The following is a 57,671-nucleotide window of genomic DNA, read 5'->3' on the forward strand; positions in this document are numbered from 1 at the left end:
AGCATCGATAGTGGCTTGAATAACAAAGAATATATACTTGCAGCTATGAATATCCTTATAATATCAATAGGATTTATTCACTATTTGTAAGGAATGTGTGTTTATTATGAAACGGAGTTATATAAAAAGCGGTATTGTACCTTTTCTTTTTCTCTCCATCGGAGCGCACGCGCAAGACTTCCCCACGTTTGTTACAAACTTCACTACTGTGTTGCAAAAGAGTAAATTATCACAAAAAGACTATAATCAATTTATTGAACTCACTAACTCCTATTTTATTCCAGCTAACTATGGTGTAAGCATAGCGAAAAAAGATAAAATCAGTTATAAAAACAACGAAATAATGCCAAAGCTTGAATCTGACTCCAGCTTCATCTTCAATGGTTCAAATGGAAAATCAGCTTTTATTTCATTTCTACAAGAAATAAAAAACCTACCGCCGTCAGAAAAATATTTTGAAAAATCCTACACGGATGCAGGATCGGTCTTCGTCATGAATTACTATATGCTGTCATCAGGTATCATTAATATCCAGATGGACATCGTTTCTCCTCCAGGCCTCAAAGGAATTGTCATCAATCTACTTAACGAAAGGGAATCTGAACTTAGACAAGAAGCAGGCGAAGGAGCTTATATCTATCAATTCAAAAAAATAAATGAGACCTATAAAATGGTCAGCGCCAACGTATATTCATCTTCAGATAAACGAATCTGCATGTCCTGCTAAGGTGATTTCAATGGAATTGAAAATGATAAAAGTCATAATAAAATCTCTCTTATTGATAATACTTTCATCACACTATGTTAATGCAAATAATCTTGTGTGTCGTAGTCCTCTCGTCATTCAGTCGTTAATCAAAGAAGATCAAGAGAAAGCACAACCCATCAGCGACCGTGTATCTTTAGAGACAATTAAAAAAATTGAATTTGAATATGACATCATTATCACAAAACTTAAAACCAAAAATAACCTAAGCTGCTTTGGCAAAGCCAAGATAAAAATCCCATCCGATGTGTTAGATTTTTTAAAATACTATCCTATTCTAGAGAGTGGAGATCCTAAAGCAAAAAGCATTTACCTTTCCAATCTTTACTCCCACAAAAAAGGCGATGAATACATCGCATTAGACCGTGTTTATTACAATGTTCATATTGCTGATAATCAGCAAGAAACCAATATTATGTATCCACATGATGAGTCCGTCTCGCGCACACTTTATGGACTGGCCTGGTTACAAGAAAATGCAACAAGGCTGGAAGATCAATCACCACGCTTTAAATATAAAAAAGCACTCATAGAGTTCACTGAGGCTGATAGCGCGTTAAATATTTACTGGAGTAACCTACCCGACTATATTAAAGGGCAGATGAAAGAGGATGCACGGCAGTGGATAAAAAATAAAAATAAAAAATGCGGGGCAATAAAAACCCTCTCAAGTCAAAGCCACTCTCTGGAAGAAAAGACAAAAATTTATACCTGCCAACAACAAATGACTAGGGAAAGGCTGGTACAGCTTGGATTGACTGAAAACAAGGACAAGAAATGAAAACGCTCCACTATGTCATGATTGGAATTATCCTTACTTGCACGTCAGCATATGCCAAGGACGACTTTCAATGCAGCGATCTCAATGCAGTGGAAGTCGTTAAAAAAACGTTTGCCGATCGTGCAAAAGCCATGTTCTATAAGAACCCTTCTCAATCTGTTGATACTGTGAGCGTGATTTATTCTAAATTATCAACTCAGCCACGCTGGGGAAAAGCATTCTCATGTAGCCTGCGGGTTGAAATTCCCGTAAGTCAGGAGATCATCGACATTATTCTTAATAAAGACGATCTTTTGTACACAAAAGATGAAATGGATAAAATTAGCAATAACATTTTTACTAAAACAGGTGAAAGCAGAGACAATAGGCTAAGTGATAACAAGATTGTCATTCCATCATTTGCCTACGATCTCAGCATTCTCAATCATGAAAAGGAAATAAAAGTAGAAAAAAAATCCTATGATGCCCTATCCAGAGCAATTTATGGCGTAGCCTGGCTCAGTGAAAACGCCGAAAAAATCACAAAAACCGCGCAAGATAAAACGCTTGAAAATGAAAAAGAACAATATCTTTTCTTTTTCACCGACGTATATGGAATATTGGAAGACGCACCTGAAGACATAAAGAGTAAATTCCACGCGTCTCAAGAAAAATGGATTAAAGAAAGAAATAACAAATGCGGCAATATCGAATCGTTAGAAGCGTATCATCCTTCAATTAAAGAACAGATTCATGCTTATCGTTGCCATAATGCAACGATGAGTGAACAAATATCAAGTTTAGAGCCAAGCGAAGGGGAATAGTAACGCCGATGTTGCTTCAGGCTATTGCCAGCTATTTTAGCAATGGCCTGACTATAAACGTCTCGTCCTATTGACTCAGCCAGACAATCAGCTAGCGCTCAGCTGTACAGGGTGCTCAAGATAGGTCGACAACACAATTAGGGGTTTTATACCCGTCATACTTCAAGTTGTATGTGCGTTGGACGCATTACTCGGCACACTGGCATGAGCCTCGCCCCTTAGGGGCCGCTGCAAGCAGCGTTCAAATCTGCCTCTGGCAGATTTGTCAGTCACCCGAATCACTTACCTGAAATAGGAGAGATATGTTTGACCACACCTCTCTTATCATGATTATTTTGATGCTGTTAGGCTGGCAGCAGTAAATTCTGGATAGCCAGCCGGCCGACCATTATTCAGATTAGTCAGGAAATTATTGTCTTTAAGAGGAATTGAGGCCGATCCATAGTCAAACGCGTTTAATCGGTTCCGCAATTCCTGATTATTAATGCCATCGCCGTACATTGAGTACCAACTGATAATATCTGGCGTGACAAATTTCTTATATGGGTTTTCTGCTTGTTCATTCGTTTTAGAAAAACGGAAAGCGTGGGTTAATGCACCATCTTTGTGATAAACAAATTTCAGATGCCCATCCTGTTTATCGATGCTCGCCGCATCTTTGGTCGTCAATTTACCATGAGCACTGTAGCTACCATGCGTCACTACGCCATTTTTAGTCCAGATTGCAACATGTTCCCAATCATGGCGGTGGCCTGAATTTACACCGTTCAGTATCTGATCTTTTAAAAAATAGAGCGCGTAGAAGCTGCCACAATAACGGGAACCACCAGTGTTAACACAGGCGTATCGGTGCAGTGTATTTGATGAGTCAAGAAAGTTACTCCATCGGCACCCACCTGTTATATTTCCCGATGGCTTAAGCCCACCGTTTTGTACACCGTTACGGCTTACTCCGGCGCTGGGAAGGCAACCATCAGAATCAAAATCAAATACCGGTGCAATCGCCCGTGCATCAATTCCAGATGGCAAGGTTTGGTTTAATTTAGGGAAAGTATCCGCATGCGAAGAAAAAGTAGCGAACAATATTGAGAATGCCAGACTTGTTTTCTTTCCTGAAAGCATATTAATTCCTTTAGTAAAGAATGACCTTTTTAAAACCAATATCATCAATAGCTACAAAAAATGCATCCATGATGAAAGCGTAAGAAGATCCACTTTTAACAAGAAAAAAGAGGAAATCAAAATCTTTTATTTCCAACAATGAAGATGAATATATTTAGGCTGCAAAATAATGTAGGGAACTTATATAATAGTCAGCAAGCCCCCTACCACATTAGGACGTTTACTCTCCAAACACGTCATAACGCTGATTTTTCGCATCAAAGCGATATTCCAACAGAATATCCCCTCCGCCGTGGGAATAGCAGTTCAACATGATGCTGCGATTATCTTCGCCGTTCTCAATATTCATATAAACCGGGGTCATGAAAAAGCCGAACTGGCATTGTTGAAAATCAGGTTTAAGAAGCTGATCGACATTGCCGGTCTTCTTGTTAATCGCCTTGATCCCCTCAACAACCATTCCCGTATCGCTGTTTTGATACACTCCGACGAAACTGTGGGTTTCCGTTTGCCCCCAGAAAGGAATATCGACCAGCCCTTCTACCTTGGCTGGTTGCTCGCTATCGTCAAAGGACGCAACACGCCGTAAGCTAACATCATAACGAGCTTTCCCGTTCGACCACTCGCCACGGAGCTCTTCTCCCGTTTCCGTTAATTTAAACGGGCAATGTGTCATATCCATGTCAGACTTAACGCCCTGAACGATATATTTATCATAATCCTGAGGCGTATGAATTTCGCAGATCTCGAGCGACGTTTCCGAGAGTCGACCATAAAGAGGGATCGGTGCTCGGTATTTATCGTAAAAGTAACTTCCCAACAGGTTCTTATCTTGGTCAATACTGTATTTCTGCAATGAAAAATGCACCGGATAAGGCCCAATATGGCCTTCGTAATTGCTCACGACATACCAGCCAGCATGCGCTCCCCATGTTGCCGTCCACAGTCCACAGGCTATTAAGGTTGATACCGCTACTCTCATCTATTCACCTTGTCTACCCGTTATACCTCAAGCCACGTATGCGTTAATTTTTCTGCAACTCGTGTTATTGGGTGTGTAATCATAAAGCGCTGTTGTTCAAAAACGGCGAGCACCAGTAGCACATCCCTTTAATCATGCTGGCAGCAGGGACAGATTTCTACCTCAGAAACCGTCATGGCTGTTGTTCCCTGACAATCCCATTCGACACGTACCGGCAGGCCTTCAGGCTCCGAGTGATGCAGATACTTATTGACGGGACTTTCCGTCATACCGCTCACCACCTCAGTGGCGACAAGCGCATCACCGACAAAAATACGGGCTGTCGCCTGTGATGCTTCGCGCGTTTTATCGGATTGCCGATACAAATAGTTAACCGTGAGTTTAATGCTGGGCATGGCACTTCTTAACAGGGAAAAAACAAGGAAAACAGTGTATCGCGTTCACTCGCGCTTGTAGAGCACAGACATAACAAGCGGTATCACCAATCCATGCTAACACCATGATAGTTTTCTATTTTTTAAAAATAGAGGGTTCTGGTCACATAAAATCGCACGATTGGTAATCAAAAAGTTAAATCTTATGCCTTTTGGATATTAATGAAGCAGAAAAAACAGCCGATACACTTTTCGATAGGGTGTTTTTTAATGCAATTGCATTTTGCATAAATAGTGTTTGGCATAAATACTTTTTTACATTAACTGTGTTCTGATTGAACCATGTCGTTAACGTCATCGTGTTGAATAATAGGAAATTATACTCATTGGATTGATGCCTCTTCCAAGCAAGATAATTAACTTGCTTATGTTGGCGGCACGAGTTTTAACATGGCGCATTAACGCATGTGGTTTTAACGCACTGAAGTAACTCACTGGTAAACCATTACCAGCATTAAATAGATATAAGAAGGAGTTATACTGTGGTGATTCCAGATATTCAAATCGTGAGTTCAACAACCCCGGCGACCATGCCTCCCATTGGCGCAGCCGCTAACCCAACGGTTGTTGCAGCCATCAGCTCGGGGAATAAAACCGACACATCAGCAAATTCCGACTCGCAAAATATGCCGGGCTCGAACGAGAGCACGAAGGTCACGCTGTCGTCTCAAAAGAAGCGTGCTACTGAAGAGAAAGATGTCACTCCACCTGAACAGATTAAGACACAGCAGAAAGCTGCCACTGAATATTCTCTGGCGATGACCGGTATTCCTTTGTACAACGGTAAACTCGTGTCCGTGGTTAAATACCCAGATGGTAATTCTGAAATGTTTGATGCCTTTACAGGACAGCGCATCACGCAGGAAGATTTGGCTCTCATGAGCGCACTTCATAGTTCTGGTGGCGAACAGGTATTACATTTTGAGAGTAAGACGTCATATAGCAATTTATCTGCGGCCGAAGTTTATCAGCAGATTCAAGAGATGATTCATGGTTCAAGCGGTCAGGAAGATCGGTCTTAATAATAAATCGATGCCAAGACAAATAAACGCATTGCCCTGGCATTAAAGAAAAATATAGCGCTATCTTAATAATGTAGGATGGCTACTTGATGGAAACTGGCCGATTAACGATTAGCAGCGAGCGCTTGCGAAAACTCAGTTAATCTTGTCAGGCCATATTCCCAGGGACCAAACCCCGCTTCCGCATTAATATGCCCCGCTTCGCCGACATCAACTAACTCACTGTTCCACGCCTGCGCCCAGTATTGGGCGCGAGTGAAACTCATCAACGGATCGTTATGGCTGGCAAATGTCAGCGCAGGAACCGGCAGCGGCGCTGCCTGAATGCGATCGTCGATTTCAAAGCGCAGGGGCTCGGCAGGAGCCACCAGCATGACACCGGCGATCCCTTCCTGACCCTGTTGCACGATATGGCAGGAAGCCAATGCGCCGAAGCTGTGACCGATGAGAATCACAGGCTGTGTACAGGCGCTGATCTCACGGCGGATCGCCAATACCCAACGGTCCAGATCGGCCTGATACCATTCCCGCTGACGTATACGGTGCCAGTGCGGAAAACGCCGTTCCCAATGGCTTTGCCAGTGTTCGTCATCGCTATCTCGCAACCCCGGCACCAGCACCATCGTTAGCTGCTGGCTCACTTCAGCAAGCCGCAGATCGATTTCTGTTGTCTGCATCCGTCCTTAACACTCCTGTCTATTACACCGCGACGCTCATGCTGCCCTGCCTGATCTATTAAATATCGGTTACTTTAACAGTCTAGCCTTACAGCTTTTCCCTTTGATTTTGCCTTTCTGGAGCTGCTGCAACGCACGTTTAGCACTGGCTTTACGGATAGCCACATAAGCATGCAGCGGGAACATATCTATTTTACCAACTTCCGCCGCCGTTAATCCTGCATCGCCAGTTAATGCACCAAGAATATCACCGGGACGAATTTTGGCTTTTCTGCCACCATCGATGCACAGCGTCATCATCTCAGGTTCGAGCACAACCTCGCCACTGCGGCTAATCTCATCCGCCGACGTCCACTTAATGCGCATACCGAGATAGTCTTCAATCAGATTAGCGCGGTTCATTTCCTGTGGCGTACATAGGCTGACAGCCAGTCCCTGCGTACCCGCACGCCCTGTTCTGCCAATGCGGTGTACGTGAACTTCAGGATCGAAAGCCAGCTCAAAATTCACCACCAGCGCCAGCTCTTTGATATCAAGGCCGCGAGCCGCAACATCGGTTGCGACCAGCACGCGGCAGCTACGGTTAGCAAAACGTACCAGCACCTGATCGCGATCGCGCTGTTCCAGATCGCCATGCAGCGCCGATACGCTAATCCCGCGCATATCCAGTGCGTCAAATACGCTCTGACAATCACGCTTCGTGTTGCAGAACACCACGCAGGATGCAGGCTGATAATGGCTCAGAATGGCAATCAATAGCGGCAAACGCTGCTCTTTTGTCGTTTCATAGAAACGTTGTTCAATGGCCGACTCTTCCACATCATCGGCAATCTCAAAACGTTGCGGCTGACGTTGAACCCGTGCGCTGATCTGTTCGATCTCTTCCGGGTAAGTAGCGGAAAATAGCAACGTTTGACGATCGGACGGCGTATAGGAAATCACATCATCAATGGCGTCAGTGAAACCCATGTCCAGCATACGATCCGCTTCATCCAGCACCAGCACTTTCAGGCTATCCAGAGACAGTGACCGCTTGCGTAAGTGATCCTGAATACGTCCTGGCGTTCCGACGACAATATGCGGAGCGTGAACCAGCGAATCGAGCTGCTGCCCCATCGGTTGACCGCCACACAGTGTCAGAATCTTAATGTTTTGCGCAAAACGCGCCAGACGACGCAGCTCTTTGCTGACCTGATCGGCCAGTTCACGCGTTGGACACAGCACCAGTGCCTGAGTGGTAAAGTCGCTCACAACAATACGATTCAGCAGCCCAATCCCGAACGCCGCCGTTTTGCCGCTACCGGTTTTCGCCTTGGCCCGCACGTCTGCGCCACTCAGAACGGCTGGCAACGTCGCCGCCTGAACGGGTGTCATGTCGGTATAGCCCAGTTCATTAAGGTTGGATAACTGCTCTGCTGGCAGCGCGAGGGAAGAAAAAGAGGTTGTGCTCACAGTGATTACTCTACCAAGGACGAAATAACGGAAGGTGACGCCGAGCCAAAGAACGGCGTAGATATGCCGCAATCATAGCAGAGTTCGCCATCGTTGGCCGATTTACCTCCCGTTACCCCACTAAAACAACGAGGCGAACCCTTTATGCACCAAAAAATCCTGTCCTTCGGGTGATAAAAGGTAGTTCGCCAGCAGTCGTGCTTCACGTCGGGCGGGCTTCATGATGGCCAACATGTACTCAGCATCAATCTGATAGGGATCGGGTAAGTGAACCACATGCAAATCCGGCTGATTGAGCAGTAATGGCAGATAGCTGGCATAGCCAATGTGCATATCACTCTGCCCAGTACGAATCAGGTAACTCCCCGCCGTCATACCCGTCGGAATCGCATGGTCCAGCCCCCCACCCACTAACGGTTTCGCTTTGTCCCGCAGCTGATTTCCCCAGCCACGATGCAAACGGTCGATGCGATCAAAGAGTTGAAATGCATAATCCCCACCGGGATCGCTGCCGGGCGTTGAGGTAGAAAGCACAAAGCACGGGTCAAGCAGCGCCATCAGCCAGGATTGCGTGGTAAGTTCCGGTACGTTGCGCATCACAATACAAAGATGATTGCGCGTAAACACGGTGGTTTCCTCCGCCAGTCCCAGCGTTTTCAAGCGCAAAGGGTGTGCACAGTTCGCCGAGGCGAAAATATCCACCGCATCGCCGTGCATTATTTTTTCGCTCAATAGCCCGGCTGGGCCGAAAGTCGACGTCACCTCCACCGCGTAACGTTCACTGAATATCGTCAGCAAAGGAGCAAACGCGAGGCGTAGGCTGCCAGCGGCATACAAACGAAGAGGGTCGCTCATGGTCGCTCCGTCATGGTTAATATTGGTATCAGCGCACGATACGGCTGCGGCGCGATGTCCACACAAACCTGCCGTACCGGGATGCCGTACAAACGCGACAGGTTAGCCTCAGTCAAAACCTCATCGCTGCGGCCATAAAGATAATGCTGATTATCCATCAGGAGCAGCGCCTGCTCTGCAATTGCTAACGCGTGGGAAGGATCGTGGGTGGTCAGCAGAATGCTCAGATGCTGCATCCTTGCCAGATCCTTCAATAGCCGCAGCACCTGCGCCTGATTTTGTACATCAAGCGCCGCCATAGGCTCATCCAGAATCAGCGTCTGACACTCTGATGCCAATGCCCGTGCGATTAACACAAGCTGCCGCTGCCCACCGGACAATGCGCTAAATTCACACTCGCCAAGCGATGTGATTCCCAGCAGGCTCAGCGCATTCTGAGCCACGCGGATATCATGCGCAGAGGGCATGGTAAACAGCCGAACACGCGCGGCACGCCCCATCAGTACCATATCCAGCACGCTATAAGAAAACGGTGGGGTAAATATCTGTGGCACAAAACCAATGCGTCCCTCACGCTGGATCGTCCCAGAAAGCGGCGATAAGTGACCCAGTAAGGTATTCAGCAGCGTGGTTTTCCCTCTGCCGTTCGCCCCCAAAACTGCCGTCACTTCACCTTCCCGACAGCACAGGTTCAACGGTGAAAAAAAGCCCTGCCCTTGTTGGTAGCCATACACGAGTTCTTGTGTCGATAACCTGATGGTAGGCATACTAGCGTCCTCTCCCCTGGCGCTGTGTTTTATACAACAGCACGGCAAAAAGTGGTGCACCTAGCAGCGCCGTCAGAATGCCCAATGGAATCTCGGCTTCACTGAGATTGCGCGCCAGATCGTCTACCAGCACCATAAAGCCGCCACCAAGCCATAATGATACAGGCAACAAGCGGCGATGGTCGGCTCCCACCAGCATGCGCGCAACATGGGGGATCACCAGCCCTATCCAGCCGATACTCCCGCTGACCGCAACCTGAGCAGCCACGATGGCAGCACACAGACTCAAAACCAACCAGCGCAACGGCTGTACGGCCACACCGAGCGCGCGCGCGTCCTGCTCGCCCATCGACAACACGTTCACGTGCCAGCGCAACCGCAACAGCAATCCACCCGCAAGCGCTAATGGCACCGCCACCGTCATCAGCGAGTTCCAGTGTGCGGTGGCAAAGCTACCCAGCAGCCAGAACACAATGCTCGGTAATTTCTCTTCGGTATCCGCCAGATATTGCATCAGGCTAACCAGTGCGCCGAAGAAACCGCTAAGGATGACGCCAGCCAAAATCAGGATCAGGACGTTCTGTTTACCGAATGCGGCGGCCATCATGAAAATCAGCAGGAGCGCCAACATGCCGAACGTAAACGCAGATAGCAGCAAAAGCAGCGGCGTCCAGCTTAATAGAATCGCCAACGTGCCACCGAAGGCCGCGCCTGCGGACACACCGATGATATGCGGATCGACCAGCGGGTTACGGAAAACGCCTTGCAGCGTAGCTCCGCTCAGCGCCAGCGCCGCGCCTGCGCACCAGGCTAGTAACACGCGGGGTAAACGTACGCTCCACACCACTTGCCGCTCGATATCCCCAAGTAAAGGATTACCGCCCGATAGCGGTTCGGCAAGGATCTGGACGATGCGCCACGGGGATAAGCTAAAACGCCCTATCCCCAGTGAGCACACGGCAATCAACAGCGTGAGCACCACCACCGTCAGCAGCGTAATGCGATAGGTGCGATAACTCATTGCGCCGCAGAAGCTTCCGCACGGTAGTCCATACGGTAGAAGCGCTGGTAATACGCATCGGCAGCTTTTTGCATATCGATGTCGGCAAAGCGCTCAGGGTAAAGCTTCTTCGCCATCCACAGTTCGCCAATCGCCAACGCTTCTGGCATCGGGTAACCCCAGGCTTTGGCGTATTCCGGCATCAGATACACGCGATGCTGTTTCACCGCATCAATCGCCTGCCAGGCCGGATCGTTGACGATTTGCGTCACGACATCCGGGTAGCGATCTTGCACAAAAATCACCTGCGGGTTCCAGGCCAATACGTTTTCAATCGACACCTGTTTGAAGCCTTTTATCGATGCTGCCGCCACGTTCAACGCTCCCGCATGCGACATCATCAGGCCGGTATATTTTCCTGAACCGTAGGTTGTCAGGTCTGGGTTAGCCATATACACGCGGATTCGCTTTTCTTCCGGGATGGACTCCAGACGTGTACTAACGCTCTGCCGCTGCGCAAAGGTATAGTCAATCAGTGCCTCCGCCTGTTTTTGACGTTCAACCACGTCACCAATCAGCCGAATTCCTGCCTTGAGCCCTTCGTTATACGCCGTGTTTTCATCACCCATCGTAGGATTGATCTTGTCGGCTTCTCCCGGCTGATCCTGACGTAGCGAAATCGCCACAACCGGAATCCCCGTTCGCTCAATCTGCGCAATCATTTCCGGCGGCGCATAGTTAGCGACAAAAACCACCTGTGGCGACAGCTTCAGCAGGCTTTCAATATTGACCTGCGTGAGATCGCCCGGCATCGGTAAATCCGCCAGACGAGGAGCCAGCCGCACATAATGCTCGCCCAGTTGTTTCTTCCAACTGGAAAGCACACCCACGACGCTCTCCTGTGCATCCAATTGCACCAGCAGATTTAAGGTTTGATGTTGTAACACCACTACGCGATTAACGTGGTCGGGAATCGTTACATTGCGCCCCAGTTGATCGGTGACCTGGCGCGCAGCCCAGGCGTTGGAAAACACCAAAAACAGTCCGGTAAACCACAGCACGTAGCCAAATTTCTTTATCATGTTGGTATCCTGATTTTCGCTATATATAAAATAATACAGCGTCAGTGAGAAAGAGAATACTGATCTCGCTCATAATAATATTTAGATACCAACTTCGAGGTAGATAAGCGGGATTACGTTTTCCCTAAAGGTTATTGATGGGAAAAATCGAGAAATCATTTGTTCAATCCCCCCTTTACCCTGCAAGCAATCGCTCAGATAAACTGAATTATTACGTTAAAAAAATGACATTTATTCTCATTATTAATCGCGTAGAGTAATCACACTGTCGCGTTACGCCTTGCTACGCGCACGCTTCTACTAAATATCTCGCTGAATATAAGGATAAATACCCTATGAAGAAGATTGGATTTTTATCATTTGGTCACTGGACACCGTCGCAGCAGTCCGGCACACGTTCAGCGGCAGATTCATTACTGCAATCCATCGATCTTGCTGTCGCAGCAGAGGAACTGGGCGCTGATGGCGCTTATTTCAGGGTTCATCATTTTGCCCGCCAACTGGGTTCACCTTTTCCACTGCTTGCGGCTATTGGTGCGAAAACCCGCAGCATTGAAATTGGCACTGGCGTCATCGACATGCGCTACGAAAACCCACTGTATATGGCTGAAAATGCCGGTGCGGCCGATTTGATTTCAGAGGGACGATTACAGCTCGGTATCAGTCGAGGCTCTCCTGAGCAGGTCATTGATGGCTGGCGCTATTTTGGCTATCAGCCCACAGAAGGTCAGTCCGAAGCGGATATGGCGCGACATCATACCGAGGTATTGCTGGATGTGCTGCGTGGAGAAGGGTTTGCAAAGCCGAATCCGCAGCCCATGTTCCCAAACCCACCGGGTCTGCTACGTCTGGAACCTCATTCTGAAGGGTTACGTGAACGAATCTGGTGGGGCGCTGGATCGAATGCGACGGCGGTATGGGCGGCGAAACTGGGAATGAACCTGCAAAGCTCCACGTTGAAGGATGATGAAACTGGCGAACCTTTTCATATTCAACAAGCACAGCAAATTCGCGCATACCGGGCGGCCTGGGCTGAGGCTGGACATACACGTACACCGCGCGTCTCCGTCAGCCGGAGTATTTTTGCACTGATGGATCAGCAGGATCGCGCCTATTTCGGCGGGAGCAGTAACGATAGCGATACCGTCGGTTTTCTCGATGAGAAAACACGCGCGATTTTCGGACGCAGTTATGCTGCCGAGCCAGAAACACTCATCCAACAGTTAAAACAGGATGAGGCGATTGCCGAAGCAGATACGTTATTGCTAACGGTGCCGAATCAACTCGGTGTTGATTACAATGCGCATGTTATCGAAGCGATTCTGAAGCATATCGCGCCTGCGATGGGGTGGAGAGAGTAGGCCAGCCGGCTAAATAACTAGCCTGAGATGATGAGCTGATAACAATACAATGACTCGACGATGAATGAGGCGTTACGCCTAAGATAGCACCGTCAAGAATCGGGGGAATAAGGGACGATTTTCACCGGAATTCCCCCGAATTTCCCAGCCTCAGAAGCGGCGCAACGCTTTTTAATGCTATTTTGAAAATATAGTTTCTGGACCTCTTGAATTCCCCCCCTCACTCGGCGTAGATTTAGCGCCGATCCCGTCATAACTAGTGTGATTCTGGTGATGACAACGGGAAGAATTACCCTTCGGCGACGTTCTCCTGCGGTGACATCGGCGGCGGCGTAATGACTTCCTTCCATAATAAAACGCACAATCGGGATCGTTGCTGGCGTGGGTTCTGCTGGAGAATAAATCGGTGAAGTATTTTTTTATGGGTATCTCATTCTGCTTAGTCGTTTGGGTGAGTACCTTTATGCTGATGGTAGAATAACCTGTCATTTGCCCGGCAAAGATGTCTTCGCTGAAGGGCACACACAGAGATAAAAAAGGCTGATGGTATTGATACCCTCAGCCTATTTTTATGCCTGCCGATCTATGTTCAGCCGACGATTATTCAGCCGATAATTCGTATTGCCTTTGTCATTCTCTACAGATTGAATCCGTTCATTATCACGCCGAACACCCCGCCGATTGCCAGCCAGGGGCCAAAGGCCAACGGTTTATCCGTCCCCTCTTTGCGCAACCCGCGCCAGACGAGCGTCACAACCAGCCCAGTTAGCGCCGCTACCAACACTAAATTCGGCAATGCCTGCCAGCCCAGCCATGCACCCAGCGCAGCCAGTAACTTGAAATCACCGTACCCCAGCGCGTCTTTACCGGTGGCATATTTAAATCCCCAATACAGTAGCCACAGCGACAAATAGCCGGCCATGGCACCTATCACCGCATCATTCAATGGAACAAACGTTTCCGATAAATTAAACAATAGCCCCACCCACAGGAGCGACAGCGTGAGTACATCCGGCAACAACAGCGTTTTTATATCAATAACGGTCAGAACTAGCAGGAAAGACAGCAGAATCAACGCGCCCCACAGCGCCATACCGGGAACCCATAGCAAACCCGCCGTCATAAAAGCCAGCATGGTGATAGCTTCCACTAGCGGATATTGCGCAGACACCGGTTGATGACAGCAGCGGGAGCGCCCGCGCAGCCACAGCCAACTGAGCAGCGGGATGTTATCTTTCACTGCAATAGCCTGCTGACAATGTGAACAAGCCGAAGGCGGCCACCACAGGTTATAACGCGCACTATCATGACCGGAGTCCGTTACTCCCATCTGAAGATCGGTGTCCTGCTGCCAACGCCGTTCCAGCATAATTGGCAGGCGGTAAATCACCACATTCAGAAAACTGCCAATAATCAACCCCAATACACCCAACATGCCGAACCACCATGCAGGAAACACCTGTGCGAATTCCCTTAAATCATCCACGTTAATCCCTGAGTATTGATAAAGAAGTGGTATAGATGAGTTGCCCATTCTCACGAGCGCCTACGCAGTGATTGCAACGATCGTCTTTATTACAACAATTGTCTTTATTACAACAAGCGCCCCTGAAAATTCAGCGTTCTGGCACCCTGTTCGTCTGCCTTACCCGTGGTCGCCAACAGTTTTTTCATGGTCGCAGGTAAGTCATTCCCGCTGCTAAGCCGCCCTGTAAAACGGTATTCGCCTTTCGGGGTGACGCTGCCTTTGCCAGACAACTGTAGATGTGAAGAAACCTGCCGCAGGCTCGCTTCCAGCCCGCCTTGTTGGCAGCGTAGCGTGGCCTGAGGCGTCGCTAACGCCAGCCCACCCAGCGGCGTTTTTACCCGCGCGTCTGCCCAAATGACGCTAGCATCCAGCGACTGGCAGCCTGAGCGATCGACCGTCGCCTCTTGCAGATCTAGCTGCACGTTTCCTTCCGCTCCGATTGGCACAATAAAACGTAGCTGGCTGAATAAGTAGCTGGCTGGAACAGAAAGCCGCCATTGATAAAGCTGCGGCTGCTGCCAGCCGCGAATGATCCCATGTCCTTCAATGCCTTCTGGGTTCTTAAACGCAATCTCCAGCGCGGGCATAAAACCCGAAAAAGTGATGTTCCAGTGCACATCGTCTAACGTTAACTTACGCCAGCTAAACCGTTGCAGATTCCCTTGCCATAACGTTCCAGCGGCCTCCGCGACCACCATTCCGGCTGGCAGGGGCACCGTAGCAAGCAAGCGGGCAGGTGCATAGCACGCCAGAAACAGTCCATAGGCCAGAACCAGAGCGACACCTGCGCTGATGCCGGATTTAAGCGTCATCCGCCCGTTCCAGCATTAGCCTGGTGACATCCACCATGCCCGGGCTTTGCTCCACGGCATTCACATCCAGCGACACAACACGTACACCGTTTTGCCGTTCCAGTTCACTCAGCCAACGTAGCAGACTATTGAAATCACTCTGCGCTAGCGTTACCGATGCCTGGCTCCCCTGCGGCTGCAAACGTACCACGGACAGTCCGTAACGCTGGGTACTTTGTGAAATCAAAATAGGCAGACTGGTTTCCCTCTGACTATTTTCCCCCTGCGCCTGATTTTCCTGTGGAATCGATGAGGCCTGTTTTTGCATCCAGTTAACGGTCTGCTGTTCACGGGAAATTGTGCGTTCCCACAGATCCTCCCGCAGTTGCCACGGCTGAACAATAGCGTAATACACCAGACAGAGCAGAAGCATCGCCGCACACACAACCATAAGCTGGCGCTCCCGCTGACTCATGGCCTGCCAGCGTTGTCGTAATTCATTCATTGCTGGCTCCTTAATGTTAACCGGCCTTCAACCCGATCGTTTTCCTGCCGCATCTCACCCGCCTGTACCTGATAATAGGCAGCAGCCTGCTGTTGAAACTGCTCCAACTCTTGATAAGACGTACCCTGCAACGCCAATCGGAATTCACCCGCAGAACCGTCGTAAGACAGCGACTGAATTTTGATCGCACTATTCTGCGTCATGAGTTGCTGCAAAGGGCTCAATTGCTCCAGTAGCCCCTTCCCTGCGTTCCCGGCAGTTGTACGTTGCAGATGCTGCTGCATCTGTGCTCGCGGGTTAACGACATTCGTTTCGGAAGGGAAAATTTGCCGATAGACGCGCACGCTCTCCTGCCGCCAATGCTCGGCCTGCTGGTAAAGCTGATAGTGCGCCCAGCCAGTATCCGCCACGACCAACAAGAGATAACAGGCAAAAGCGATGCCAACGCTACGCCACGGCAACAGGGTGTTTTGCCACGCTTTCTCCGGCGCGTAGTCGCCTTGCCGTAAATCAACCGACGCAGGTAGAGATACCGTTGCCGCCAATGTAAAGAGATCCGTTGCTGGCTGCGCCTTCCACTCGCCCTCCTCCTGCCATTCGTACTGCGACAGCTCACCGCCGACCGAGGCAGCGCTATAGCTGTATATCGCAGGCAGCGGCATAGACGCCTTCAGCAGGTCACCACACCAGGACGATTCTGCCGCTATGGCATGGCCCGTAGGCTGGCGAAACAGCCACATGTCATCATGTTGCAACGCGCTCCACCCATCCTGATGCTTTGGCAATACGCGAGCATCAGGCAATAGGGCATCAACGCGAAGACCCAACGCCTCACACTGTGTCAGCCACTGCTGCATTCGGCTTTTTTCCACCACGGCAACCGTACCGTCATCACCATGAATTTCCAACACGGCAAAATGCAGCTTTTCAATATCCGTAGCCAGTTGATCTTCTAGCATAAATGGCACGACTTGCGTCAGTTGACGCCGCGCCTGCCGGGGTAACGTCAGGGCATAAAACGTCACGTCAGTTGCCGGAACCAGAACGCGGGTAAATGTCACGGACGGATAGGCAGCCAGCGCCGGACGAACCTGCTCTATGCTACCGCGTCCCTGACTCAGTAAGTTTTCCCCATTGGATGAACGGACCTGCCATTCGATTTCGCCCTGTTCCTCTACCGGAAGGCGCACAATGAGGCACGGATGCCGAACAACCGAACCTCGATTTAATGGGGCTTTCGCGGTTTTTTGCTTCCATTTTCCCGCTAATTTCATGGATTCACCGTCCTATATCCTCCATATTGCCGCTGCACGACCTCTACCTTTTGTCCACTCAAATGAAGCAAGCTGCGTTGGTGAAAATCACTGTCGCCGACACGTACCTGAAGCTTTACAAAAAACCACTCACTTTTCACTGCCAGCACCCGCTGCGCGGTATTTTTACTATTCGGAGGTAATAATCCAGTTTGCTGCAAGACCTCCAGGCTTGCCCATCCCATACGTGGACGCTGCTGCACCAACGCTTTTGCCTGAGATATCGTCATTTCATTCAAGAAAATAGCGGATAACAGCGGGGCATCAAACTCAGTTAACGTATTGATATTAACAGACATCGCATCCACTGGCAGCGCACAGACATAAGGTAATAATCGGCGATAGAGATCGCTGTCCATACCGTAAACTGCGCGTAATTCACTGATTTCACTCATTCTCTGATTGGCTGTGCGATAGGGCACTGGCAACGTGGCATAGACCTCGTCTTCTGCCCCGTTTGCCGACGGGTAGTTATCCGCATCAATCCAGTCACGTACCGCCGCAGTGATTTTTTCTGCACGATCCGCATCTTCGCCTAGATTTTTCAACAGAAAACGGAAAACCTGCGCTGGATAAGGTGTCTTCACTAGCGTGCTTTCGTTATCCACGCCTTGATTGATCGCATTCAGATTAAAGCAGGTGCGCGCATCGCTAATCTGGCCGATGATTTCCCCTCCGTCCACCGGGAAACGGTGCCCCGGCTGGGACCAGTTTTGCCCGACAAACGTGCGGCCCGGCATATTCCGCGCATCGCGCAGTAATATCTGCCCGCTTAGCGTTTCCGCTCCCAAGGCGTACCATTTCGCCTGCTGGCGGCTCAAATGACTTTCAGTACGCAAAAACGCTTTACCTGTGCGTTCCGTGATCGCTGAGGCTATCGTTACCATTAATGCCAGAATTAAGAGCACCACCAGCAGCGCCACGCCGCGCTGACGCGACTTCATTTAACTGGCCCGGTGGTAATCAAGAACATACGCGACATTTCTCCGTAATCCCTTAAGGTCAGCACGACTTCGATTCCTTGTGGCAACTGCGTACTGTTATCCCAGCGATCGCGCCAGGTTTTATTGCTGAAAAAGCGTAAGCGGAAACCATCAACCTGAGTGAGAAGCGGTTTTACGCTGGGCTCGAGCCCTTCAATAGGATCGGGAACCGAGTGCGTTAGCCGTTCCAACGTGTGATCCCGCAGTCGATAGGCTACAGGCTGGAGTTCAGAGCGCGGCAGAATGCCAAACGGGTTCTGCCAGCCATTACGCATAAAGCTAACGCCCCAGTCATCACTTTTTAGCTGATCGCGACCGGCGTAGAATATCGAGGTGCTTCCCCGGCTGCCACGTGCGATCATTTGGGAAAAATCGCCGTCCATTTGTGAAAAAGCGCGCTGTATTTCAGCCAGACGTTCAGCCTTGCGCTGCGAAATTTCATCGTTACGCATCACACCGTTCAGTACCTGAAACGCGCTGACGCTTAATGCCGCAAAAATAGCGATCGACAGTATCATTTCCAGCAGCGTAAACCCCTGCTGACGCCTGCGCGGCGCGGCCTCTCGCACCGTTCTGGTTTGATTGCACATCCTTGTTTTACTAAACATTATTGCTTCACCACATAGGTGCGTAGCGAGGCATCGGAAGCAAAGGCATCTTTATTGCGCCGTACTTCCACATCCAGCGCCTTAGTCTGAGGATCGCCAGTTTCTACGCCCTGCCAACGCCAATGCCAACGCACGCCAGCGAATTTCGTTTCCCCTTTTACCCACGACGCTTCTGGCCAACGTTGTTCCAACCGCAGTTGAATCTGTTGGTTTTCTGCCACCCAGCCTGCAAATGTTTTCTCTTCCAGCCGGCTCAGGCTGCTTGCTTGTCTGGCAGTCGTTTGCAAAACGGCAATGCCCGCCAGAGCAAAAACGCTCAGCGCGACCAACACTTCCACCAGCGTCATTCCTTTCTGTCGCCTCATCGTTTCTTACCCTGACTCATCGACGTCACAAACCGCCCGTTGGCATCCATCTGGAGCCAATTCGAGAGCGCTTTGTTGTCAGACTTAACGAACAGGCGGAAAGGCGTGATTTCACCACCGGGCAAAATCAGGATATCAGGATCGTCGCCACTCTGTGTTTTCTCCACTTTTTTCCCATCGGCCTGCAATAGCTCAAGCCGTAATCCATCGGGCAACGTCGCCGATGCGCTCACTCGATACGGTTGCCACGGCTGCCATTTGTAGCCCTGCCAGCGATCGCCGCTGGAGATCGGCACCCCTTCCGATGCAGTTGGGCGCTGGAGTTGATAAAACTGCCAGCGATCGGGATAAATGCGCACGCCCAGCATGTATTCGTTAACCTGACTGCTTTCAGCAGCAAATTCTAACTGTGCCTGAAAACGAGCCAACTGCCAGGCGCTATCATTCTTGCGCTCGGAAGGAAATGCCATGACCACCATGCCCGCAGCAATACCAGCCAGTAACACGACCAGCATCATTTCCAGCAGGGTAAAACCCTGCTGCTTCCTCGTTGACCGCTTCATTGCGCTTCTGCCGTCCTTTTCCCGCCGTCATCGATAGCAACGCCCCACAACCCAGCTGCAACAGTCACCAACAAAGACAGACGTCTTTATTTTTTATCAAGATTCCAGTTGCCGATATCATCTTCCGTTCCCGGCATGCCATCTGGCCCCAAAGAGAAAATATCCAGCTTGCCGTGCTGACCTGGGTTTAGCAGTTGGTAGTCTGTCCCCCATGGGTCCTGCGGCAGGCGACGAATATAGCCATCGGCTGGATAGTTACGCGGTTCCGGCTGTACCGTCGGCTTCGTCACCAACGCTTTCAGCCCCTGTTCTGTGGACGGGTAGCGATTGTTATCCAGCTTGTACATATCGAGCGCGCTTTCGAGAGAGACAATATCGCTGACTGCTTTTTGTCGATCCGCCTTTTCTTTATTCCCCATCAGATTAGGCACGACCAAACTCGCCAACACGCCGAGAATGACGATCACCACCATAATTTCCAACAGGGTAAAACCACGCTGACTATAACTGTGCTGCCCATAACTACGTTGATACTGTTGCATCCTTACTTTTCCTTGTTCAATTGTTGGTTCTCTTACGAACTCATTAACGTATTCAGTTGCAGGATCGGTTGTAAAATCGCCAATACGATAAACAGCACCACTGCCGCCATGCTGACGACCAGCAGAGGTTCAAATAGCCCCAGCGCCAGCGTCATTTGTGAACTGAATTCACGATCCTGATTATCTGCCGCGCGTTCCAGCATGCTGTCCAGCTCGCCACTGCGTTCACCGCTGGCAATCATATGGCGCATCATCGGAGGAAAGAGCGCCGTCTGCTCCAGCGCTTTGTGCAGGCTAACCCCTTCTCGCACCGCATCCGTCGCCATAGAGAGTCGATGGCGAGCGTAATCATTGCTCATCACATCGCCGCTAATGCGCATCGCCTGTAGCAGCGGCACGGCACTGGCGTTGAGAATACTGAGCGTCCGCGCATAGCGTGCCGTATTCAGGCCACGGGCGATACGACCAAGCAGCGGTAAATGCAGCAGGCGTCGATGAAAACTAACGCGCCGTTTCTCCTGCCGCAACATCACCCGCAGCGCCATAAATCCTGCCAGCAACGCCAGCAGGAACCACGGTCCAAACGCACGCACGGCATCACTCATCCCCATCAACACACGAGTTGAAAGCGGCAGCGCCTGCTTCATATGAATAAATTGCTCGACGACTTTCGGCACGACAACAGACAGCAAAATACTAACCACGGCAATCGCGACCACGGTTAACACGCAGGGATAGATCATCGCCTGCTGTATGCGGCTACGCATCTGTTGACGTTGCTCGGTGTAGTCCGCCAGCCGGTTCAGCACTTCATCAAGATGACCGGACGTCTCACCTGCGGCGACCATTGCGCAGTACAAGCGTTCAAAGCTACCGGGAAAACATTTCATGGCATCAGCCAGCGAGTGGCCTTCCATCACCTTGCTGCGCACCGCTGCCATCAATTGGCTCAGATGCGGCTTTTCACTCTGCTTCGCCACTGCATCCAGCGCTTCTTCCAGCGGCAACGATGCCGCCACCAGCGTAGCCAACTGGCGCGTCAACAACGCTAAATCTGAGGTACTAATACGGATCTTGCGACGTAGGGAGAAACCCGTAGAACTGGATTTCTGCTGTTCGCCTCGGCTTTCATCGACCGACAGCGGCACCAGCCCCCGTTCCCGTAATAGCTGGCGCGCCTGCCTGGCAGAATCGGCTTCCTGACTGCCACGGCATTTTTTCCCCTGCGCATCCAGCGCTTGATAGTGGTACTGTGCCATGTCATTCCTCTTTGGTTACGCGGATCACTTCTTCCCAGGTCGTAAGCCCCGTCAGTACCTTCTCTAACCCGTCCTGACGGATCGTCGTTCGGCTCTCTCCCAGAATCTGCGCAATCGCCATTTCACCGTCACGACGATGGATCGCAGCACGGACGTCATCATTGATGAGAACCAATTCATGAATACCGATACGTCCCCGATAGCCGGTAAAGCTACACTGCGGACAACCAACGGGGCCGTGCAGCAGCGTATCCGATGCGATTCCCATCTGTTTTGCCTGAACCGGATCGACAGGCTGCGGCTGGCTACAGTCAGGACACAGCGTTCTGACCAGACGCTGTGCGAGTACGCCCAGTAGAGAAGTTGATAGCAGGAAAGGTTCTACGCCCATATCCTGCAAACGGGACAGCGCGCCCAGCGCACTATTGGTATGCAGTGTGGATAACACAAGGTGACCCGTCAGCGATGCCTGTACGGCAATTTGTGCCGTTTCCCCATCACGAATTTCCCCCACCAGCACAACGTCCGGGTCCTGGCGCAGAATGGCACGCAGTCCGCGGGCAAACGTCATATCGACCTTGGTGTTGACCTGCGTTTGCCCGATGCCTTCCAGCTCATATTCGATGGGATCTTCCACCGTCATGATGTTACGTTCCGAAGCATTCAGGCGACTAAGCGCAGCATAAAGCGTGGTACTTTTCCCCGACCCAGTCGGACCGGTGACCAGAATAATGCCGTGTGGACGATGGATTAGGCTGTCAAGCAGTTGTCGATTGCGGTCCGACATGCCCAACAATTCAAGATCGAGCTTAACGCTGTTTTTATCCAACAAACGCAGCACAACACGCTCACCGTAATTCGACGGTAGCGTGGAGACACGGACATCAACCGCCCGTCCTCCGACCCGCAGCGCCATGCGACCATCCTGCGGGATACGTTTTTCAGCAATATCCAGCTTTGCCATGACTTTGATACGCGACACCAGCAGCGAAGCTAGCTTACGCTGTGGGCGCAGAATCTCACGCAGCACGCCATCAACGCGGAAGCGGATCAGCAAATAGCGCTCATAGGTTTCGATATGAATATCCGACGCTTTATTTTTAATCGCTTCGGTCAGCATCGCGTTAATGAGGCGGATAATCGGCGCATCGTCATCAGCATCGAGCAGATCGTCGCTATCTGGCAGTTCTTCCACCAGCGTATAGAAGTCCATCTCGTTGCCGATGTCCTCCATCATACGGCGCGCTTCTTCCGAGTCGCGCTGATAGCTAATGACCAATTGCCGCTCGAATTCTTCGTCCGTGACCCGCTCAATCCTGAGCGAGCATCCTGCCACCCGACGCGCCTCCAACAACGCAGCCGCTGGCGTCTGCGCGACACAAATCGTTCGAAGGCTCGCGTCATTATCCCCCTGTAACAGCAGGATTTGCTGCGACCGTGCATAGGCGAAAGGCAATAGGGGGCGTAATTCTATAATCTGGGAGGCAGCGTCACTCATTTCCCGCCCGCCGGGTAAAATGCCACGATAGAGGACTGAACCTGACGGAACGTATAGGCATTTCCGCCTTCCGGCAAGCGCAGTAAATCGTTACTCAAAAGCCCCCCTTCGCCACGGCTCACGTCCCGCTGTTTATCTTCTTCAGCATTGAACGAATGATATTTACTGGCAGAAGCGCTCTGGTATTGGCTACGATCGCGAATAATAGAAGGACGGATAAACAGCATCAGATTACGCTTTTTCGTTTCCTGACTGTTTGAACGGAACAAATGCCCCAGAACGGGAATATCTCCCAACAGGGGCACTTTACTGGCAGACTCATTCGTACTTTTATCCAACAAGCCGCCCACCACCACGGTTTCGCCGCTGCTGACCAGCACCGCGTTATTAACGGTACGCGTATTGAATGTTGCACCGAGGTTGGTGCTGCTGCTGGAGGCCGCATCCGCTACGCTGGAGACTTCCTGTTCAATTTCCAGTAGAACAGAATCGCCTTCGTTAATTTGAGGCTTCACCTTCAGTTTAATACCGACCGTTTTACGTTCCACCGTTTGGAAAACGTTGTCACCGGATGTCGTTTGCGACCCCGCCAACACGGGCACTTCCTGACCGACGTTAAACGTTGCTTCCATATTGTCCAGCGTCACAATACTAGGCGTTGCCAGAATATCGTTCTTGCTGTTGCTGGACAGCGCCGTCATCAGCATGCCCCAGTTACCCTGATAGAAACCGGCAGCAATTCCGTTGAAACCGCCCAGTGCCGTTGTCGCTGCCGTACCAAGCGTTCCATCACGCCGGAACTGGTCCGCTCCTGCCATCATTGTCGTGATCGGTAGACCGGTGTTCGTGAACTGCGTCACCCCGGCATTCTTATTGGCCCATTGCACACCGAGATTCATCCCATCGGCATCTTGTACTTCCGCGATGATCGCTTCGACCAATACCTGTGGGCGACGGATATCCAACTGCGCAATCACCTGCTCCAGATCGCGCATGATGTCAGGCGCTGCATTCACAATCAGCGAGTTGGTTTGCTCATGCGCTTTAATCGAAATATCTTTGCGCAGCGCAGGCAGCGCATTTTGTTGGTCGGTTTGGATACTGTCGCCTACGCCCGTGAGCACTTCAACCAGATCGGCGGCTTTGGCGTATTTGAGATAGATGACCTTGGTGTTGCCTTGTACTGCCTGCTGGCGATCGAGCTGCTTGACCATATCGATAACGCGCTGGCGTGAATTCGGTTCACCACGTACCAGCACTGAGTTGGTTCGTTCATCGGCCACCACATTCGCGGTCAACATACCTGGCAAGGCGGACTTCTCGTCCATCTTGTTCAGCTCATTCACCATCTTCACCACCTCCGTGGAGGACGCGTAAGACAGTGGAATACTGGTAACATTCCGATCGCCCGTCTGATCAACCCGTTCGACGATCGTCATCAACCGCTTGATTACCCCCGCGCGCCCAGTCATCAGCAGCACGTTCGACGGCTCGTAATGTACCACGCTCCCAGCACCCGCGTTGTCGTTCAACTGACGTAGCAGCGGCGCCAAATCACGAGCCGCCACATTGTTGACTGGCACCACGCGCGTAACAACTTCATCGCCGATGCCAGGCTGATCATCACTGGCCAGCGGCATCGACGTCGATTTCGCATCCTTTGAGCGAATAATTTTCAATACATTGTTATCCATAGGGATAACAGTAAACCCATAAACATCCAGCACGCTAAGGAAGAACTGGTAATACTGCTCTTCGTTCATCATGTCATAGCTGCGTACAGTAATCGTTCCGCTAACCGACGGATCGATAATAACCGTCTTATTCAGGTTCTTACTGACGGTATTGATAAACTCTTGAATGTCCGTACCTTTAAAACTGGCGGAGAACTCAGCGCTCCACGCTAACGATGACGCCATAAGCAGAACACTCCCGCTGAGCAATAACATGCTCTTGCGGCGTACATGACTAAGCCATTGGTTTTTATGCTTCGAAAAAACCTGACGCTTAAAAAATCCCTGTCCCTTGCTAAACAAATTAGTGGTCTCCATCCAGTGCCAGATATATATCCTGCTGTTGACCATCACGCTCGACGGTCAAATTGAATTTGCTCATCCCTGCCAATTGCGCCATCGCCTGCTGTGCCTGATCCGTATCACGTAAATCCATGCCGTTTAATGACACGGCGAGATCGTTATCCTGCAAGCCTGCGCGGTAGAAAAGATCGGGATTTTTGCCGGGGTTTAACTGATATCCTTTCAGTACGTCTTCTTCCGTGACGGGAGAAATGGTGAGGTAATCCTGCGCCGTAAAGGGGGCTTTTTGAATCTCATCTTTCACCTGGCTAAAAGCGCCAGAAGACGGTGAGGCATCGGCGGTGTTTTCCTCCTGATATAAATGGAGCGCCTCATACCGCCCCTGATACTGGAGCACGACACGATCGGCAGAGATAGTCACAATTCTGGCTTCATAGCCGGGAATGGCATCGCCAACATTACGGCTGTATTGCTGACTATCTTTAGCGATAATGGCAATCGAACGCTTGGCGTCTCCACTCGCCAACACCCCTGTCAGACTGATATTTAACGATGTCAGCGGAATATCACCAGATAATGCGGCGCTGTTAACTGCGGAGGCATCCGCATCGGGAGCATGACCAAACAAGGTAAAATCACCGAGCGTAGCAGGTTTTTCTTTCGCTTGGGCAGGCGTGACCGACACGCCAACAACACGTGAATCTTCAGGTAGGAGAAAGCGCCAGGTCAGTACGGCCAACTGCTGGCAAATCAGCAGTAAAATCAGCCCCAACACAATACGTCGGATCAGCGGCGCGGGCAGTGACCGAACAGAGGCAACCAGCGAATTAAAAGACGGTTCTTTGAAAGCTTGCAATCGTGCCATAGCATAATCATCCATAATACTCCCCACGCCAGCGGCGTGGGGAAAATGCCTTATTCCGTTGCGGCGTCCCGGGTGATGGTTTCATCACCGCGGGTCGTCAGCGCGGCATTATTATTTACACGGTCTTCGAGCCTGATATTTTCAATATGACCGAAATTCCAGGCTCCCGGTACATTCTCAAAAGTGACATTTTTAAAGTCACTGTTCTTCAGGAACGTAATATCCGTGACTTTTACACTTCTGAATTTTACATTCTCAAAATGCAAGCCTTGATGATAGGCATCACGTCCAAAAGAGAACTTATACGCATCAGCCATCTCACCGATGGTCATCCCATCAACCAGAATGCTGTTTTTCTTCGCTGAACCATCAACCGTAACGTTAGATACGGTCACATCGCGGAACTGCGCGGGTTCAGCCGCAGGCTGGGTATCGTTCACGTCCGCTTTATATTTGATAGTGAAAACGAACGGCTCGTTGACAATATCACGCATCGCGTTATTACGGAATACCACGTCACGCGAGCCGCCACCATAATAGGGTCGACTCTTCATACGCAAGCCAACATCCGTCTTATTCATGACGTTATCTTCAGCAACAATTTTTTCAATCCAGGCACCGGTATGGCTACCCGTAACCACCGCGCCGTGTCCGCGGCGGAAGTAGTTATTGAAGATCCAGGCACCGCTCTGCGCTTTTTGCCCCAGCGTCGCCACTTCGGCACCGTACCCCGCCGCAAAGTTTACGCTGTCATCACCTGTATCAAAAAAGTTATTGAATACCATGACATTTTGACTGTTACCGAATTCAATACCATCCGCATTATTCGCATCGTACGTCGTGTGCACCAGCGCATTCATCGCCACATTTTCGGATTCCAGCACCATCACGCCGTGATAAGCCGGGTTCAGAATCGTCAGCCCTTCCAGATACATGTTGCTCACGCCGCGCAGCGTCATCAGGCTGGAGCGTCGGTTTTTGTACGCTTCCTCCAGTGACATCCCTTCATTAACGGCTTTGGCCGTTTGGTCTTTTGCCAGAATACCATCACTGCCAACATTGGTCGCTTTGCTCGCACGGTAGAGCGGCAATTCATTCTTTAATTCATCAATTTCAGTAATGTTTGTATCACTGGCTTTAATGCCGCGCGCCCAACCGTTACCATCAATCGTACCCTGCCCGACGATACGAATATTTTTAAAGGTACCGGCATGGCTACTGCCCCGATCGTCGGCTTCCAGCACGTTGATCAACGAAGGTGGGCGTTTAGGCAATTGAGGTGAAGTGTAAGGGTAGAGATAGTAGCCGCGAGCGAGCGGATAGTCGTCGCCGCTTGCCGACCCCAGCAGCGTAGCGCCTTTTGCAACTTCAAACGTCATGTCGCTATGCAGGAACAGCGCGCCGGTTTTAAACGTCCCCCCTTCAACCACGACTTTACACCCTTTCGGATAGGCGGCTAGCGTACAGTCATCAATCGCTTTCTGAATCGCCAACGTATCGTTTGCTATCCCATCGCCTTTCGCACCGTAGTTAGTCACGTTCAGTGAGACTGGCGTGGCCGTCGTTTTCTGCACGACCGTTTCGCTATCAACGGATTCTTTGCCGTCGTCGTAAAGCGCACGCACCGTGAAGCGGTATTCCGTTTCCGGCGACAGGTTAGCCACCTTGAAATTATGGAAGCTGACGCGAACATGCCAGTTGGCGGTATCGATCGAATTGTAGAAGTTATCGATATAAGGCTTGGCTGGCGAGTGGGTGTTCTGGTTATCAATGGTTCCGCCCAACAAGGTTCCATTCATGTAGACACGATAATCTTTAATGCCTGCGGCAGGTTTAGTCGGTTTTTCCCAAGCCAGCACCACGCTGCTATTATCATAGGCCAGCGTCGGCACCTTAAGATTCTGCGGCGCTGCGGAACGATCGACACCGACATCCGGCGTTGAGTCGCTATCGCTGCATCCAGCAATCAGGCCGCTCAAGACGACTGTCGCGCAGAGTGTAAGACGAGTACGGGGTAAAAAGTAATTCATAGTATTTCCTGTATTTTTACTATTATTTTCCCGATATGTCTCACCCTGTGGCAGATTCATTACCACAGAATGATTGATATTGGGCAGAGAGATTACAGATAACTATTTCAATAAAAATAATGAGCAATGGCGATAGCTACGGGAGGGAGATAGCCAATTTCCCAGAGCCGGCATTTTCCAGAACATATTTCTCAACGGCGGCGATAGATTTCCCAACGCTATAGACATAAGGTGGGCTCCACTCCAATTCATTGGTGCAGGTCTCCAACGCCCATCCCGGTACTGTTTTTCCAGCGCTTGTAGCGGCGGCTTTCTCGGTTTCTTGCAATGCACTACATTTATCCAAGGCAATTTGATTCAGATGACTTGCCGGATTGCCATTGAACCAGGAACCGTTGTCTTTAAATTTACTTCCCTTGTAGGCACCAATAATCAGCTTTTCGTCTGCCGCACCGCCCTGGAAATTAAAAACATTACTTTCGGAAAGAATCGATGAATCGAAGCCCATCCCAATGGCATACAGAATGGGGTAATTTGTATCCGTTGCGCCACGGTAGTAGTTATTAAGTAAATGCACCTGACCAAAGCGCACTCGCGGCGAACGCTGCACGCTGTTGTCCCACAAATTGCCTTCAAAAGTGATCCGATATTCCCCTTTATCACCGTCGCCTGAGCCGATTAATACCGTTTTGTCATGCTGGGAGAAAATGTTGTAGGAAATCGTCAGATAATCGGCGCCATCTTCTATATCCAGTAGGCCATCATGGCGTTGGATATGTTTACCAAACAGCACCGGCTCCTGATAGTCAGGGTGTTCACCGTCTGTAAAGGTACAGTGGTCGACCCAGACATTTTTGCTGGCATTAATCGACACGGAATCATAACGCGCATTCCAGTTGCCTTTATCTCCATCACCCGCATCCCAAGCGGGGGCAAAATCACGCGGTGCCTGAAACGTAATATTACGGATAATGATGTTACTGTTATCCGTTTTGCCAAACGTGTGACTTAACGTATTGAGGGATAAGTAGCCTTCCACCAGTTTCGCATCGCTACCCACACCTAAAATCGTGGTATTCGGCGGAACCTGAAATTGAATCTGTGCTTTCTGGTTGTTGGCATACTGCGAACGCTGACCATTCTGTTTTTTCAACAGGCTAAGTTCTGCACTGGCGGCTAACGCATCAGCTCCACCGGCATCCGCCGTAGCTTTCAGTTGTGCCATATAGTTCTGATCGAACGCTTTAACATATAAATCAAAATCGAACGTCGTTTTATTCGGTTTGGTTTTATAATCCTCAGCATTCGCATAGCGCCCATTTCCTAAATCATCACCACGAATAGTGCCTTGCCAATAGATAATCTTGGGTTCTAACTTTACCTGTAACTCCGCATCGGAGTCGCCGGCAATATAACGAACACTGCGGATGTTATTTAACGCATCTTTTAATTCTTGACGATTGGTAACGACATAAATGCTATTTTCATGTGCGCCCTCACCTCCCGTCGTCGCATAAAATTTACCATCCGTGTTCTGATATTGTGCAGCCCAACCAAACGGTGCCGTTTTCACCTGTAAGTCTGGCGGGGTCGTTTCTGCCACTGGTTGCTGACTGTTGTCACACCCAGAAAGTGCTATCCCAGAAAAAGCAATAGCTACCGCACAGGCACGTAAACGACCCGTTCCAATAACCGCTCTAAACATTTCATCCCTCAGTATTTTTTAATTATTAAAATGGAAATAACACATTCGCAAAAAACCCTGCGATACTAATCACATTCTTTAAAATTTTTTTTATTTGTAATTTAATGGCAGATTGACGTTTTCCTTATTGATAAAAAAGTAGCGCAACACCTGTAGTAAAAACCACATAGTAACGCGGCTAATTTAACGCTCAGGATGGTTAATCAAATTATTAGGGTTTCTCCGAATTCATTGACCACTAAGCATCAAAAAGAAACATCATGCCTACAATGGTAAAACATGATTTCATTAAAGCAAATCCGCACTTTTTTTTTGCGACCCGTATCAAGGTTCCATCCGTGATTATTATCATTACAATAGTTTTTAATCAAAATGGAGGAGCTGTCACATAACCGAGAGATTCGATTTTTAGTTCTTTCTATTTTTTACAAAATAAGGCAGATAGCACCATCCGTTTGCACAACTTTCGTTTATGATGTGATGCTGCTACACGGCCTAAGGATAGATAATTAAGGATTAGCGCATGGACAACGCACCGGACACACAGACACATTCACAACCAGCGCTACTTGCCAAATATCCGATGCCCGGTTATCTGATGGTTGTTTACGCTTTGCTTTTTATCGCGCTAGGCTGGTTCAGCCACCAGCGCTGGGGTAGCCCTACGGCGTCTCCGACAGCCACTTTAGCCGTTCACGCCGCGGCCTTGCCGGCGGTTGAGGGACAAGCACTCGCGGCTACGGAGGTACGTGCTGATACACCAGTGTCCCCTGAGAAAAAGACCACGCTGCCATTACCTGCTATCAGCAATGGCGAAATTCCGCCGCTGACCTACAGCGCACATGTTTATACGTCCGACGAAGCCAAGCGCAGTATCACACTCAACGGCCTACAGTTCCGAGAAGGTGATTCGCCAGTAGAAGGGCTCACCATAGAACAGATCCAGCAAGATATGACGATTTTCAGCGTAGAGGGCGAGGTATTTATTCTGGAAGCACTGGAAGACTGGCCAGGCGGAAAATTCAACGAAAATGAACGTTCCGCCGACGATGAAAGTGGAAGCGTCGCGCCTTAGCCGTGGTTGCGCATGGCATCAATAAACGGTGCCAGCGTACGGTTAAATTCCGAACACTGCGCCTCTTTTGGCGTACTGTCTTTTAATAACCCTTGATACAGACTTTCACTGCGCTGCGGCAAAGCCTGATAGTTCGCAACATTCCAGCCTCTTTGCTTCGCCACAGCTAATGCCACATTGGCAACCGTCGCATCATCGGGAAGATCGCTACGATTACATTTCGATTTAAGATATCGGGTGGCAGCAACCAATGACGACAGCTGATTCAGTTGATCGTTAGGAGAAACGGTTACCGCAGAAGACTGGCCTGCCACCGTTCCTTTGTGGGCAGACGTTCCTGTTTGTTGGCACCCGGCCAGCGTGACGCAAAGCAGCGTTAACGCAGAAAATTTAGACAGAGATAACGACATGACAAACTCATCCTGATTGAGATTAACGGTAGGCATTCTAGCAAATGATAAGCCGCTGTCACGGCATGTTTATGTCGCTCCCAGTCAGACGACTGGGAGCCGAGGATATCAGGCAACAGAGCCTTTTCCTGATGAAGGTTTAGCCGTCGGTAAAATACCATCGGCGCGAAACATCGCCTTAATACCGCGCACCGCCTGCCGAATACGATCCTGATTTTCGATCAAGGCAAACCGGACATGGGTGTCGCCATAATCTCCAAAACCAATTCCAGGTGAAACACACACCTTCGCTTCCGATAGCAGGCGCTTGGCAAACTCCAGCGACCCCAAGTGCGCATAGGCATCAGGAATTTTCGCCCACACGTACATTGACGCTTTCGGTTCATCAACCATCCAACCTGCCTCATGCAGACCGCGCACCAAAACGTTACGGCGCTGGCGATACTGCTCGGCAATATCACGTACACATTGCTGATCGCCTTCCAACGCGGCGATTGCGGCAACCTGCAACGGCGTAAACGTACCGTAATCGTGATAGCTCTTGATCCGTGCTAATGCGTTGACCAGTTCAGGGTTTCCGACCATAAAGCCAATGCGCCAGCCTGCCATGTTATAGCTTTTGGACAGCGTGAAGAACTCTACTGCGATGTCCTTTGCGCCGGGAACCTGCATGATCGACGGTGCCTTCCAGTCGTCATACACAATATCGGCATAGGCCAAATCATGGATCACCAACACATTGTACTGTTTCGCTAACTTAACAACGCGCTCAAAGAAATCCAGTTCGACGCACTGCGCCGTCGGGTTCGACGGGAAGCCAAGAATCATCATTTTCGGCTTCGGAATACTCTCGCGGATCGCACGTTCTAATTCATTAAAGAAATCGACACCCTCCACTAGCGGCACAGAACGCACCTGGGCTCCAGCAATCACCGCACCATAAATGTGAATCGGATAACTTGGGTTCGGCACCAGCACCGTATCACCATGATCCAATGTTGCCAGCATCAGGTGCGCCAACCCCTCTTTGGAACCAATAGTGACGATAGCCTCGCTTTCAGGATCGATATCAACCTCATAGCGTTCGGCATACCAGCGAGAGATCGCACGGCGTAAGCGCGGAATACCTCGGGATGTCGAATAGCCATGGGTATCTTCGCGTTGTGCAACCGTACAAAGTTTTTCCACGATATGAGGAGGCGTTGGGCCGTCAGGGTTACCCATGCTGAAATCAATAATGTCTTCGCCACGACGACGCGCAGCCATTTTTAATTCAGCAGTAATATTAAATACATACGGGGGAAGACGATCGATGCGCGTAAAACGGCGCGGAGAAGTAGAATCAGCCATAACATCCTCAAATTAACGTGAGCGCCCGGACCGTCCGAGCGACGCAGTGCCTGTAAAAGGCACTCTACTCAACATCTTTCGAATCGCACGAAGCCAGTTTTCGTTGACTACCGCTTTCGTTAACCACAAGAGCACATGCGACCTGAAGTGTGATGAGTCTATTCAAGCTATCCCAGATAATTCGCTCTGTCGATACCCGTTCATAAATTTTCTCGGTCTGGAAGTAACCCCCCATTTATTTCTGGCTAAAATCGCGAAAAATAAAGAATACGCGCCGGAAGAAGCATTACACTTTACAACCCGATCAGGCCTTCTAAGCTCGGGACACGAGATGGTTGATTTGAGAGGAGGACTCAAGAGTAAGCCTATGACCGAGATGCGATTTTTCACCGAAAGTTGGCCAATAGAGGGCGCATTTACCATTTCACGCGGCAGCAAGCGTCAGGCCGATGTCGTTGTCGTGGCGCTTCAGTGCAATAACATAACGGGCTATGGCGAGTGCGTCCCCTATTCGCGCTACGGTGAATCTCTGGATAGCGTAATAGCTCAGCTCACGTCACTGAACAGCGACGTTCGTAATGGTTTAGACCGAGAGCACTTGCAAACCATCCTGCCTGCCGGCGCGGCACGCAATGCGCTCGATTGCGCGTTCTGGGATCTGGAGTGCAAACAACATCAGCAGCGCATTTGGCAGCGCCTGAATCTTCCTTTGCCTACCGCACTGGAGACGGCCTATACGCTATCGCTTGATACACCAGATGGTATGCGACACGCCGCAATATGCAATGCCCATCGCCCTCTTCTCAAGTTAAAACTGGCTGACACCGACGATCTGGCCAGAGTGGCAGCCGTCCGCGAAGGAGCCCCATTGGCTCGCCTGATTGTCGATGCCAATGAAGGATGGGATACCGATCGCTATCTGACGCTGGTTCCTGAACTCGCCGCGCTTGGCGTAACGATGATCGAGCAACCTTTCCCGGCAGGTCAGGATGACGTGCTGGCAGATCTACCCCGCCCTATTCCCGTCTGTGCCGATGAGTCCTGTCATGACAGTCAGTCGCTAACCGCTCTGATAGGGCGCTATGACATGATTAACATCAAGCTGGATAAAACCGGTGGACTGACTGAAGCCTTGCGTTTGCGAAAATACGCGCAGGAACAAGGTTTAAAAATCATGGTCGGCTGCATGGTAAGCACATCGCTGTCGATGGCTCCTGCATTTGTCGTAGCGCAGGGTGCCACCGTGGTCGATTTGGATGGTCCGCTGCTCTTACAGCGCGATCGCAATAACGGGTTGCATTATAACGGTAGCGAAATATTACCGCCCAACGCATTATTGTGGGGATAACGTGTATTAACCTGCATTGAGCAACTATTAAGGAGTGTTGTGATGCAACGTCTTGTTTACGTTGATGGACAGTATTTAGAAGAGAATGAAGCGAAAATTTCCGTATTTGACCGTGGCTTCCTGTTTGCCGACGCTGTCTATGAAGTGACTGCGGTAATCGATGGCAAGCTGGTTGATTTTCCCGATCACATCACTCGCCTGCAACGCTCCTGCCGCGAATTATCGCTGACGCTGCCCGTCACCGCTGAGGCGCTCAAAGATATTCACGACGAACTGATCGGCAAAAACGATCTGCAAGAAGGTGCGATCTACTTACAGCTTAGCCGCGGCAATGCTGGCGATCGTGATTTCTATTTCCCTTCTGCGGACGTCAAATCCACGCTGGTTTTATTCACTCAGGCTCGTTCGCTGGTCGGCAACCCTAAGGCAACAACGGGGTTACACATTGTCACCACCGAGGATATCCGCTGGCACCGTCGGGATATCAAAACCGTCAGCCTGCTCGCTGCCAGCCTGGCGAAAGAGTATGCCCACGCCAATAAGGCCGATGACGCCTTCTTTGTCGAAGATGGCTTCATCACCGAAGGCAGCTCTTGCAACTGCTACATCGTCCTGCATGACAACACGGTGGTAACCCGACCGCTTAGCAACGATATTCTGCACGGCATCACACGTCAGTCGCTGCTCAAACTGGCAGAAAAGGATGGTATTACGCTAGAAGAACGCTGTTTTACACCAGAAGAGGCGTATCACGCCAAAGAGATTTTTGTCAGTTCAGCCACTATGCTTGTCCTTCCTGTCGTCATGCTGGATGGAAAAACGATCGGCGATGGCAAGCCAGGTCACATTACTCAACGGCTACGTGACATCTATCTCGATATGATTAAACAGCAGGGAAAATAGCCGCCATTCACGCTTCGTGCGGCATAGATGTTCATCCGTTATCCGTTCAATACCGGATAACGGATAGCTGAGTAGATTATTTATCCTCCCCCGAGATACTATCAGGCAGCGCTAGCCCCGAATTTTCCAGCACCATCTTCTGCGGCACAGCCAGTGGAATGTTTGAGGCACGTAACCGTTTGATAATCGCAAACAACAGGTCGCTTTTCGCTTCCGATACCATTCTCGGGCTACTGACATAGCCCGTCACACTCAACACCATGCCTGTCGGGTTCAGTTGGCTGAATTTCACTGACGGTGCTGGTGATTCCAAAATAGCATCGTGGTTGATATAAGCGTCCAGCAACAGGGTTCGGACTTCTTCAGGATCGATATCCAACGGGAACGTCAGCGCCAGCGTCGCAACCCCAAACGGGTTCCCCATGGTAATATTGCGCACATTCTGTGAGATGAATTGAGAATTCGGCACGATTACCGTCGAACGGTCGCCTAGTTGAATTTCCGTCGCACGCACATTAATCCGACGAATATCGCCCTCAACCCCGCTGATACTCACTGAATCCCCGACTTTCACCGGACGCTCCGTCAATAGAATCAGGCCAGAGATAAAGTTCTTCACTATCTCCTGTAAGCCAAAACCGATACCCACCGACAGCGCGCTGACAATCCACGCCAGCTTGTTCCATTGAATCCCCAATGTCGCTAACGTCAGCAGGATAATCAGGATATAGCCGATGTTGCTGAACAGCGTCACCAGCGACGCCCGGATTCCACGTTCCAGCGTCGTTTTAGGAAGAAACTCGTCTTCCAACCAGCGTTTTGAGGAGCGTAAAACATAAACCCCAACGACCAGAAAGAGCACGGCATTGACCAGATGAGCAGGCACGATGCTCAAGGTTTCCAACCCTTTGCCACCCCAGATTTCAACGGCTTTTTGCACCAACTCCAGAGGTGTAGTCGTGCCAAATGTGCCGTTTAGTAAGGCAACGGCCGCCATCAAGATTAAAAAGACTTTACCGCCAGCCGACAGAAGCAATGTGGCTTGAGCCAGATGCCGATCGTCCAAATTGAGCGAATTTTTCATTCGCTTGCCGCTGGCATTGTTGGGAGAGAAAAGGCTTTCGCAGATATCGGTAATAAACGTTGAGAACAAATACAGGCAGGAGAACACCATGCCAATCCACACCAGTTCGAACGCCAGGAAACGAGCCAGTGAGATATAACCGATGACCAACGACACCAGAATTGAGAATGACGTAGCCAATACCGCAAGATGGATAATGCCAGATAGCGTCGAACGCGCTTCCGGCTGCTCCCCAGAATGTACCATCTGCCGCCGAATCTGATCGCTTTTTAGCGTGATCGTCCCTGCGGTGAAGGCTAAGAACAGTGCAGATAAGCCGTTCACCATAATGGTTGCCGCTACCGATGTCCCTACCGTCGCCGTCACTTGTTCAATAAAGCCGAAGATCAGAATAATACCGGCGGCAACAACAGGAAACGGCTTCATGGCCTTTGCGACTGGGTTAGCAATCGCGGGTAAACGCCACGAAGGGCGTTGATTTGACAGAAATGCTCGCCCCAGTCCAGCAATCATCGAACAGAAGATTGCCTGTCTCACCAACGCATCAAGGAACGACACGACGCGTTCTGTCGCCTCACCATGACGCGTGAACGTAAAATCAATCAAATTCACCGCAATACCGATCGTGACTACGGTTGAAATAACCGATGCTGTGGCTAAAAAACTCCGTCGCAAGCGTCCTTCCGGTAACCAGTGGATTCCCGCCCAGGCCAGATATTTTTCCAGATACCGCCGCCCTGCCGAACTCATAGCCATGGCAATCAGAATCAGGAAAGCAGAACCGTAACGCCAGTCTGGTTCCCAGGCCACCGTAAAGGCGTCACTTAATTGATCCTGAAAGGTGCTCAGGCGACGGACATCTTCAGCCTGCGGAGCCACAAGCGGTGCCCAGAAACGCCCGCCCAGAATACTGCCGGAGTTCAATGCCAACTGTGTTTTCAGTGCGCTACGTCGTAGAGTAACAATTTGCGCCGACAGATTAGCGGCACTGGTGCGTAAAGCCTGAATTTGTTCGATCTGCGCATCCATTTTTGCTTTTTGCGCATTCAGACTGTTGCGCTTACGCGTCACTTCACTGGTTTCATTAAGACTGGAACCAGACTCTGGCGCGGGCCCTAATACATCCAACTGAGCCTGAATTTGAGCACGTAGCGGCGCAACCGCATTAGAAAGCTCGTTGGCGCTATTCACCAATTCCTGTGTCGTGTCATTCAACGCGCCAAATTTGCTGTCGTTATTCGTGCCTGAAACCTGCTGTTTGATGCTATCTAACTGTTTTTGTAGCTTGACCAACTCAGCATCAACATTAATTTTTACTGGAGCCTCAGTCTGAGCGGGCTGTGGGTCTGGATCAGAACCCGCATTCGCCGCCGCTGCATATCCAGCAGGCAGCACTAACATCGTCAATAGACAAATGCGTAAAAATGCGGATGAAAGAATGTTCATAAATCAAAAGGTTCCAAAGTTCGACGAAATAGCGAATTCATCAATAGCCAAGCAACGACCCCAGCATGTGAAAGCTGCCTGCACTCATCCCACGTCCAACAAGTGCGGACATAGTGTACCAACAGCGTAGGGCGCAGAATATGCCTGTTCATAACTTGAAAAGAATTACTGAACGCATCCAGCAGACAAAAATGAAATTTTCATTGCTATGTGTAATTCGTGTGGAGAGGGCTCGCAATTGTGCAAAAAATTCACACCAGCAAAAGCAATATTCATCAAAGTTGTACAGGGATTCACCGTATAACGTAAATCCCGCGCCAATCCGTTGACTCACTGGGGCGTGTGGGTATAATCCAGCGCACTGTTGCAACAAGCAGCGGTCACTTCTTTGCGTAATGCGCCCTTAGCTCAGTTGGATAGAGCAACGGCCTTCTAAGCCGTAGGTCACAGGTTCGAGCCCTGTAGGGCGTACCATTTCGAAGTAAACAGACGTCAACCGACGTCTTTTTTTATGTCTAAAATTCAGTGAATTAGCTATAAATTCGCTGTTTTCAATCAACCAGACTCTACCGACATCTCCGTACATCAAGTAGGATTTGTTGGTATAAGTGATGGTACAAGCCCGTTCAATGAATTCTTATACCAACAGCCAGCATAACTACACCGCGAAAAATCGAAAAACGCGGCGTGCTTGATGAGTGCGTAAAATTAGTCAAGCCTGTAATCAGGTGTTCCGTTACACCATTATCATTCACCGAGCAGAAAATAATCCAGCATCAAGCTATTCGGTGGTAATGCCCCTGCGTGATAACTCCCCTTCTCCACGCAGAGATGCCACACGGTGTGACCGTTTTTCCTTCTTTCCTCGATTATTCAAACCACAACGAAGAAAGCCCTATCACCATCACAATGCCCATAACCACCTGAATCAAGACGATAAAAAATGCAATAACGCCAAGTACTGTAATTTTTCTACGAAGAATAAACGTAATACCGGAAAGTACAGCGCTGAACAGAATTGTTTTAAGCAGGTAAGCTAACGGCACCATTGCTGCGTAGCCTGCCTGTACACCGACCATCCCAATAAGACCAAGAAACAAGCCGCCGCAAAAACCCCATCCCCAGAACGTCATCGGCAAACTTAGTTGCCCAGTTACCAGCTTTTTCAGCACAGTAGCATCCCTTCTATAGTATTAGTGTATTAACAATCATTATCCGCCAGATATTTTGGGCTGCCGCAAACATTAATTCCAGCTAAATACGACTTTCGTGAGGGCAAACCGCGGGAAGTGAGAGAGGCTGATGGAACAGATCTATAGTGCGGATAAATGAGTAAATCCAGAAAAGAATCTCGCCGTGGCTAAAGGATTTTCTGCGCGTCTGGCAGCGTAAACTTATGGCGTTGACGCTGCCATGCATACCGGTCAACTTCGTGCGGAACTGATTGGTTGGTACAAACCTGTCGCGATTCAGAGCGGACTATCAGATTTGATTTTGCCCTAACGGAAAGCGGCTAAAAAGATCGCCAGACGGCGATCAGAAAAGCTGCCGTATTGGCAAATCACGCCCCTGGACAGACTTTCAACGCGTCTCACAAAACTAAGCCCCTATCAGCAGAGGAATCAGATGATTTTCAGTCAGAGGGGCAAGTTTAATATGATTATGCTGGCTCGGTTCAAACCAGATCACTTCCTCAATTTCTGCGGCGGGTTCGAAATCAGTTTTATCTGTCGATATGCGAAAAATGTCAGCATATACCCTATGCCCAGGCTCATTAGCAGCGATATCAGTGAAACTGCCGACCGATACAAGCTCATCAAGTGAAACAATGAAATTGAGCTCCTCTTTCAGCTCACGCACCAACGCCGCTTCTGGTAGCTCTCCCGCTTCAGGTTTTCCTCCAGGCTGCATAAAGTAGTGAGTGCCACGTTTCCTCACTAACAGGCAACGTCCTTTACTATCGGTGATAATCGCCGCTGCAATGTTAATTGTACCTATTGTGCTCACTATCTTTCCCTCCGTATGCGGTTTATATTGCGCCTTAAATGTTTATGTTCAACATCTCACTAAACAACAGGCGGCCATGAACTCAACAAGGACGCTATGATAAGCAATTACGTGTGTTATGTAACTTCTAAGCTTCACACAACACGGCACCAGAAGCGTCCGCTTTCCTTCGCCATTGTGATAACAAACCTTGAGCCCGTTCTAATCGATTAGTGGCAGTGTTTCTCAGGCGACTCAATATCGGCCAAGACACATTTTGATCTCGTTATCGGCAATCTTTTCAGTTAGCCGCTCCTAACCCCATGGATGCCAGCGGTGAATCCGGTAAGACAGGGGCTTCTGCACTGACGTCGATCCTGACCGCACACCTGATCATGAATATAATTCATATTTGATGAAATTAACTCTCTTTCACTCACCCAATGACTCTGGCATAAAATATGCAATATTAACTTATCGACAACATGAAGATAACTGAATAAGAAACAATCAAAGTCATTAAAATCAACAAATTAATTCAGTTTTCACATCAAAATTTAGGATACAAGAACACAATGAACAAAGATTTTACATTTACCATTAAAAGCATTTGTTTCGATGAAAATTATAACCCTTCAGGAAATACGCGCATCACGACCAACTTTGCTAACCTGGCCAGAGGAGAGAAGCGTCAGGAGAACTTACGCAATACGTTAGTGATGATTGACAATCGTTTCAATTCTCTGGCGCATTGGGATAACCCCAAAGGCGATCGTTACTCTGTCGAACTTGAAATCATTTCCGTCGAGATTGATATTGAAGGCAATGGCGACACCTTCCCGGCAATTGAGATATTGAAAACGAATATTGTTGATAAAAAAACAAACGAACGCATTGAAGGCATTGTAGGAAATAACTTTTCTTCTTACGTGCGAGATTATGATTTTAGCGTATTACTGCCAGAACATAATAAGAGTCACCCCGGATTTAGCACGCCAGATAATTTTGGCGATCTGCATGGGAAATTATTTAAATGTTTCACAAATTCAATTTATTACAAAAATAACTTTAATAAACAACCCGTTATATGCTTGAGCGTTTCAAGTAAAAACACCTATCATCGGACGGGGAATCAGCATCCTGTATTAGGCATCGAATACCAGCAAAATGAGTCTTCCTTGACCGATCATTATTTCGAAAAAATGGGATTACAGGCTCGCTACTTTATGCCTGCAAATAGTGTCGCACCTTTAGCGTTTTATTTTTCTGGTGATTTACTGAGCGATTACACGAATCTTGAGCTTATCAGTACCATCAGCACGATGGAGACTTTCCAAAAGATTTATCGACCTGAGATTTACAATGCTAACTCGGCAGCAGGGCAATACTATCAACCCAATCTGAACCATCAGGATCATTCATTAACAAAAATTGTTTATGATCGGGTAGAGCGTAGTCAGTTGGCGATTGAGCAAGGAAAGTTTACTGAAGAGCAATTCATCAAACCCTACAAGAATATTCTTGAACAATGGTCTGCTCACTACGCGCTTTGATTCACTAAAACGATAAGGTCACCTGTTATGAAAAGATTGCTCCCCACGTCAACTGCTGGCAGTTTGCCCAAACCGTCCTGGCTCGCAGAGCCTGAGAAACTGTGGTCCCCCTGGAAATTACAAAACGAAGAGTTAATTGACGGGAAAAAAGACGCTCTGAGTTTATCGCTGTTTGATCAACTGCGCGCAGGTATTGATATTGTCAGCGATGGCGAACAAACGCGCCAACACTTTGTTACAACGTTCATTGAGCACCTTAGCGGCGTGGACTTTGAGAAGCGTGAAGTCGTTAAAATTCGTAATCGCTATGACGCGAGCGTACCGACTGTTGTCGGTGCGGTGGCGCGTCAAAAACCCGTTTTTGTTGAAGATGCCAAATTCTTACGTCAGCTCACCAAGCAACCAATTAAATGGGCTCTGCCGGGGCCGATGACGATGATCGATACGCTGTATGATAACCACTATAAAAGCCGCGAAAAACTGGCCTGGGAATTCGCCAAAATTCTCAATCAGGAAGCCAAAGAATTAGAAGCAGCGGGTGTGGATATTATTCAGTTTGATGAACCAGCCTTTAATGTCTTTTTTGAAGAAGTGAATGATTGGGGTATCGCCGCGTTAGAAAGAGCGATTGAAGGGCTGAAATGTGAGACGGCGGTACACATTTGCTACGGGTATGGCATCAAAGCCAATACCGATTGGAAAAAGACGCTGGGATCAGAGTGGCGACAATATGAAGAAGCGTTTCCTAAACTGCAAACGTCCAATATCGATATCATCTCGCTGGAATGCCACAACTCGCGTGTTCCCATGGATCTGCTTGAACTGATTCGCGGTAAAAAAGTGATGGTTGGAGCCATTGACGTGGCAACCAATGCCGTCGAGACACCGGAAGACGTCGCCAATACGCTACGCAAAGCACTTCAGTTTGTCGATGCCGACAAGCTCTACCCTTCAACCAACTGTGGTATGGCTCCTTTATCTCGTCGGGTAGCTACAGGCAAGCTCAATGCGTTAAGTGCAGGCGCAGAAATCATTCGAAGAGAACTTTCGGCTAAGTAACGCTATAGACACGTCTCTCGTGTCAGCATCCCTGTCAGATAAAAAAAGACCCCGGATAAATCTATCCAGGGTCTTTATATAGTGAGAAACCGTCGCCGCTTAAGGATTAGCCGCGGTTCTCTTCAATGTAGCGAGCCAATTCTGCTGGGGTCTTCAGAACGGTAGCGACTTCGGTTGGTGGGATCACGCAGCCGTAAACGTCCTGCACTTCCAGCACCAGATCGACCGCCAAAATCGAGTCGAGAATATCAGACTCAATCAGTTCATCGTTAAAGCCCACTTTACGGGATAAGATCTTTTCAAACAGCGCGAGTATTTCTTGTTCCATGATTTTTCCTAAGAAAATTAAATCGTGCGGGCATGAGTATCCAGCAGTTTACGATCGATTTTGCCGTTAGGATTCAGCGGCAACGCATCTTTTATAATGATTTGGGAAGGCACCATATAGGGTGGAATCACCTTAGAGAGCGAGGTTTTAATCGCTTCTGGTGCTAAGTTCGTCACGCAGAATGCTGCAATACGCAGCACACCACCGCCCGATTTCATCAACGGCAGGACAACCGCTTCGCTGATGTCGGATATCGCCAGCAGGCGGTTTTCAATCTCGTTGATTTCAATACGGTAACCATTGAGTTTGATCTGGCTGTCATTTCGCCCCTGACAGTACAACAACCCGTTCTCATAGCCCAGGTCGCCGGTTCTGTAGCCTCGAAATGCTTCACTTTCCCGATGCAACAATTTCTCCGCGTTCTCCTGTGCGAGCCCAAGGTAGCCACGCATCACGTTTTTCCCCCAGATAATCAACTCACCTTCAGAGGTAATTTCCATTCTGGAGTCCGGCATCATCGCGCCGACGGGCAGCAGATCGTTGTCGCTGTGCAGAATGTCATCGGTGATTTCGATAACGGTGGTAGCCACAGTCGCTTCCGTTGGGCCATAGGAGTTGAGGATTTTGGCGTTAGGGAAGCGTCGACGTAACTGCTTTACCAACGCTTTATTGAGCACTTCGCCAATAAAGACAAAGACGTTAAGTTCAGGTAGATATTCACTGTTGAACTGAGGGGAAAGCAGTTTCTGGTAGGCGAAAGAGGGCGTTGAAACCCAGACGGAAACGCCGTTGTCTTTCAGGCGATCGAGCCAATTTTCTGCTGCAATATCCTCTTTCGCATTCAGGACGATGTGCCCTCCGGTTGCCAGATTCGCCAGTAGCGGGATCAGGGAGAGATCGAAGCTGAACACGGCATGGTTCATCAGCACCGGCACATCTGGCAGCGCAAAGTCCTCACGCACCCATTTCATAAAGTGCCACAGACTTTCACGCCCGATCTGCACCCCTTTCGGTTTCCCGGTGCTGCCGGAGGTGAACATGATATAGGCGAGATCCTGCTCGACCAACGCCTGCCCCACTTCACCCGTCGCAATGAACTGCCTGGTCGCAACATCGTAGTAGTAAGGGGCGTTCGCCAGGTGGCAAATCTCCTTAAGCCTCTCCTGCGGATAAATACAGTCCACCGGGATATACGGAATGTTATGTAGCAGGCAGCTATAGATCGCCACGGCAAACTCTGCCTGCTGATGCCCATATAACACCACTGGCGGACCCGCAGGCTGCCGACATTGCTGATAGCGAGTCGACCAGTCAGTGACAGCGACGGATAGCTGTTGCCAGGTCATCGCTTCATCGCTGCCGCTAATCGCCAACTGAGTTGGGTTAGCGGGCTCGAGTAATGCCGCACGCAGGAAATCTTGCAGTTCCTGAAGTTCTGAGTGAAGGTTCATAGAGGAGACATTCCGCTAAAGATGTAGAGGGAGGCCGCAGCGCTTGTCAGCGTCAGAATTCGACCGATGAACACAATAACCGGGTGATGCAGACAATTATTCAAAACCGGACTACGTTTGGCAGACCACTGCAACATGTTATGAACAACGGAAATGGCACCAAACAGCGCGCCGCTAATAACATAGTGTCGTTCAAGCCCGTTCCATGCCCCCATGCAAAACAGCGTGCAGAAAATGCCAATATTCTGCGCCAGCGTTTTGTTCTGTCGGAAAAAATCGAGCTTCATCAGATTCATATAAATCGGCATAAAGACCACATCCCTCAGCCATTCAGACAGGCTGATGTGGAAGCGTCGCCAGAAATCCTGCGGGTTTTTAGCCAGAATGGGCATATTAAAGTTCTCTGGGATATTCAGGCCAAATAAGCGCCCTGCCCCAATAGCCATATTGCTGTAGCCGGCAAAATCAAAATAGAGATAGGCGCTGTAGGCCAGCGACATCACCACGCCAACGCTTAATGTAAACGGACGATGGCTCCACGACTCAATCACCAGATTATTGATCAGCATGGCGAATAAGAACTTCTGAATAATACCGGTAAATATTTGCTCCATGGCCACTAAAAACTGCTCACGGGTAATGATGAAAACCGGTTTATTAATGTCAGTAAGCCATGTCCGCCAGCGATACATCGGGCCGGCCAGAATAATAAAAGGCATAAACAAATAGCAGAAGTAATGCAGGAAATTCTGGCCATCTTTTTTGCTGCGATAAAGCAGAACATCAATGGCGCGGAAGGTCATAAAAGACAGACCAATCATGCCCCAGTGGTTGTTAAGGTGTAATTTCACTAAAAACAGCGGGAGCAACGTCAGGCTGACCGCCTGCCAGGTTTTTAGCCAACCTTTTTCTTTTAAGGTGACGAGAATATAAAAACTCAGGAAAACCGCCACGGGAACAACGTAATCCCCCTGGAAAATATATCCCCAGCCTAACACCGCCAAGACGGAAAAGGCGGATAAATACGTCAGCCGATAACTGAATACGCGGTTAACCAGCGCAAACAGTAATGCTGATGAAAACAGAAGGAAAAAAAACATTCCGGAGCTGTACATCATTCATCCTTCAGAATTTTTGATATTCAAAATGCACTTTTAAACTCATGCTTTCATCAACAGAGGTCCACGCGACGATGGTTACTGCCAGAAAGAGATAAAGGAAAAAAAGGCGAATGGCGGTTTTCATCATTTAAAACTCTCAGCAATAAATTGATCCATCGCGACCCATGCAGGCTCGGTTGGGTGTAGGCGGTCCCAATTCCAGCCGTTCTGATAAGGCTGCGCATACATATCAAAATAGCGAACCTGATTTTCCTCCAGCATCGATCTGATCTGACTATCGATTGGCTGGAATTTCTCGGAATTCTTAATTGCCCACGGATTGATCGGATCGACAATGACGACAAACTGCACATTGCGCGCTTTTAGCAGTTTGATCGTCGCTGATAAAGCCTCCATTTGCGCAGGAACAATCGGCGCGTCATCCCACTCTTCCCGCGTTTGATCGTCTGCAAAAACAGACTTATCCATCCACAACGTGTCTGCACTTTGCTGGCGAGACTTATTCAGCTCATGAGCCTGAGCCAGTTCGCGCTCCCAGTCAGGAAGCACATGAGTGGCAGGTGGATTCGGCCACGGTTGCGCGGGCTGAGGGACAATACGTAGCATCGCTAACCAGTCGCTTTTTATCAGCTCGCAGAAATTAGCAAATTGATAACTCACTTCCTGCCAGATAATTTGCGGGTCCCAGCCATAGACTTTCATTTGGCCGAAAGTTAGATGGCTTATCTCTTCTTTATCGATATGTTGTAAGTAATTGACCAGAAAGGAACGCGTCTGGTCATCCTTCATCAACGGATTGAAAATAGATGCCGGAAAATTGTTGGCAAAAATTGCCGGCGGAATACCGTCCGAATAAAAGCTATCAGGTGCAAGCAGCAAAACAACTTTACTGTTTGCGTTAAGATTATTTTTAAAACGCGAAAGCAGTAAAAAATGCGTGACGCTATCGATATAACTATCGCCATAGGCCACAACTGGGCGATGCAGTTGGTTATTAAAATAGTTATAGACGGCGTAATGTTCGTCTTCAGAAGTAGAGACTTCGGATGCACCAAGAAAGAAAATCGCATTTCCCTGTAAAGCATGAGAAATAGTCGCTATTTTTTCCCTTTGTTCTTTCTGCGTTCCTTCCATGGTGTTAATCAGCGGTTGAAATGTTAACGCCGGATCAACGCTAGTCGCTAGCGGGTGAGCGCTAAGAAACAGGATGGCGAGAGTCGCCATCAGGATATGTAGACAGAGAGTATTTTTTATTTTCATTATATAAAGTAAGACTACATGATATTTATTGTTTGAAATTTGTGAATTTTTATCTTCACAGTACATCGATCCCTGTATTTTTTGGATTATATACCAGGCTTATCTTCGATGATGAGCGTTGCTGTGTAACGGTATGTACAGTGTTTATGTCCGTCACAATAATCAGGTTGGCGACCAAGCAGGAGAAGGATTCTCAGACATCTCTTCTTGCTTACGTAGCCCGAATATGGGGTAGTAAAGGTTCGCTGGCAGGCGTCTCACCGCCCCAGTTTGAACGTGATGTCAGGGATGATGGCGTTCAAAAACCGTTGAACGCTGACCGACAAAAAGGTTAAAGGAGAGTTTATGAAAAATTATCAGCCCACTATCCATCAGCTATTGATTGCCTCAGTGACGCTGTTAGTTATCGCCTGTTCATCCAATGTGAAAAAATTCCCCACGGATGAAACGCCGGAATGTATGAAGTACCGTTCTATGATGACAGCACCTTTGCCACCAGCGGAAATGATGAGATTAAAAAATCAGTGTGAGCAGTCAAGGCATTAACGCGCAAGGCATTTTCATCAGAGCTTCAGCGACGCTCTAGCCTATTTTTATTGGGCAGAGGGCTTTCCAAACATAGCCCCACTTCCCTAAGAAATAACGCTGAAAAAGTCGCACTTTTTATTACAAAAGGCCACTATTCACTTAATTCTCCACCCGCTCCAATTCACCATAGAATAAATAAGGGCGTTCATTTTCAACCCACTTTGCTTTTTTTATAACACAAATATCTTCTTCTATATAAATATCTAACTGTCTAATTTCCACTGAAAAATCATTGTGTTTATATTTTGGACCGAAGTTATGGTAAGTGATCGAACCTTTTCCATAATAGTCCCCGCTCTCTTCTCGCCATAGTAAGGTTATCTCTGCCTCAAACGGGCCGCTGCCCATTTTCCCTTCCAGATTGGCAATAATCTTTTTTTTCTCAATAACTCCCCACCGCACGGCATCAAGATTCCAGGTCTTGTCACTCACGCCAAACTCACCGGAAAAAACATCTACGGATGTTTTATTGTTATCAAAATACATTTCATCTCCTTGGATATTCAAATTTAGTCGCTCCGCAACCTTCCTCATCAGAAGCACATTTTCTTTCCCCAATTTATCACATCACACGCCGAGAACCATGAAAGCAATCAATAACGGAATTCTGACTTCGTTTCTTAATCAACAGGTTATCTCCGCATTACTAACGCGGATAGCGCAGTGCCTCCACAAACAGTGAAAAGGCAGTGGTATGCTGTTTGCGGCTGGGATAATAAAGATAGTAGCCTGGAAACGGCGGGCACCATTCCGCCAGCACCCGAATCAGGCGTCCGCTGGCGATCTCCTCCTGCACCGAATCTTCCGGCACGTAGGCTACGCCCAGCCCGATTTGCGCGGCATCGATCCGCTGGCGCAGGCTATTCATCGTCAACTGTCCTTCAACACGCACCTTGATTTCTCGTCCGTTTTTTTCAAACTCCCACGCGTAGATGCCGCCCATTGTCGGCAGACGCATGTTAATACAGCGATGCTGCTGTAAATCTTGTGGCGTTTTGGGAGCAGGGTTACGTGCAAAATAGTTCGGGGAACCGACCACCGCCATGCTTATTTCTGGCGCGATACGTACGGCAACCATATCTTTCTCTACCTGTTCCCCCAGACGAATACCCGCATCAAAGCGACCAAGAACAATATCCGTTAAGGCATTATCCACCGTTATTTCGACGTGAATATCGGGATAATTCGCTAAAAATGGCTTTAACACTGGCCATAGTATCGAATCAACGGCATGTTCCCCCGCCGTAATACGAATATTTCCCGCAGGCCGCTCGCGCATATCGCCCAGCGCAACCAATTCACTTTCGATATCCGCGAAACGCGGGCCGAGGCTATGCGCCAGTTTCTCCCCCGCTTCCGTCGGCGCGACGCTGCGCGTGGTACGAGTGAGCAACCGTACACCAAGACGTTCTTCAAGACCGCGAATCGAATGGCTCAGCGCCGACTGGGAAAGCCCAAGTTTCGCCGCTGCTTTAGTAAAACTGCGCTCTCTTGCCACCACAAGGAACGAAATGAGGTCATTAACGTTTTCTTTTAACATCAGCATGTCCAAATAGTGGTGTTACCAATTTTTATCTATTATACAAACTCATGAATGATATCCATGTGAAACCGCCAACAACCCGCCAATTTGCACGAAAAATAAGCAATGGATTGATAATACGCTCCATATTTCTCCACATAATTAATGAATATAATTCATAGCCTCTTTCTGGTTTTACCTGCTGGTGCTCCGCGATAAATCGCAGTAACGTTTTTCACAGCCGCAGTCTTTCATCAACACTGAGTTTTTCAATCACAGCGAATCGTTCAATAGCGGCTACGCTTTCCAGCAAGGAGTAAAAATTGAAAATTACCCGCAGTGGTTCACACCCATCCCAGTCTGGCTCAGACAGCTATTTTTCCGGCAACGTACGCATTGATGCGCCCTTTCAGGGCACCGCACCCGCTCGGGTCGGCGGCGCAACAGTCACCTTTGAACCGGGTGCCCGCACGGCATGGCATACCCATCCGCTCGGTCAAACGCTGATTGTCACGCAGGGGCGGGGCTGGCTTCAAGAATGGGGTGGCGACATTCAGGAAATCAACCAGGGTGATATCGTCTGGATACCTGAAGGCGTAAAACACTGGCATGGCGCGACGGCGCAAACTGCCATGACGCATATTGCCATTGCCGAATCGCTCAACGGCAGCCCGGTCGACTGGCTGGAAAAAGTCAGTGACGAGCAATACGGGAACAGGAAGTAGCGACGAGATAAAAGTAGCGAGGGGGATAAACAGCAAAGCCACTCAGCGTGAAACTGAGTGGCTTTTCCGTTTGCTTCGTGATGTGACTAGCGCATGTGCATATTAACGCCTGAGACCTCTTTCCTAAGTTCAATAATCTCTTCAGCCAATTCACGGCACAACATCGCATTCATCAGGTGATCCTGTGCGTGCACCACGATGAGTTCAAGATGGGCTTTTTCCTTACTCTGGTGGCCAATAAATCCAGTTTGGATCAACTGTGCTCGGTTCAGCGCTACCGCCGCCATTTTTAATAGTTCATCGACGTGTTCCCACTCGCCTCGGCGGGCGGATCTGAGTGCTTCCATTGCGCAGGAACGTGTTTCGCCAGATTTAACAATAAGCTCAATCATCCGCGTTTCTACATCCATTATCCCATCCCCCGAATATCAGTTGCTGTGTCACTTTTTTGTCGGTCAATTAGCCCTACATTGCAGACAAGCGCACGTGACACCGAAGAGATACGGTGCATTTATTGTATCGCTACTCACAGCCTGCATAGTAAATATAGACGATGAATCAAGATTTGTTTCTGTAAATCATGATGTTATATCTCATATTCGATGAAATAAATTTCACAGTGCCACCAACCTGTTTTTACGAGGTAGTTTTATCCCCTTTCACACCGCGACACCTGCTGAAATAAAGTGATGACCGAAATATCACATTCATCGAAACCTTAATTTAACCTTAAGAAAGCGAAATAATAATAACTATCATTATTATTATCGATATGTAGAATCCATTTTCGACTGCCGCTACATCCCTGCCTGTGTCACTAAAATAATGCGATACGAGGGAGTCAATGTCGGACAGCAATATTCAAACATAACGGGTATTGATAAGGGTAAATACTATGAAGCTTGGTTTTGGATTACTGAGTTCTGCCGTTTTATTAGCTTCCGGCCTGACTCTCAGCGCATCGGCAAATGCAGCAGAAAACGATGAAGGGATTGTGATTTACAATGCCCAACATGAAAACCTCGTGAAATCCTGGGTTGACGGTTTCACGAAGGAAACCGGCATCAAGGTAACGCTGCGTAATGGCAGCGACACCGAATTGGGCAACCAACTGGTACAGGAAGGGAAATCGTCCCCCGCCGACGTGTTTCTGACCGAAAACTCACCGTCAATGGTGCTGGTCGATAATGCCGATCTTTTTGCTCCGTTGGATAAAGCGACCCTTGCGCAGGTAGCACCTGACTATCGTCCGTCCCACGGCCGCTGGATCGGGATTGCCGCACGCTCCACCGTCTTTGTCTACAATCCGACCAAATTTACCGACGCTCAACTGCCGAAATCCTTAGCCGATCTGGCGAAGCCAGAATGGAAAGGCCGCTGGGCAGCGTCGCCATCGGGTGCGGATTTTCAGGCCATCGTCAGCGCTTATCTAGAGCTGAAAGGCGAAAAAGCCACGCAAGAGTGGTTGAAAGGCATGAAGGAGAACTTCACTGCCTACAAGGGTAATAGCACGGTAATGAAAGCCGTGAACGCAGGTCAGATTGATAGCGGTGTGATCTATCACTATTACCGTTTTGTCGATCAGGCTAAAACCGGCGAAAACAGTAGCAACACGAAGCTGTACTACTTCAAGCATAAAGATCCGGGCGCGTTCGTCAGTATTTCCGGTGGCGGCGTACTGGCATCCAGCAAACACGCAAAAGACGCTCAGGCCTTTATCAAATGGATCACAGGCAAATCCGGTCAGGAAATCTTACGTACCAACAATGCGTTTGAATATGCCGTTGGCGTCAACGCGGCTTCAAATGACAAACTGGTTCCGCTGAAGGATCTGGATGCGCCGAAAGTTGATGCTGCCAAGCTCAACAGTAAGAAAGTCGTGGATCTGATGACACAGGCTGGCTTGCTGTAATGGATAGATTGTAATACGTAAATGGTAGTGATAGCGCCTTCGTCAGGGCGTTTAGCCCTGACGAATCATCCCGCTCAACACGATTTTACCGTCTAAGAATATCGTCCTGACGAGGCAGCTACAGGCAGTATGACAAACGTTAGCTACAGCAAAACTATCACGTTTCCCGCATCCTCTCCGCCATTACGCAAACCTGTCGCGTTGCTTACGATCGTCGCGTTGGTGTTATCCCTGTTGGGCTTCGTCCCACTGGGCTTTGTGATTGGCGTCAGCATTGATACCGGTTGGGAAACGGCGCGCGCCCTGCTTTTTCGCCCGCGCGTCGGTGAACTCCTGACAAATACGGTGCTGCTGGTTGTCCTGACGCTGCCGATTTGCACGGTGCTGGGCGTGCTGCTGGCCTGGCTGACAGAGCGTACAACCCTGCCTGCCCGACGCCTGTGGTCACTGCTACTCACCGCGCCGCTGGCAATACCCGCATTCGTACAAAGTTACGCCTGGATCAGCGCTGCGCCCGGTCTGCATGGCCTGCCGGCTGGCGTGTTTTTATCCGTCGTCGCCTATTTACCGTTTCTGTATTTACCCTGCGCCGCAACGCTGCGACGCCTTAACCCGGCGCTGGAAGATGTCGCATCTACGCTGGGCGTCCCTCCCGTGACCGTATTTTTCCGCGTGGTGCTGCCGCAGCTAAAGCTGGCCATTGGCGGCGGGCTGCTGCTGATTGCGCTGCATCTGCTGGCGGAGTATGGCCTGTTTGCCATGATCCGCTTCGATACCTTTACCACCGCGATTTTCGATCAGTTTCAGTCAACGTTTAATGGCCCTGCGGCCAACATGCTAGCTGGCGTGCTGGCGTTGCTGTGTCTATTTCTGCTGTGTGCGGATGCCCGCGTGCGCGGCGTCACGCGCTATGCACACGTTGGCTCTGGCGCGCCGCAGGTTGTCACACCGGTACGCTTGTCGCCACTTTCTCTCTCGCTGGCTCTGCTGTTACTGACAGCACTGGTGCTGCTGACGCTCGGCGTACCTTTTATTACGCTGTTCCGCTGGCTAGGTTTTGGCGGTTGGGAAGTGTGGCAACGCCGCGAACTGCTTGATGCCTTTAGCCAAACTATGACGCTGGCGCTGAGCGGGGCCGCCCTGACAACGCTCGCCGCGATCCCAATGGCCTGGCTAACCATTCGCCACCCCAATCGCCTGTATCGGTTTCTAGAAGGGTGTAATTACATCACCAGTTCTTTGCCAGGGATCGTCGTCGCACTGGCGCTGGTGACCACCACCATTCACGTCATCAGGCCACTCTATCAGACCGAATTCACCGTGCTGTTAGCTTATCTGCTGATGTTCATGCCACGGGCGCTGGTTAATCTACGCGCGGGTATCGCACAGGCACCAGTAGAGTTGGAACAGGTTGCAGCCAGCCTAGGGCGTTCGCCATTGCAGACGTTAATGACCGTGACCATTCGGCTGGCGGCGCCCGGCGTTGCAACCGGAGCAACGCTCGTCTTTCTGGCAATCGTCAATGAACTGACCGCCACGCTGCTGCTGGCCCCCAACGGCACCCGCACGCTGGCGACGGGCTTTTGGGCGCTCACCAGTGAGATCGATTATCCCGCAGCGGCACCCTACGCACTTATTCTGGTCCTACTGTCGCTGCCGTGGACCTGGTTTCTCTACACGCAATCACAAAAAATGGCGGGGCTGTAATCATGTTGGAACTTCATCGCGTCAGTAAAAGCTTTAACGGGCGCACCGTGCTGTCTGATATTCATCTGACGCTAGAAAACAGCCGCCGCACGGCGATTGTCGGCCCGTCCGGTTCGGGGAAAACCACGCTGCTGCGCCTGATTGCCGGGTTTGAAAAACCGGATACCGGCGTCATCACGCTAAACGGACAGACGCTCTGCGATAACGGGCTGTCCGTTCCTGCCCATCAGCGCGGAATCGGCTACGTCCCGCAGGACGGCGCGCTGTTCCCGCATCTCTGCATCGCAGACAACATCGCCTTTGGGCTAAAAGGCACGAAGGCGGAAAAACAAAAGCGTGTGGATGAGCTGATGGCGCTGGTTTCCCTTCCGGCGCATTTGAAGAAGCACTCGCCGCATGAGATTTCCGGCGGTCAGCAGCAGCGTGTCGCACTGGCGCGCGCGCTGGCACAGCGCCCTGCATTGATGCTGCTGGATGAACCGTTTTCCGCGCTGGATACTGGCCTGCGTGCCGCCACCCGTAAAGCGGTGATGGATGTCTTGCAGCAGGCTAACGTAGCATCGATTCTGGTGACACACGATCAGGGAGAGGCGCTATCTTTTGCCGATCGGGTCGTCGTGATGCGCGACGGCCAGCTGTCGCAATCGGGTTCGCCGTGGACGCTCTACCACCGCCCCAACAGCGAGGACATCGCCACCTTCCTCGGTGAAACACTGATTCTTGATGCGCAGATTGACGGCGATCAGGCTAATTGCCTGCTTGGGTGCATCGCAGTGGAGCGCTCAAGGGCGAACGGTCGGGCAAGAATTATGCTCAGGCCGGAGCAGATAATGATTCAGGATACCGGAATAACGAGCACGGCACACATTCGCGCCACCATCCGCAACGTCGAGTTTTCCGGCTTTGTCTCTACGCTGACGCTCTGCATCCACAACGCAGAAGCCGATGTCATTGAACTAAAAACCGTCAGTCATGCCGCTTTCACCGTCGGTCAACAGGTTAGCCTCAGCGTGAACGGTGCGGCACACGTTTTCAGTCAATAATCGTCCTCACGGGCGGTAAACACAGGCAGTTTATTTCGCCGCCTGCGCGTTACGACTCACCAGCCAGACGCCCAGCAGAATAATCAAGACGCCGAGGTTTTTACGCAGGCTCATCGCTTCATTCAGCCACGGCAGGAAAACCGCCGCCAGATAAACCACCGCGTAGCTCAGGCTAATCAGCGGATAGGCGCGGCTTAGCGGCAGATAGCGCAGCACCATGAACCAGCACACCATCGACAGCCCGTAGCAGATCACCCCGACCAGCACCGCAACCGCAGGCCAGCCCGCCACCAACGAGCTGAGCGACGGCCAGTGTGCGAAGGAAATGCTCGGCAGCGCCAGCATGCCGCTTTTCATTAACACCTGCGCGGTGCTGGCGAGCACAATGCTGATAATCGCCCAGATATAGCCTCTTTTCGCCATCATCCCCCCTGCATCAGATAGATACCGATGACAATCAGCGCAATGCCCCACCAGTGGTGTCTGTCCACACGCTCGCCAAACCCGTAGTGCGCCAGCAGCGTGACCAGTACAAAATTGATACTCAGCAGCGGATACGCCACACCGAGCGGGAGATGCTGCAACACCACAAGCCACAGCAGCAGCCCGATGCCGAGCAGCAAGGCCGCCACCATCAGCCATCCCAGCGTCACGCGCTGGCGTCGATGCGTCGGCAAACGCCGCCAGCACTCTGCCGCCTGTTTCTGGCACAGTTGCCCTAAACTGGTCAGCAGGCAGACAATGGCAACCAATAGATAACTCATGGCGCTACCTGCTTATAAAACAGCAGTACGTAACGGTGCGACTTTCTCAACTGATCGGGCACAGGCAGATTGCGATACTCGTCATCGCTGTCCCGGTCGATCTTCAGCATCAGCGCGACATTTCCGCTACGCCGTTTCTCGGCAAGCCAAGTTGGAAAAGCGCCCTCATCGACAAAGCGGTCAGCGGAATCTGCATAGTGCAGCCCATAGTTCAGCTCGCCCCGCGCCTTAAATAAGGTGATATCGCTACGCTTTAATTCCCACGCCAGTCCGGCGGCCAGCCCCACCTCGTCGCTCAGCACATAGCGGCTGTCTTGCAGCAACGGCTGATGGCTACGAATAAAGGTTTGAGGATTCTTTGAATCCACCACGCTCGCCGGAATACTCCCGCCAACGAGCAGCGCCAGAAATAGCGGACAGCCCGCGACCAGATAGCCCCACGCCCGCTGCTTTTTCAGGCTGACAGCGGCAAAGGCCACCCAGCCGATAAAACAGACGACACCCGAGACAATGGTCAGCCCTTCTCCCGACTGATAGAAATGCGGCACGATGATGCCGAGGCCCAGCGCCGCAACGGCGAGCGCCAGCACGCTGCCGAAGGCAATATTGAGCCAGCTATTGATGCGCAATACGCGTTCGCGTATTGCGGGTGCCAGCCCGGAAATCCACGCCGCCATCAGCAGCGCCAGCGGTGCAAAGCACGGCAGAATATAAGTCAGCAGCTTACCTTTGGCGATGCTGAAAAACAGCAGCGGCATCACCATCCAGCACAACAGGAGGAACCGCTCCGGGTTCGTCTTCCGTTTCGTCCAGCCGCTGCACAACGCGCCCGGCAGCAGCGCCAGCCAGGGGAACGTCCCGAGAATCAAAACGGGCAGGTAATACCAGAACGGCGCTTTATGCTGCGCATCATCTTCTGCAAAACGCTGGATATGCTCAATCCAAAAGAAGTAATGCCAGTAATCGGCTTCTCGCGCATGCACCGCCAGCGCCCACGGCGCACTCAGCAATACCGCAACGACAATCGCCAGCGGCCCAAACAGCAGCAATTCCTTAATCCGCTTTTGCGCCAGCGCCACCGGCAGCACGCTGATCACCGGTAAAGCCAGCGCCAGAAAGCCTTTGGTCATGAATCCCATGCCGCAGGCCAGTCCCATCAGCCCCCAGGCCATAAGCCGCTCACGTGTCAGCGTGGCACGCTGAATCAGAATGTGGCTGAACAGCGCCGCCGTCATCCAGAGCGTCACCATCGGATCGAGCACGCTGTACGTGCCGATACCATACACGAGCAGCGATGTCAGATAGATCGTCGTCGCCAGCAGCGCGGTACGCTGGTTTTTCCACAGCAGCATCGCCAGCCAGAACACCAGCAGCGCGCTCAACCCGGTAGAAAATACCGAGGCAAAACGCACGGAAAAATTGGTATGACCTAATAACCACTGACTGAGGTTATTCAGCCAGTAGCCCGCAACGGGTTTCTCAAAATAGCGAACCCCCAACAAATGCGGCACGATCCAATCGCCACGCTGAAGCATCTCGCGGCTGATTTCGGCATAGCGCGTTTCGTCCGGCGACCACAGCCAACGACCGTTAAGCGGTAACAGGTAGAGCAAAGCAAATAGCACCAATATCATGGTGCTTTTCAGCCTTATCATGCCTTTTTCCATGTTATCTCCTGCTTTATTTATTCTTCCGTTTGCACACCAAGCCACCCTTCCCGCCCGGGAAACGGCGCGCGTTCAATCCGCCCGACGGGCAACGTGGCTCGGTCATCAGGCAGCAATGAGGAAAGTGGACAAAATTCGATGTGCTGCTGACGGGCGCGAAGCAGCAACTGACGGAACAGCGCCAGCTTCGCGCCACCTTCAACCTCCGCATGGATGGTGTAGACCGGCACACCGCGATCCTGCTGGATCGCCTCAAGAATAAAGTCATTAAATTCGCCGTCACTCACGCGCTCGCCGATGACTTCATCGTAGGTCGGCAATGTGACAGGAATCTGCACAGTACCTAGCTCACCATTTTTCAGGCGTGGTCGGAAAGGTCGGGTGCCGCGGCAGTCGCTGTTATAATCCAGATTCCAGCGCTGCTTCATCTCTACAACACGCGAATCAGCTCGCCAGCCCGCCACAGCGGAGCAGCGCACGGGTGATGGCAGCATCGGCGTCAGCGCGTCCATTCCTTCACGGAACTGCGCCGCTAATTGCGCCTCCGACCAGCGGGCGACATTCGCCTGCCAGCCATGATGATCCCAGGCGTGTAGCCCCACCTCATGCCCGGCGTCGTGCGTCTGGCGGATTAACGCGCCAAACCGTGCGCCGATATGACGCCCCGGCCACGCCGTACCGGCCAGCAAGATATCCCAGCCGTAGAGCGAGGCCGCGTTGGAGCGCAGCATCTTCCATAAAAAGCGTGGACGCAGCAGACGCCACAGGTGGCGCCCCATGTTGTCCGGCCCGACGCTAAAAAAGACACTCGCCTGAATATCGAACTCCGCCAGCACATCCAGCAACGCAGGCACGCCGTCCCGCGTACCGCGCCAGGTATCGACATCTATCCGCAGGCCAACGCGCGTCATCCCTGCGCATCCGTGATATCAGCAGCGTGTTGGGACTCAACGGTACGCAGAAAATAGTCCAGCGTTTCCGCGACGGTTTGTTCCATCTTCACCGTGGGTTCCCATGCCAGCAGGCGTTTGGCGTTGCGAATGCTTGGCGTGCGGTGCGCCACATCCTGATAGCCTTTGCCGTAATAGCTGCTGCTTTCCACATCAATAAATCCGGCGAACGGCGGGAAGCGATCGCGCAGCGGGTGCGCATTAAAGCTGGTCAGCAGCATTTCGCCCAGTTCGCGGATACTGGCTTCATTATGCGGATTGCCGATGTTGATGATCTGGCTGTCACACTGGCCGTTACGGTTTTCAATGATACGGAACAGCGCCTCAATACCATCATGAATGTCGGTAAAGCAGCGTTTCTGCTCCCCGCCATCCACCAGCTTGATTGGCGATCCTTCCACCAAATTGAGGATCAACTGAGTAATGGCGCGAGAACTGCCGATGCGTGCCGCATCCAGCGTATCCAGACGCGGCCCCATCCAGTTAAACGGACGGAACAGCGTGAAGCGCAGGCCGTTTTTCGCGCCGTAGGCCCAGATCACCCGATCCAGCAGTTGCTTGGACACGGAATAAATCCAGCGCTGCTTGTTGATCGGCCCGACAATCAAACGTGAAGTATCTTCATCAAATTCTTTATCATCACACATGCCGTACACTTCTGAGGTGGACGGGAAAACGATGCGTTTGTTGTAGCGCACGCAGTCGCGCACGATTTTCAGGTTCT

General features: G+C 50.2%; 57 protein-coding genes, 1 tRNA gene and 1 pseudogene (1 of these 59 cut by a window edge). 18 read left to right on the forward strand and 41 right to left on the reverse strand.

The features are described 5' to 3' along the window. The first annotated feature begins 106 nt into the window (after positions 1–106). From EDI29_RS06675 to EDI29_RS06685, 3 genes are read left to right on the forward strand one after another with little or no spacing between them, the layout of a single operon-like run. The gene (locus EDI29_RS06675; RefSeq protein ID WP_137740255.1) at positions 107–727 is read left to right on the forward strand and encodes a hypothetical protein; all 621 of its coding nucleotides are present in this window, start codon (positions 107–109) and stop codon (positions 725–727) included. Positions 728–737: 10 nt separating this feature from the next. Further along, positions 738–1,547: a lysozyme inhibitor LprI family protein gene (locus EDI29_RS06680; protein ID WP_241664897.1), complete on the forward strand. Its 810-nt coding sequence runs from the start codon at positions 738–740 to the stop codon at positions 1,545–1,547. Then, positions 1,544–2,350 carry a hypothetical protein gene (locus tag EDI29_RS06685; RefSeq protein ID WP_137740256.1) on the forward strand — a complete coding sequence of 269 codons (807 nt, stop codon included), beginning with the start codon at positions 1,544–1,546 and terminating at the stop codon, positions 2,348–2,350. The genes EDI29_RS06680 and EDI29_RS06685 overlap by 4 nt, the downstream gene beginning before the upstream one ends. A 330-nt stretch (positions 2,351–2,680) precedes the next feature. Here the strand turns inward: EDI29_RS06685 and EDI29_RS06690 are convergent, their stop codons facing one another. The 3 genes from EDI29_RS06690 to EDI29_RS06700 all read right to left on the reverse strand — a co-directional run bounded on the left by EDI29_RS06690 (position 2,681) and on the right by EDI29_RS06700 (position 4,849). Further along, the gene (locus EDI29_RS06690; protein ID WP_137740257.1) at positions 2,681–3,472 is read right to left on the reverse strand and encodes an NPP1 family protein; all 792 of its coding nucleotides are present in this window, start codon (positions 3,470–3,472) and stop codon (positions 2,681–2,683) included. Between the two features lie 220 nt (positions 3,473–3,692). Next, positions 3,693–4,454 (reverse strand): hypothetical protein, encoded by a 762-nt coding sequence (locus EDI29_RS06695; RefSeq protein WP_167494485.1) that lies wholly within the window; start codon positions 4,452–4,454, stop codon positions 3,693–3,695. A gap of 128 nt (positions 4,455–4,582) precedes the next feature. Then, positions 4,583–4,849 (reverse strand): hypothetical protein, encoded by a 267-nt coding sequence (locus EDI29_RS06700; protein WP_137740258.1) that lies wholly within the window; start codon positions 4,847–4,849, stop codon positions 4,583–4,585. 521 nt (positions 4,850–5,370) lie between these two features. On the opposite strand from EDI29_RS06700, the gene EDI29_RS06705 reads away from it, so the two are divergent. Further along, positions 5,371–5,910, forward strand: a complete 540-nt coding sequence (locus EDI29_RS06705; protein WP_137740259.1) for a hypothetical protein — start codon at positions 5,371–5,373, stop codon at positions 5,908–5,910. Positions 5,911–6,014: 104 nt separating this feature from the next. Here EDI29_RS06705 and EDI29_RS06710 read toward each other — a convergent pair whose 3' ends face one another. The 6 genes from EDI29_RS06710 to EDI29_RS06735 form a co-directional block, all read right to left on the reverse strand. Beyond that, positions 6,015–6,587 (reverse strand): alpha/beta hydrolase, encoded by a 573-nt coding sequence (locus tag EDI29_RS06710; protein ID WP_137740260.1) that lies wholly within the window; start codon positions 6,585–6,587, stop codon positions 6,015–6,017. 69 nt (positions 6,588–6,656) lie between these two features. After that, the gene (gene dbpA / locus EDI29_RS06715) at positions 6,657–8,039 is read right to left on the reverse strand and encodes an ATP-dependent RNA helicase DbpA (RefSeq protein ID WP_137740261.1); all 1,383 of its coding nucleotides are present in this window, start codon (positions 8,037–8,039) and stop codon (positions 6,657–6,659) included. A gap of 120 nt (positions 8,040–8,159) precedes the next feature. Continuing rightward, on the reverse strand, positions 8,160–8,894 hold the full coding sequence (locus EDI29_RS06720) for a molybdate ABC transporter substrate-binding protein (RefSeq protein WP_137740262.1): 735 nt from the start codon (positions 8,892–8,894) through the stop codon (positions 8,160–8,162). Continuing rightward, entirely contained in the window at positions 8,891–9,661 is a 771-nt protein-coding gene (locus tag EDI29_RS06725; protein WP_137740263.1) for an ABC transporter ATP-binding protein, read from the reverse strand. Before EDI29_RS06725 ends, EDI29_RS06720 begins: the two co-directional genes overlap by 4 nt. 1 nt (position 9,662) lies before the next feature. After that, entirely contained in the window at positions 9,663–10,682 is a 1,020-nt protein-coding gene (locus EDI29_RS06730) for a FecCD family ABC transporter permease (protein WP_137740264.1), read from the reverse strand. Then, entirely contained in the window at positions 10,679–11,743 is a 1,065-nt protein-coding gene (locus EDI29_RS06735) for an ABC transporter substrate-binding protein (RefSeq protein ID WP_137740265.1), read from the reverse strand. Before EDI29_RS06735 ends, EDI29_RS06730 begins: the two co-directional genes overlap by 4 nt. A 335-nt stretch (positions 11,744–12,078) precedes the next feature. Here EDI29_RS06735 and EDI29_RS06740 point away from each other — a divergent pair, with 335 nt between their 5' ends. After that, positions 12,079–13,104, forward strand: coding sequence for an LLM class flavin-dependent oxidoreductase (locus EDI29_RS06740; RefSeq protein ID WP_137740266.1), 1,026 nt, complete (start codon positions 12,079–12,081; stop codon positions 13,102–13,104). A 406-nt stretch (positions 13,105–13,510) separates the two neighbouring features. Beyond that, positions 13,511–13,585: a membrane protein YpdK gene (gene ypdK / locus EDI29_RS06745; protein ID WP_099606229.1), complete on the forward strand. Its 75-nt coding sequence runs from the start codon at positions 13,511–13,513 to the stop codon at positions 13,583–13,585. Positions 13,586–13,741: 156 nt separating this feature from the next. On the opposite strand, the gene EDI29_RS06750 is transcribed toward ypdK, so the two are convergent. The 15 genes from EDI29_RS06750 to EDI29_RS06820 all read right to left on the reverse strand — a co-directional run bounded on the left by EDI29_RS06750 (position 13,742) and on the right by EDI29_RS06820 (position 29,695). Next, on the reverse strand, positions 13,742–14,590 hold the full coding sequence (locus tag EDI29_RS06750) for a prepilin peptidase (protein ID WP_137740267.1): 849 nt from the start codon (positions 14,588–14,590) through the stop codon (positions 13,742–13,744). Positions 14,591–14,697: 107 nt separating this feature from the next. Then, positions 14,698–15,444 (reverse strand): type II secretion system protein N, encoded by a 747-nt coding sequence (locus EDI29_RS06755; RefSeq protein ID WP_137740268.1) that lies wholly within the window; start codon positions 15,442–15,444, stop codon positions 14,698–14,700. Beyond that, entirely contained in the window at positions 15,434–15,928 is a 495-nt protein-coding gene (gene gspM, locus EDI29_RS06760; protein ID WP_137740269.1) for a type II secretion system protein GspM, read from the reverse strand. The genes EDI29_RS06755 and gspM overlap by 11 nt, the downstream gene beginning before the upstream one ends. After that, a complete protein-coding gene (gene gspL / locus EDI29_RS06765; protein ID WP_137740270.1) occupies positions 15,925–17,202 on the reverse strand; it encodes a type II secretion system protein GspL in 1,278 nt (425 codons plus the stop codon). Before gspL ends, gspM begins: the two co-directional genes overlap by 4 nt. Continuing rightward, positions 17,199–18,185 carry a type II secretion system minor pseudopilin GspK gene (gene gspK, locus EDI29_RS06770; protein WP_137740271.1) on the reverse strand — a complete coding sequence of 329 codons (987 nt, stop codon included), beginning with the start codon at positions 18,183–18,185 and terminating at the stop codon, positions 17,199–17,201. Before gspK ends, gspL begins: the two co-directional genes overlap by 4 nt. Beyond that, positions 18,182–18,832, reverse strand: a complete 651-nt coding sequence (gspJ, locus tag EDI29_RS06775) for a type II secretion system minor pseudopilin GspJ (RefSeq protein ID WP_137740272.1) — start codon at positions 18,830–18,832, stop codon at positions 18,182–18,184. The genes gspK and gspJ overlap by 4 nt, the downstream gene beginning before the upstream one ends. Beyond that, the gene (gene gspI / locus EDI29_RS06780) at positions 18,832–19,197 is read right to left on the reverse strand and encodes a type II secretion system minor pseudopilin GspI (protein ID WP_137740273.1); all 366 of its coding nucleotides are present in this window, start codon (positions 19,195–19,197) and stop codon (positions 18,832–18,834) included. The genes gspJ and gspI overlap by 1 nt, the downstream gene beginning before the upstream one ends. Further along, on the reverse strand, positions 19,194–19,760 hold the full coding sequence (gene gspH, locus EDI29_RS06785) for a type II secretion system minor pseudopilin GspH (RefSeq protein WP_137740274.1): 567 nt from the start codon (positions 19,758–19,760) through the stop codon (positions 19,194–19,196). Before gspH ends, gspI begins: the two co-directional genes overlap by 4 nt. Positions 19,761–19,846: 86 nt before the next feature. After that, complete coding sequence (gene gspG, locus EDI29_RS06790; RefSeq protein ID WP_137740275.1) at positions 19,847–20,302, reverse strand: type II secretion system major pseudopilin GspG; 456 nt, start codon at positions 20,300–20,302, stop codon at positions 19,847–19,849. A 32-nt stretch (positions 20,303–20,334) separates the two neighbouring features. Then, entirely contained in the window at positions 20,335–21,561 is a 1,227-nt protein-coding gene (gene gspF / locus EDI29_RS06795) for a type II secretion system inner membrane protein GspF (protein WP_137740276.1), read from the reverse strand. A gap of 1 nt (position 21,562) precedes the next feature. Further along, positions 21,563–23,059 carry a type II secretion system ATPase GspE gene (gene gspE, locus EDI29_RS06800; protein WP_137740277.1) on the reverse strand — a complete coding sequence of 499 codons (1,497 nt, stop codon included), beginning with the start codon at positions 23,057–23,059 and terminating at the stop codon, positions 21,563–21,565. Then, positions 23,056–25,008, reverse strand: coding sequence for a type II secretion system secretin GspD (gspD, locus tag EDI29_RS06805; protein WP_167494486.1), 1,953 nt, complete (start codon positions 25,006–25,008; stop codon positions 23,056–23,058). Before gspD ends, gspE begins: the two co-directional genes overlap by 4 nt. A gap of 88 nt (positions 25,009–25,096) precedes the next feature. Continuing rightward, positions 25,097–25,960, reverse strand: coding sequence for a type II secretion system protein GspC (gene gspC / locus EDI29_RS06810; protein WP_137740279.1), 864 nt, complete (start codon positions 25,958–25,960; stop codon positions 25,097–25,099). 50 nt (positions 25,961–26,010) lie between these two features. Next, entirely contained in the window at positions 26,011–27,990 is a 1,980-nt protein-coding gene (locus EDI29_RS06815; RefSeq protein WP_137740280.1) for a glycosyl hydrolase family 28 protein, read from the reverse strand. Positions 27,991–28,126: 136 nt separating this feature from the next. After that, positions 28,127–29,695, reverse strand: a complete 1,569-nt coding sequence (locus tag EDI29_RS06820) for a pectate lyase family protein (RefSeq protein ID WP_137740281.1) — start codon at positions 29,693–29,695, stop codon at positions 28,127–28,129. A 523-nt stretch (positions 29,696–30,218) separates the two neighbouring features. On the opposite strand from EDI29_RS06820, the gene gspB reads away from it, so the two are divergent. Next, entirely contained in the window at positions 30,219–30,770 is a 552-nt protein-coding gene (gspB, locus tag EDI29_RS06825; protein ID WP_137740282.1) for a type II secretion system assembly factor GspB, read from the forward strand. Here the strand turns inward: gspB and gspS are convergent. Together gspS and alaC are read right to left on the reverse strand one after the other, a co-directional pair. Beyond that, on the reverse strand, positions 30,767–31,180 hold the full coding sequence (gspS, locus tag EDI29_RS06830) for a type II secretion system pilot lipoprotein GspS (protein WP_137740283.1): 414 nt from the start codon (positions 31,178–31,180) through the stop codon (positions 30,767–30,769). The two genes, gspB and gspS, sit on opposite strands and share 4 nt — an antisense overlap. 108 nt (positions 31,181–31,288) lie before the next feature. Beyond that, positions 31,289–32,530 carry an alanine transaminase gene (gene alaC, locus EDI29_RS06835; RefSeq protein ID WP_137740284.1) on the reverse strand — a complete coding sequence of 414 codons (1,242 nt, stop codon included), beginning with the start codon at positions 32,528–32,530 and terminating at the stop codon, positions 31,289–31,291. A 367-nt stretch (positions 32,531–32,897) separates the two neighbouring features. Here alaC and dgcA point away from each other — a divergent pair, with 367 nt between their 5' ends. Both dgcA and EDI29_RS06845 read left to right on the forward strand, forming a co-directional pair. Next, positions 32,898–33,878, forward strand: coding sequence for an N-acetyl-D-Glu racemase DgcA (gene dgcA / locus EDI29_RS06840; RefSeq protein WP_137740285.1), 981 nt, complete (start codon positions 32,898–32,900; stop codon positions 33,876–33,878). Between the two features lie 42 nt (positions 33,879–33,920). After that, a complete protein-coding gene (locus EDI29_RS06845; protein WP_137740286.1) occupies positions 33,921–34,781 on the forward strand; it encodes a D-amino-acid transaminase in 861 nt (286 codons plus the stop codon). Between the two features lie 76 nt (positions 34,782–34,857). On the opposite strand, the gene EDI29_RS06850 is transcribed toward EDI29_RS06845, so the two are convergent. Then, entirely contained in the window at positions 34,858–37,311 is a 2,454-nt protein-coding gene (locus tag EDI29_RS06850) for a DUF3772 domain-containing protein (RefSeq protein ID WP_137740287.1), read from the reverse strand. A 397-nt stretch (positions 37,312–37,708) separates the two neighbouring features. Between EDI29_RS06850 and EDI29_RS06855 the strand changes: the two genes are divergently transcribed. Both EDI29_RS06855 and EDI29_RS22950 read left to right on the forward strand, forming a co-directional pair. Continuing rightward, positions 37,709–37,785, forward strand: a tRNA-Arg gene (locus EDI29_RS06855). A 192-nt stretch (positions 37,786–37,977) separates the two neighbouring features. Then, positions 37,978–38,090: pseudogene (locus EDI29_RS22950) on the forward strand (phage integrase central domain-containing protein); the annotation flags it as partial. Positions 38,091–38,180: 90 nt separating this feature from the next. Here EDI29_RS22950 and EDI29_RS06865 read toward each other — a convergent pair. Together EDI29_RS06865 and EDI29_RS06870 are read right to left on the reverse strand one after the other, a co-directional pair. Beyond that, the gene (locus EDI29_RS06865; protein ID WP_137740288.1) at positions 38,181–38,483 is read right to left on the reverse strand and encodes a hypothetical protein; all 303 of its coding nucleotides are present in this window, start codon (positions 38,481–38,483) and stop codon (positions 38,181–38,183) included. Between the two features lie 427 nt (positions 38,484–38,910). Beyond that, positions 38,911–39,309 (reverse strand): NUDIX hydrolase, encoded by a 399-nt coding sequence (locus EDI29_RS06870; RefSeq protein WP_137740417.1) that lies wholly within the window; start codon positions 39,307–39,309, stop codon positions 38,911–38,913. A gap of 563 nt (positions 39,310–39,872) precedes the next feature. Between EDI29_RS06870 and EDI29_RS06875 the strand changes: the two genes are divergently transcribed. Beyond that, positions 39,873–40,850 (forward strand): DUF1852 domain-containing protein, encoded by a 978-nt coding sequence (locus tag EDI29_RS06875; RefSeq protein ID WP_137740289.1) that lies wholly within the window; start codon positions 39,873–39,875, stop codon positions 40,848–40,850. Positions 40,851–40,877: 27 nt separating this feature from the next. Beyond that, entirely contained in the window at positions 40,878–41,909 is a 1,032-nt protein-coding gene (locus tag EDI29_RS06880; protein WP_137740290.1) for a methionine synthase, read from the forward strand. Positions 41,910–42,015: 106 nt separating this feature from the next. Here EDI29_RS06880 and EDI29_RS06885 read toward each other — a convergent pair whose 3' ends face one another. The 4 genes from EDI29_RS06885 to EDI29_RS06900 all read right to left on the reverse strand — a co-directional run bounded on the left by EDI29_RS06885 (position 42,016) and on the right by EDI29_RS06900 (position 46,069). Then, positions 42,016–42,237, reverse strand: coding sequence for an acyl carrier protein (locus tag EDI29_RS06885; RefSeq protein WP_005970017.1), 222 nt, complete (start codon positions 42,235–42,237; stop codon positions 42,016–42,018). A gap of 17 nt (positions 42,238–42,254) precedes the next feature. Continuing rightward, positions 42,255–43,688, reverse strand: coding sequence for an AMP-binding protein (locus tag EDI29_RS06890; RefSeq protein ID WP_137740291.1), 1,434 nt, complete (start codon positions 43,686–43,688; stop codon positions 42,255–42,257). After that, a complete protein-coding gene (locus tag EDI29_RS06895; protein ID WP_137740418.1) occupies positions 43,685–44,803 on the reverse strand; it encodes a membrane-bound O-acyltransferase family protein in 1,119 nt (372 codons plus the stop codon). Before EDI29_RS06895 ends, EDI29_RS06890 begins: the two co-directional genes overlap by 4 nt. Before the next feature lie 129 nt (positions 44,804–44,932). Beyond that, positions 44,933–46,069 (reverse strand): D-alanyl-lipoteichoic acid biosynthesis protein DltD, encoded by a 1,137-nt coding sequence (locus tag EDI29_RS06900; RefSeq protein WP_137740292.1) that lies wholly within the window; start codon positions 46,067–46,069, stop codon positions 44,933–44,935. Positions 46,070–46,414: 345 nt separating this feature from the next. On the opposite strand from EDI29_RS06900, the gene EDI29_RS06905 reads away from it, so the two are divergent. Beyond that, positions 46,415–46,615, forward strand: coding sequence for a hypothetical protein (locus EDI29_RS06905; protein WP_137740293.1), 201 nt, complete (start codon positions 46,415–46,417; stop codon positions 46,613–46,615). Positions 46,616–46,756: 141 nt separating this feature from the next. Here EDI29_RS06905 and EDI29_RS06910 read toward each other — a convergent pair whose 3' ends face one another. Together EDI29_RS06910 and EDI29_RS06915 are read right to left on the reverse strand one after the other, a co-directional pair. Beyond that, entirely contained in the window at positions 46,757–47,143 is a 387-nt protein-coding gene (locus EDI29_RS06910) for a hypothetical protein (RefSeq protein WP_137740294.1), read from the reverse strand. Between the two features lie 160 nt (positions 47,144–47,303). Beyond that, entirely contained in the window at positions 47,304–48,197 is an 894-nt protein-coding gene (locus EDI29_RS06915; RefSeq protein WP_137740295.1) for a LysR family transcriptional regulator, read from the reverse strand. A 305-nt stretch (positions 48,198–48,502) separates the two neighbouring features. Here EDI29_RS06915 and EDI29_RS06920 point away from each other — a divergent pair, with 305 nt between their 5' ends. Beyond that, positions 48,503–48,904: a (R)-mandelonitrile lyase gene (locus EDI29_RS06920; protein WP_137740296.1), complete on the forward strand. Its 402-nt coding sequence runs from the start codon at positions 48,503–48,505 to the stop codon at positions 48,902–48,904. 86 nt (positions 48,905–48,990) lie between these two features. Here the strand turns inward: EDI29_RS06920 and EDI29_RS06925 are convergent, their stop codons facing one another. After that, positions 48,991–49,314 carry a PTS lactose/cellobiose transporter subunit IIA gene (locus tag EDI29_RS06925; RefSeq protein ID WP_137740297.1) on the reverse strand — a complete coding sequence of 108 codons (324 nt, stop codon included), beginning with the start codon at positions 49,312–49,314 and terminating at the stop codon, positions 48,991–48,993. Between the two features lie 485 nt (positions 49,315–49,799). On the opposite strand from EDI29_RS06925, the gene EDI29_RS06930 reads away from it, so the two are divergent. The 3 genes from EDI29_RS06930 (at position 49,800) to EDI29_RS06940 (ending at position 53,566) form a co-directional block, all read left to right on the forward strand. Next, entirely contained in the window at positions 49,800–50,816 is a 1,017-nt protein-coding gene (locus EDI29_RS06930) for an iron ABC transporter substrate-binding protein (protein ID WP_137740298.1), read from the forward strand. 129 nt (positions 50,817–50,945) lie between these two features. Then, positions 50,946–52,523, forward strand: coding sequence for an ABC transporter permease (locus EDI29_RS06935; RefSeq protein ID WP_137740299.1), 1,578 nt, complete (start codon positions 50,946–50,948; stop codon positions 52,521–52,523). A 2-nt stretch (positions 52,524–52,525) separates the two neighbouring features. Next, positions 52,526–53,566, forward strand: coding sequence for an ABC transporter ATP-binding protein (locus EDI29_RS06940; RefSeq protein ID WP_137740300.1), 1,041 nt, complete (start codon positions 52,526–52,528; stop codon positions 53,564–53,566). Positions 53,567–53,596: 30 nt separating this feature from the next. Here EDI29_RS06940 and arnF read toward each other — a convergent pair whose 3' ends face one another. The 5 genes in view from arnF to arnA are tightly spaced (at most 17 nt apart) and all read right to left on the reverse strand, a layout consistent with a single transcriptional unit that may run on beyond the window. Then, entirely contained in the window at positions 53,597–53,989 is a 393-nt protein-coding gene (gene arnF, locus EDI29_RS06945) for a 4-amino-4-deoxy-L-arabinose-phosphoundecaprenol flippase subunit ArnF (protein WP_137740419.1), read from the reverse strand. After that, a complete protein-coding gene (gene arnE / locus EDI29_RS06950; RefSeq protein ID WP_137740301.1) occupies positions 53,989–54,330 on the reverse strand; it encodes a 4-amino-4-deoxy-L-arabinose-phosphoundecaprenol flippase subunit ArnE in 342 nt (113 codons plus the stop codon). Before arnE ends, arnF begins: the two co-directional genes overlap by 1 nt. Then, a complete protein-coding gene (gene arnT / locus EDI29_RS06955) occupies positions 54,327–55,997 on the reverse strand; it encodes a lipid IV(A) 4-amino-4-deoxy-L-arabinosyltransferase (protein ID WP_137740302.1) in 1,671 nt (556 codons plus the stop codon). The genes arnE and arnT overlap by 4 nt, the downstream gene beginning before the upstream one ends. Before the next feature lie 17 nt (positions 55,998–56,014). Next, positions 56,015–56,908, reverse strand: coding sequence for a 4-deoxy-4-formamido-L-arabinose-phosphoundecaprenol deformylase (arnD, locus tag EDI29_RS06960; protein ID WP_137740303.1), 894 nt, complete (start codon positions 56,906–56,908; stop codon positions 56,015–56,017). Beyond that, positions 56,905–57,671, reverse strand: partial view of a bifunctional UDP-4-amino-4-deoxy-L-arabinose formyltransferase/UDP-glucuronic acid oxidase ArnA gene (arnA, locus tag EDI29_RS06965; RefSeq protein WP_137740304.1) — the end only. The gene runs 1,234 nt beyond the window's last position; only the last 767 of its 2,001 coding nucleotides appear in the window; its start codon lies off the right edge, out of view; the stop codon is at positions 56,905–56,907. The genes arnD and arnA overlap by 4 nt, the downstream gene beginning before the upstream one ends.

Source organism: Pectobacterium polonicum (assembly GCF_005497185.1).
Lineage (GTDB): Bacteria > Pseudomonadota > Gammaproteobacteria > Enterobacterales > Enterobacteriaceae > Pectobacterium > Pectobacterium polonicum.

Excerpts from the sequence above, each read along its gene's own strand:
- EDI29_RS06675 (WP_137740255.1), top strand. The coding sequence starts at position 107 with ATGAAACGGAGTTATATAAAAAGCGGTATTGTACCTTTTCTTTTTCTC.
- EDI29_RS06680 (WP_241664897.1), top strand. The coding sequence starts at position 738 with ATGGAATTGAAAATGATAAAAGTCATAATAAAATCTCTCTTATTGATA.
- EDI29_RS06685 (WP_137740256.1), top strand. The coding sequence starts at position 1,544 with ATGAAAACGCTCCACTATGTCATGATTGGAATTATCCTTACTTGCACG.
- EDI29_RS06690 (WP_137740257.1), bottom strand. The coding sequence starts at position 3,472 with ATGCTTTCAGGAAAGAAAACAAGTCTGGCATTCTCAATATTGTTCGCT.
- EDI29_RS06695 (WP_167494485.1), bottom strand. The coding sequence starts at position 4,454 with ATGAGAGTAGCGGTATCAACCTTAATAGCCTGTGGACTGTGGACGGCA.
- EDI29_RS06700 (WP_137740258.1), bottom strand. The coding sequence starts at position 4,849 with ATGCCCAGCATTAAACTCACGGTTAACTATTTGTATCGGCAATCCGAT.
- EDI29_RS06710 (WP_137740260.1), bottom strand. The coding sequence starts at position 6,587 with ATGCAGACAACAGAAATCGATCTGCGGCTTGCTGAAGTGAGCCAGCAG.
- EDI29_RS06720 (WP_137740262.1), bottom strand. The coding sequence starts at position 8,894 with ATGAGCGACCCTCTTCGTTTGTATGCCGCTGGCAGCCTACGCCTCGCG.
- EDI29_RS06725 (WP_137740263.1), bottom strand. The coding sequence starts at position 9,661 with ATGCCTACCATCAGGTTATCGACACAAGAACTCGTGTATGGCTACCAA.
- EDI29_RS06730 (WP_137740264.1), bottom strand. The coding sequence starts at position 10,682 with ATGAGTTATCGCACCTATCGCATTACGCTGCTGACGGTGGTGGTGCTC.
- EDI29_RS06735 (WP_137740265.1), bottom strand. The coding sequence starts at position 11,743 with ATGATAAAGAAATTTGGCTACGTGCTGTGGTTTACCGGACTGTTTTTG.
- EDI29_RS06740 (WP_137740266.1), top strand. The coding sequence starts at position 12,079 with ATGAAGAAGATTGGATTTTTATCATTTGGTCACTGGACACCGTCGCAG.
- EDI29_RS06755 (WP_137740268.1), bottom strand. The coding sequence starts at position 15,444 with ATGACGCTTAAATCCGGCATCAGCGCAGGTGTCGCTCTGGTTCTGGCC.
- gspM (WP_137740269.1), bottom strand. The coding sequence starts at position 15,928 with ATGAATGAATTACGACAACGCTGGCAGGCCATGAGTCAGCGGGAGCGC.
- gspL (WP_137740270.1), bottom strand. The coding sequence starts at position 17,202 with ATGAAATTAGCGGGAAAATGGAAGCAAAAAACCGCGAAAGCCCCATTA.
- gspK (WP_137740271.1), bottom strand. The coding sequence starts at position 18,185 with ATGAAGTCGCGTCAGCGCGGCGTGGCGCTGCTGGTGGTGCTCTTAATT.
- gspJ (WP_137740272.1), bottom strand. The coding sequence starts at position 18,832 with ATGTTTAGTAAAACAAGGATGTGCAATCAAACCAGAACGGTGCGAGAG.
- gspI (WP_137740273.1), bottom strand. The coding sequence starts at position 19,197 with ATGAGGCGACAGAAAGGAATGACGCTGGTGGAAGTGTTGGTCGCGCTG.
- gspH (WP_137740274.1), bottom strand. The coding sequence starts at position 19,760 with ATGAAGCGGTCAACGAGGAAGCAGCAGGGTTTTACCCTGCTGGAAATG.
- gspG (WP_137740275.1), bottom strand. The coding sequence starts at position 20,302 with ATGCAACAGTATCAACGTAGTTATGGGCAGCACAGTTATAGTCAGCGT.
- gspF (WP_137740276.1), bottom strand. The coding sequence starts at position 21,561 with ATGGCACAGTACCACTATCAAGCGCTGGATGCGCAGGGGAAAAAATGC.
- gspE (WP_137740277.1), bottom strand. The coding sequence starts at position 23,059 with ATGAGTGACGCTGCCTCCCAGATTATAGAATTACGCCCCCTATTGCCT.
- gspD (WP_167494486.1), bottom strand. The coding sequence starts at position 25,008 with ATGTTATTGCTCAGCGGGAGTGTTCTGCTTATGGCGTCATCGTTAGCG.
- gspC (WP_137740279.1), bottom strand. The coding sequence starts at position 25,960 with ATGGCACGATTGCAAGCTTTCAAAGAACCGTCTTTTAATTCGCTGGTT.
- EDI29_RS06815 (WP_137740280.1), bottom strand. The coding sequence starts at position 27,990 with ATGAATTACTTTTTACCCCGTACTCGTCTTACACTCTGCGCGACAGTC.
- EDI29_RS06820 (WP_137740281.1), bottom strand. The coding sequence starts at position 29,695 with ATGTTTAGAGCGGTTATTGGAACGGGTCGTTTACGTGCCTGTGCGGTA.
- gspB (WP_137740282.1), top strand. The coding sequence starts at position 30,219 with ATGGACAACGCACCGGACACACAGACACATTCACAACCAGCGCTACTT.
- gspS (WP_137740283.1), bottom strand. The coding sequence starts at position 31,180 with ATGTCGTTATCTCTGTCTAAATTTTCTGCGTTAACGCTGCTTTGCGTC.
- alaC (WP_137740284.1), bottom strand. The coding sequence starts at position 32,530 with ATGGCTGATTCTACTTCTCCGCGCCGTTTTACGCGCATCGATCGTCTT.
- dgcA (WP_137740285.1), top strand. The coding sequence starts at position 32,898 with ATGACCGAGATGCGATTTTTCACCGAAAGTTGGCCAATAGAGGGCGCA.
- EDI29_RS06845 (WP_137740286.1), top strand. The coding sequence starts at position 33,921 with ATGCAACGTCTTGTTTACGTTGATGGACAGTATTTAGAAGAGAATGAA.
- EDI29_RS06850 (WP_137740287.1), bottom strand. The coding sequence starts at position 37,311 with ATGAACATTCTTTCATCCGCATTTTTACGCATTTGTCTATTGACGATG.
- EDI29_RS06875 (WP_137740289.1), top strand. The coding sequence starts at position 39,873 with ATGAACAAAGATTTTACATTTACCATTAAAAGCATTTGTTTCGATGAA.
- EDI29_RS06880 (WP_137740290.1), top strand. The coding sequence starts at position 40,878 with ATGAAAAGATTGCTCCCCACGTCAACTGCTGGCAGTTTGCCCAAACCG.
- EDI29_RS06885 (WP_005970017.1), bottom strand. The coding sequence starts at position 42,237 with ATGGAACAAGAAATACTCGCGCTGTTTGAAAAGATCTTATCCCGTAAA.
- EDI29_RS06890 (WP_137740291.1), bottom strand. The coding sequence starts at position 43,688 with ATGAACCTTCACTCAGAACTTCAGGAACTGCAAGATTTCCTGCGTGCG.
- EDI29_RS06895 (WP_137740418.1), bottom strand. The coding sequence starts at position 44,803 with ATGTACAGCTCCGGAATGTTTTTTTTCCTTCTGTTTTCATCAGCATTA.
- EDI29_RS06900 (WP_137740292.1), bottom strand. The coding sequence starts at position 46,069 with ATGAAAATAAAAAATACTCTCTGTCTACATATCCTGATGGCGACTCTC.
- EDI29_RS06905 (WP_137740293.1), top strand. The coding sequence starts at position 46,415 with ATGAAAAATTATCAGCCCACTATCCATCAGCTATTGATTGCCTCAGTG.
- EDI29_RS06910 (WP_137740294.1), bottom strand. The coding sequence starts at position 47,143 with ATGTATTTTGATAACAATAAAACATCCGTAGATGTTTTTTCCGGTGAG.
- EDI29_RS06915 (WP_137740295.1), bottom strand. The coding sequence starts at position 48,197 with ATGTTAAAAGAAAACGTTAATGACCTCATTTCGTTCCTTGTGGTGGCA.
- EDI29_RS06925 (WP_137740297.1), bottom strand. The coding sequence starts at position 49,314 with ATGGATGTAGAAACGCGGATGATTGAGCTTATTGTTAAATCTGGCGAA.
- EDI29_RS06930 (WP_137740298.1), top strand. The coding sequence starts at position 49,800 with ATGAAGCTTGGTTTTGGATTACTGAGTTCTGCCGTTTTATTAGCTTCC.
- EDI29_RS06935 (WP_137740299.1), top strand. The coding sequence starts at position 50,946 with ATGACAAACGTTAGCTACAGCAAAACTATCACGTTTCCCGCATCCTCT.
- EDI29_RS06940 (WP_137740300.1), top strand. The coding sequence starts at position 52,526 with ATGTTGGAACTTCATCGCGTCAGTAAAAGCTTTAACGGGCGCACCGTG.
- arnF (WP_137740419.1), bottom strand. The coding sequence starts at position 53,989 with ATGGCGAAAAGAGGCTATATCTGGGCGATTATCAGCATTGTGCTCGCC.
- arnE (WP_137740301.1), bottom strand. The coding sequence starts at position 54,330 with ATGAGTTATCTATTGGTTGCCATTGTCTGCCTGCTGACCAGTTTAGGG.
- arnT (WP_137740302.1), bottom strand. The coding sequence starts at position 55,997 with ATGGAAAAAGGCATGATAAGGCTGAAAAGCACCATGATATTGGTGCTA.
- arnD (WP_137740303.1), bottom strand. The coding sequence starts at position 56,908 with ATGACGCGCGTTGGCCTGCGGATAGATGTCGATACCTGGCGCGGTACG.